This window comes from Oceanirhabdus seepicola (assembly GCF_023684385.1).
In the GTDB taxonomy this organism is placed as follows: Bacteria; Bacillota; Clostridia; order Clostridiales; family Clostridiaceae; genus Oceanirhabdus; species Oceanirhabdus seepicola.
Genome location: NZ_JAGSOJ010000002.1, coordinates 980,411 through 1,038,081, shown reverse-complemented (window position 1 = coordinate 1,038,081; position 57,671 = coordinate 980,411). Strand labels below are relative to the sequence as shown.

56 protein-coding genes, 9 tRNA genes and 1 pseudogene (2 of these 66 running past the window's edge) are annotated in these 57,671 nt (G+C 32.3%); 5 read left to right on the top strand and 61 right to left on the bottom strand.

What is annotated here, in order from left to right:
• From KDK92_RS12210 to KDK92_RS12175, 8 genes are all read right to left on the bottom strand, one after another.
• Positions 1–44: the start of an ABC transporter permease gene (locus tag KDK92_RS12210; protein ID WP_250859520.1), read on the bottom strand. It extends 1,096 nt beyond the left edge of the window; the window shows 44 of its 1,140 coding nt (coding positions 1–44); its start codon is at positions 42–44; its stop codon lies beyond the left edge, outside the window.
• The gene (locus KDK92_RS12205; protein ID WP_250859519.1) at positions 44–1,183 is read right to left on the bottom strand and encodes an ABC transporter permease; all 1,140 of its coding nucleotides are present in this window, start codon (positions 1,181–1,183) and stop codon (positions 44–46) included. The genes KDK92_RS12210 and KDK92_RS12205 overlap by 1 nt, the downstream gene beginning before the upstream one ends.
• Before the next feature lie 15 nt (positions 1,184–1,198).
• Positions 1,199–2,137 (bottom strand): ABC transporter ATP-binding protein, encoded by a 939-nt coding sequence (locus tag KDK92_RS12200; RefSeq protein ID WP_250859518.1) that lies wholly within the window; start codon positions 2,135–2,137, stop codon positions 1,199–1,201.
• 345 nt (positions 2,138–2,482) lie between these two features.
• The gene (locus tag KDK92_RS12195; protein ID WP_250859517.1) at positions 2,483–3,103 is read right to left on the bottom strand and encodes a response regulator; all 621 of its coding nucleotides are present in this window, start codon (positions 3,101–3,103) and stop codon (positions 2,483–2,485) included.
• On the bottom strand, positions 3,096–4,208 hold the full coding sequence (locus KDK92_RS12190; protein ID WP_250859516.1) for a sensor histidine kinase: 1,113 nt from the start codon (positions 4,206–4,208) through the stop codon (positions 3,096–3,098). The genes KDK92_RS12195 and KDK92_RS12190 overlap by 8 nt, the downstream gene beginning before the upstream one ends.
• A 111-nt stretch (positions 4,209–4,319) precedes the next feature.
• Positions 4,320–7,970, bottom strand: a complete 3,651-nt coding sequence (locus KDK92_RS12185; protein ID WP_250859515.1) for an immunoglobulin-like domain-containing protein — start codon at positions 7,968–7,970, stop codon at positions 4,320–4,322.
• 72 nt (positions 7,971–8,042) lie between these two features.
• On the bottom strand, positions 8,043–13,430 hold the full coding sequence (locus tag KDK92_RS12180) for a S8 family serine peptidase (RefSeq protein ID WP_250859514.1): 5,388 nt from the start codon (positions 13,428–13,430) through the stop codon (positions 8,043–8,045).
• 957 nt (positions 13,431–14,387) lie between these two features.
• On the bottom strand, positions 14,388–15,764 hold the full coding sequence (locus tag KDK92_RS12175) for a PhoH family protein (protein ID WP_250859513.1): 1,377 nt from the start codon (positions 15,762–15,764) through the stop codon (positions 14,388–14,390).
• Positions 15,765–15,914: 150 nt separating this feature from the next.
• Between KDK92_RS12175 and perR the strand changes: the two genes are divergently transcribed.
• Positions 15,915–16,331: a transcriptional regulator PerR gene (gene perR / locus KDK92_RS12170; RefSeq protein ID WP_250859512.1), complete on the top strand. Its 417-nt coding sequence runs from the start codon at positions 15,915–15,917 to the stop codon at positions 16,329–16,331.
• Between the two features lie 123 nt (positions 16,332–16,454).
• Here perR and KDK92_RS12165 read toward each other — a convergent pair whose 3' ends face one another.
• Positions 16,455–17,645, bottom strand: a complete 1,191-nt coding sequence (locus KDK92_RS12165) for an ABC transporter substrate-binding protein (RefSeq protein WP_250859511.1) — start codon at positions 17,643–17,645, stop codon at positions 16,455–16,457.
• A 188-nt stretch (positions 17,646–17,833) separates the two neighbouring features.
• Here KDK92_RS12165 and KDK92_RS12160 point away from each other — a divergent pair, with 188 nt between their 5' ends.
• Positions 17,834–18,682 (top strand): hypothetical protein, encoded by an 849-nt coding sequence (locus tag KDK92_RS12160; RefSeq protein ID WP_250859510.1) that lies wholly within the window; start codon positions 17,834–17,836, stop codon positions 18,680–18,682.
• Between the two features lie 121 nt (positions 18,683–18,803).
• Here the strand turns inward: KDK92_RS12160 and KDK92_RS12155 are convergent, their stop codons facing one another.
• The 21 genes from KDK92_RS12155 to pyrB form a co-directional block, all read right to left on the bottom strand.
• Positions 18,804–19,673 (bottom strand): hypothetical protein, encoded by an 870-nt coding sequence (locus KDK92_RS12155; protein WP_250859509.1) that lies wholly within the window; start codon positions 19,671–19,673, stop codon positions 18,804–18,806.
• 44 nt (positions 19,674–19,717) lie between these two features.
• Complete coding sequence (locus KDK92_RS12150; protein ID WP_250859508.1) at positions 19,718–19,867, bottom strand: hypothetical protein; 150 nt, start codon at positions 19,865–19,867, stop codon at positions 19,718–19,720.
• A gap of 43 nt (positions 19,868–19,910) precedes the next feature.
• Positions 19,911–20,261: a hypothetical protein gene (locus KDK92_RS24970; RefSeq protein WP_250859507.1), complete on the bottom strand. Its 351-nt coding sequence runs from the start codon at positions 20,259–20,261 to the stop codon at positions 19,911–19,913.
• Positions 20,262–20,308: 47 nt separating this feature from the next.
• Positions 20,309–20,614, bottom strand: coding sequence for a hypothetical protein (locus KDK92_RS12140; RefSeq protein WP_250859506.1), 306 nt, complete (start codon positions 20,612–20,614; stop codon positions 20,309–20,311).
• Between the two features lie 51 nt (positions 20,615–20,665).
• Entirely contained in the window at positions 20,666–20,983 is a 318-nt protein-coding gene (locus KDK92_RS12135; protein ID WP_250859505.1) for a hypothetical protein, read from the bottom strand.
• A gap of 92 nt (positions 20,984–21,075) precedes the next feature.
• Positions 21,076–21,378 (bottom strand): hypothetical protein, encoded by a 303-nt coding sequence (locus KDK92_RS12130; RefSeq protein ID WP_250859504.1) that lies wholly within the window; start codon positions 21,376–21,378, stop codon positions 21,076–21,078.
• A gap of 146 nt (positions 21,379–21,524) precedes the next feature.
• Entirely contained in the window at positions 21,525–22,136 is a 612-nt protein-coding gene (locus tag KDK92_RS12125) for a hypothetical protein (protein WP_250859503.1), read from the bottom strand.
• A gap of 194 nt (positions 22,137–22,330) precedes the next feature.
• Complete coding sequence (gene yihA / locus KDK92_RS12120; RefSeq protein ID WP_250859502.1) at positions 22,331–22,912, bottom strand: ribosome biogenesis GTP-binding protein YihA/YsxC; 582 nt, start codon at positions 22,910–22,912, stop codon at positions 22,331–22,333.
• On the bottom strand, positions 22,899–25,232 hold the full coding sequence (gene lon, locus KDK92_RS12115) for an endopeptidase La (protein ID WP_250859501.1): 2,334 nt from the start codon (positions 25,230–25,232) through the stop codon (positions 22,899–22,901). The genes yihA and lon overlap by 14 nt, the downstream gene beginning before the upstream one ends.
• A gap of 137 nt (positions 25,233–25,369) precedes the next feature.
• Positions 25,370–27,085 carry an ATP-dependent protease LonB gene (lonB, locus tag KDK92_RS12110; protein ID WP_250859500.1) on the bottom strand — a complete coding sequence of 572 codons (1,716 nt, stop codon included), beginning with the start codon at positions 27,083–27,085 and terminating at the stop codon, positions 25,370–25,372.
• 130 nt (positions 27,086–27,215) lie between these two features.
• The gene (gene clpX, locus KDK92_RS12105; RefSeq protein ID WP_250859499.1) at positions 27,216–28,508 is read right to left on the bottom strand and encodes an ATP-dependent Clp protease ATP-binding subunit ClpX; all 1,293 of its coding nucleotides are present in this window, start codon (positions 28,506–28,508) and stop codon (positions 27,216–27,218) included.
• Between the two features lie 16 nt (positions 28,509–28,524).
• A complete protein-coding gene (clpP, locus tag KDK92_RS12100) occupies positions 28,525–29,109 on the bottom strand; it encodes an ATP-dependent Clp endopeptidase proteolytic subunit ClpP (protein WP_250859498.1) in 585 nt (194 codons plus the stop codon).
• 151 nt (positions 29,110–29,260) lie between these two features.
• A complete protein-coding gene (gene tig / locus KDK92_RS12095; RefSeq protein ID WP_250859497.1) occupies positions 29,261–30,553 on the bottom strand; it encodes a trigger factor in 1,293 nt (430 codons plus the stop codon).
• 195 nt (positions 30,554–30,748) lie between these two features.
• On the bottom strand, positions 30,749–31,648 hold the full coding sequence (locus KDK92_RS12090; RefSeq protein WP_250859496.1) for a hypothetical protein: 900 nt from the start codon (positions 31,646–31,648) through the stop codon (positions 30,749–30,751).
• A 319-nt stretch (positions 31,649–31,967) separates the two neighbouring features.
• Entirely contained in the window at positions 31,968–32,540 is a 573-nt protein-coding gene (gene pyrE / locus KDK92_RS12085; protein WP_250859495.1) for an orotate phosphoribosyltransferase, read from the bottom strand.
• Positions 32,541–32,558: 18 nt separating this feature from the next.
• Positions 32,559–33,467 (bottom strand): dihydroorotate dehydrogenase, encoded by a 909-nt coding sequence (locus KDK92_RS12080; RefSeq protein ID WP_250859494.1) that lies wholly within the window; start codon positions 33,465–33,467, stop codon positions 32,559–32,561.
• Positions 33,460–34,206 carry a dihydroorotate dehydrogenase electron transfer subunit gene (locus KDK92_RS12075; protein ID WP_250859493.1) on the bottom strand — a complete coding sequence of 249 codons (747 nt, stop codon included), beginning with the start codon at positions 34,204–34,206 and terminating at the stop codon, positions 33,460–33,462. Before KDK92_RS12075 ends, KDK92_RS12080 begins: the two co-directional genes overlap by 8 nt.
• Entirely contained in the window at positions 34,199–35,062 is an 864-nt protein-coding gene (gene pyrF, locus KDK92_RS12070) for an orotidine-5'-phosphate decarboxylase (protein WP_250859492.1), read from the bottom strand. The genes KDK92_RS12075 and pyrF overlap by 8 nt, the downstream gene beginning before the upstream one ends.
• Complete coding sequence (locus KDK92_RS12065) at positions 35,049–36,248, bottom strand: dihydroorotase (RefSeq protein WP_250859491.1); 1,200 nt, start codon at positions 36,246–36,248, stop codon at positions 35,049–35,051. The genes pyrF and KDK92_RS12065 overlap by 14 nt, the downstream gene beginning before the upstream one ends.
• On the bottom strand, positions 36,248–36,673 hold the full coding sequence (locus KDK92_RS12060; RefSeq protein WP_250859490.1) for an aspartate carbamoyltransferase regulatory subunit: 426 nt from the start codon (positions 36,671–36,673) through the stop codon (positions 36,248–36,250). The genes KDK92_RS12065 and KDK92_RS12060 overlap by 1 nt, the downstream gene beginning before the upstream one ends.
• Complete coding sequence (pyrB, locus tag KDK92_RS12055) at positions 36,673–37,596, bottom strand: aspartate carbamoyltransferase (protein ID WP_250859489.1); 924 nt, start codon at positions 37,594–37,596, stop codon at positions 36,673–36,675. The genes KDK92_RS12060 and pyrB overlap by 1 nt, the downstream gene beginning before the upstream one ends.
• 280 nt (positions 37,597–37,876) lie before the next feature.
• Here pyrB and KDK92_RS12050 point away from each other — a divergent pair, with 280 nt between their 5' ends.
• Positions 37,877–38,296: a hypothetical protein gene (locus KDK92_RS12050; protein WP_250859488.1), complete on the top strand. Its 420-nt coding sequence runs from the start codon at positions 37,877–37,879 to the stop codon at positions 38,294–38,296.
• 119 nt (positions 38,297–38,415) lie between these two features.
• Here KDK92_RS12050 and KDK92_RS12045 read toward each other — a convergent pair whose 3' ends face one another.
• The 8 genes from KDK92_RS12045 to KDK92_RS12010 form a co-directional block, all read right to left on the bottom strand.
• A complete protein-coding gene (locus tag KDK92_RS12045; protein WP_250859487.1) occupies positions 38,416–39,798 on the bottom strand; it encodes a coiled-coil domain-containing protein in 1,383 nt (460 codons plus the stop codon).
• Between the two features lie 517 nt (positions 39,799–40,315).
• Positions 40,316–40,465 (bottom strand): hypothetical protein, encoded by a 150-nt coding sequence (locus KDK92_RS12040; protein WP_250859486.1) that lies wholly within the window; start codon positions 40,463–40,465, stop codon positions 40,316–40,318.
• Positions 40,466–40,481: 16 nt separating this feature from the next.
• Positions 40,482–40,622, bottom strand: a complete 141-nt coding sequence (locus KDK92_RS12035; RefSeq protein ID WP_250859484.1) for a hypothetical protein — start codon at positions 40,620–40,622, stop codon at positions 40,482–40,484.
• 16 nt (positions 40,623–40,638) lie between these two features.
• Positions 40,639–40,779, bottom strand: a complete 141-nt coding sequence (locus tag KDK92_RS12030; RefSeq protein WP_250859484.1) for a hypothetical protein — start codon at positions 40,777–40,779, stop codon at positions 40,639–40,641.
• Between the two features lie 91 nt (positions 40,780–40,870).
• Positions 40,871–41,020: a hypothetical protein gene (locus KDK92_RS12025; protein ID WP_250859485.1), complete on the bottom strand. Its 150-nt coding sequence runs from the start codon at positions 41,018–41,020 to the stop codon at positions 40,871–40,873.
• A gap of 17 nt (positions 41,021–41,037) precedes the next feature.
• Entirely contained in the window at positions 41,038–41,178 is a 141-nt protein-coding gene (locus KDK92_RS12020) for a hypothetical protein (RefSeq protein WP_250859484.1), read from the bottom strand.
• 16 nt (positions 41,179–41,194) lie between these two features.
• On the bottom strand, positions 41,195–41,335 hold the full coding sequence (locus KDK92_RS12015; RefSeq protein WP_250859484.1) for a hypothetical protein: 141 nt from the start codon (positions 41,333–41,335) through the stop codon (positions 41,195–41,197).
• Positions 41,336–41,351: 16 nt separating this feature from the next.
• Complete coding sequence (locus tag KDK92_RS12010) at positions 41,352–41,495, bottom strand: hypothetical protein (protein WP_250859483.1); 144 nt, start codon at positions 41,493–41,495, stop codon at positions 41,352–41,354.
• Between the two features lie 740 nt (positions 41,496–42,235).
• On the opposite strand from KDK92_RS12010, the pseudogene KDK92_RS12005 reads away from it, so the two are divergent.
• Positions 42,236–42,775: pseudogene (locus tag KDK92_RS12005) on the top strand (class I SAM-dependent methyltransferase); the annotation flags it as partial.
• A 575-nt stretch (positions 42,776–43,350) separates the two neighbouring features.
• On the top strand, positions 43,351–44,277 hold the full coding sequence (locus KDK92_RS12000; RefSeq protein ID WP_250859481.1) for a cytochrome D1 domain-containing protein: 927 nt from the start codon (positions 43,351–43,353) through the stop codon (positions 44,275–44,277).
• Positions 44,278–44,336: 59 nt separating this feature from the next.
• Here the strand turns inward: KDK92_RS12000 and KDK92_RS11995 are convergent, their stop codons facing one another.
• From KDK92_RS11995 to KDK92_RS11885, 23 genes are all read right to left on the bottom strand, one after another.
• Positions 44,337–45,560, bottom strand: a complete 1,224-nt coding sequence (locus KDK92_RS11995) for a clostripain-related cysteine peptidase (RefSeq protein ID WP_250859480.1) — start codon at positions 45,558–45,560, stop codon at positions 44,337–44,339.
• Between the two features lie 58 nt (positions 45,561–45,618).
• Complete coding sequence (locus KDK92_RS11990; RefSeq protein ID WP_250859479.1) at positions 45,619–45,825, bottom strand: hypothetical protein; 207 nt, start codon at positions 45,823–45,825, stop codon at positions 45,619–45,621.
• Between the two features lie 38 nt (positions 45,826–45,863).
• Positions 45,864–47,525 carry a BatD family protein gene (locus KDK92_RS11985; RefSeq protein ID WP_250859478.1) on the bottom strand — a complete coding sequence of 554 codons (1,662 nt, stop codon included), beginning with the start codon at positions 47,523–47,525 and terminating at the stop codon, positions 45,864–45,866.
• Positions 47,515–48,357 (bottom strand): tetratricopeptide repeat protein, encoded by an 843-nt coding sequence (locus KDK92_RS11980; protein ID WP_250859477.1) that lies wholly within the window; start codon positions 48,355–48,357, stop codon positions 47,515–47,517. Before KDK92_RS11980 ends, KDK92_RS11985 begins: the two co-directional genes overlap by 11 nt.
• Complete coding sequence (locus KDK92_RS11975) at positions 48,354–49,343, bottom strand: vWA domain-containing protein (RefSeq protein WP_250859476.1); 990 nt, start codon at positions 49,341–49,343, stop codon at positions 48,354–48,356. Before KDK92_RS11975 ends, KDK92_RS11980 begins: the two co-directional genes overlap by 4 nt.
• A gap of 12 nt (positions 49,344–49,355) precedes the next feature.
• On the bottom strand, positions 49,356–50,321 hold the full coding sequence (locus KDK92_RS11970; RefSeq protein ID WP_250859475.1) for a vWA domain-containing protein: 966 nt from the start codon (positions 50,319–50,321) through the stop codon (positions 49,356–49,358).
• Entirely contained in the window at positions 50,318–51,118 is an 801-nt protein-coding gene (locus tag KDK92_RS11965) for a hypothetical protein (protein WP_250859474.1), read from the bottom strand. The genes KDK92_RS11970 and KDK92_RS11965 overlap by 4 nt, the downstream gene beginning before the upstream one ends.
• Complete coding sequence (locus KDK92_RS11960; protein WP_250859473.1) at positions 51,115–51,936, bottom strand: DUF58 domain-containing protein; 822 nt, start codon at positions 51,934–51,936, stop codon at positions 51,115–51,117. Before KDK92_RS11960 ends, KDK92_RS11965 begins: the two co-directional genes overlap by 4 nt.
• Before the next feature lie 14 nt (positions 51,937–51,950).
• On the bottom strand, positions 51,951–52,877 hold the full coding sequence (locus tag KDK92_RS11955; RefSeq protein WP_250859472.1) for an AAA family ATPase: 927 nt from the start codon (positions 52,875–52,877) through the stop codon (positions 51,951–51,953).
• 418 nt (positions 52,878–53,295) lie between these two features.
• The gene (locus tag KDK92_RS11950; protein ID WP_250859471.1) at positions 53,296–53,841 is read right to left on the bottom strand and encodes a 2'-5' RNA ligase family protein; all 546 of its coding nucleotides are present in this window, start codon (positions 53,839–53,841) and stop codon (positions 53,296–53,298) included.
• Positions 53,842–53,947: 106 nt separating this feature from the next.
• Positions 53,948–54,024 (bottom strand) — tRNA-Arg (locus tag KDK92_RS11945).
• Positions 54,025–54,430: 406 nt separating this feature from the next.
• Positions 54,431–54,504: transfer RNA gene (locus KDK92_RS11940), tRNA-Gly, on the bottom strand.
• Positions 54,505–54,515: 11 nt separating this feature from the next.
• Positions 54,516–54,591: transfer RNA gene (locus tag KDK92_RS11935), tRNA-Gly, on the bottom strand.
• A 7-nt stretch (positions 54,592–54,598) separates the two neighbouring features.
• Positions 54,599–54,683 (bottom strand) — tRNA-Leu (locus tag KDK92_RS11930).
• Positions 54,684–54,716: 33 nt separating this feature from the next.
• Positions 54,717–54,791 (bottom strand) — tRNA-Gln (locus tag KDK92_RS11925).
• Positions 54,792–54,794: 3 nt separating this feature from the next.
• Positions 54,795–54,870 (bottom strand) — tRNA-His (locus tag KDK92_RS11920).
• 6 nt (positions 54,871–54,876) lie between these two features.
• Positions 54,877–54,952: transfer RNA gene (locus KDK92_RS11915), tRNA-His, on the bottom strand.
• A 4-nt stretch (positions 54,953–54,956) separates the two neighbouring features.
• A tRNA-Gly gene (locus KDK92_RS11910) sits at positions 54,957–55,030 on the bottom strand.
• Between the two features lie 5 nt (positions 55,031–55,035).
• A tRNA-Pro gene (locus KDK92_RS11905) sits at positions 55,036–55,112 on the bottom strand.
• Between the two features lie 279 nt (positions 55,113–55,391).
• Positions 55,392–55,862 (bottom strand): metallophosphoesterase family protein, encoded by a 471-nt coding sequence (locus KDK92_RS11900; protein WP_250859470.1) that lies wholly within the window; start codon positions 55,860–55,862, stop codon positions 55,392–55,394.
• The gene (gene rdgB, locus KDK92_RS11895) at positions 55,859–56,458 is read right to left on the bottom strand and encodes an RdgB/HAM1 family non-canonical purine NTP pyrophosphatase (protein ID WP_250859469.1); all 600 of its coding nucleotides are present in this window, start codon (positions 56,456–56,458) and stop codon (positions 55,859–55,861) included. Before rdgB ends, KDK92_RS11900 begins: the two co-directional genes overlap by 4 nt.
• Before the next feature lie 11 nt (positions 56,459–56,469).
• Entirely contained in the window at positions 56,470–57,177 is a 708-nt protein-coding gene (rph, locus tag KDK92_RS11890) for a ribonuclease PH (RefSeq protein WP_250859468.1), read from the bottom strand.
• 130 nt (positions 57,178–57,307) lie between these two features.
• Positions 57,308–57,671, bottom strand: partial view of an AIR synthase family protein gene (locus tag KDK92_RS11885; protein WP_250859467.1) — the 3' end only. Its footprint extends 617 nt past the window's final position; 364 of the gene's 981 nt are visible here — the last part of the coding sequence; its start codon lies off the right edge, out of view — the gene reads right to left on this strand; the stop codon is at positions 57,308–57,310.

The following is a 57,671-nucleotide window of genomic DNA, read 5'->3' as shown; positions in this document are numbered from 1 at the left end:
AAAGCTAGTTTTAAAGAGTTAAGTGCCATTTTAATTATATTCATCATTTACACTCCCTTCGTCTAAATTTCAGTGCTACTATTATTAGTAAAATTAGAGTTACTGCTCCATTAATCAATAGTAACTTATTCACCATAGTATAACTTCCTTCATATATTACATCTAATAAGGATTGATTTATCCACTTTACTGGGCTTATATTTCCAAGGTTTGTTAAGAACTTACTTCCTAAATTATTTATTGGAAAATACCCGCCTCCAAGGAACACTAATATAGGAATAAGTATATTCAATATACTTTCGCTTGGAGAGTCTGGATTTGTGAATATTCCTGTTGCTAGTCCTATTGCAATCATGAGAATTCCCTGAGAAGCAATAATTAATATAACACTTATTAAATCATCACCATAGTTCACTTTATAAACTAAAGAACTTACACCCATTATCAGAGCAATTTGGATCACACCAGTTACTACCTGAGCTAGTAATTTCCCAAAGAACATTTCTGTTCCTGTTGTATTTGTAATATTTATTCTTTTTTCTGTTCCTAATTTTTTCTCAAGTAAAACATACTCCGATGCCATTGTGGTCATATACATTATTATCATAGTTAACATTGTTATTCCATAATAATCAATAGCTCTTGGTGCTTTACTATCATCCTTAATTCCTTTTACAGTTACATAATCCGAATAATTTTTTCCTTCTTTAATATCATTAATACTATTTATATCATATTTGTACATTATCATAGCAACACTTGCGCTATCTGCAAATGAACTAATTAATCCTTCTACAAAATCTCCCTCAAAATCAAATTTAGGTGATTTTACAACTTGAATTTTATTCTCCTCACTATTAATTATTATAAGAGCTGGATATTTACCCTTATACAATAATTCAATTCCTTTTTCTTTAGTTTTTACTTCATCAAACTCAATTAGTTTTTTATCAATATTCTCACTGAAGGAATTAAAAGCTTCTTCTGCAATCCCTTCTTTTTCTATGAAATAAAGTGCTTTTGTATTAATTACAGTATCTTTTCCTCCCGATACACTTGCTCCTCCAAGCGCTGTCCCAAGAATCAAGATTAATAATAAGGGGAATAATATCATCATAAATAAAACACTTTTATCCCTAACAATCTCTTTCAAATCTTTTATTGCAATACTAAGAATTCTCATGCTTTCCCCTCCTCATTAATCATCTCTAAGTTTTCTACCAGTTAAACTTAAGAAAACTGTTTCAAGATTAGGAACATTCATCTGTATACTTCTAATTTCTATTTCTTTTACTCTTAAATAATCTAATATTTCATTCATATTATCCTTATCTTTTTCTGAAGTAATGGATATTACATTATCATTGAACTTAACATTTTCTACGCCTTTAATGTTTTCAATATCTTTTATATCTTCTTCATTAATAAATCCAACTGCTATATTCATTTCTTTATATTCTGTAACAAGAGCTGTTAATTCTTCTTTATTTCCCTGTGCTATGACTTTTCCTTGATCAAGTATAAATACTCTTTCACAGATTTCTTCAACCTCTTCCATGTAGTGACTTGTATAAACTACAGTAACCCCATTCTCATTAAGCTTCTTAACTGATTGAAGTATATGATTTCTTGACTGTGGATCAATTCCAACAGTTGGCTCATCCATAAATATAAGCTTTGGAGAGTGAGCTATAGCACATGCTATATTAAGTCTTCTCTTCATTCCCCCTGAAAATGTTGATGGCTTTAATTTAGCTTTATCATCAAGTTCAACAAATTTTAAAGCTTCCATAACACACTCATGAGCCTTCTTACCTCTTATCCCATACAGACTTGCAAAGAATTTAACATTCTCGTACGCAGTAAGATCTCCATATATAGCAATATCCTGCGGAACAACCCCAATATCACCCTTTATCTTCCTAATCTCTTTATTAATATCTTTACCAAAAATCTTAGCCTCTCCTTTATCACTGCTTATAAGTCCACATAATATATTTATAAACGTAGATTTCCCGGCTCCATTAGGCCCCAATAATCCAATTATCTCTCCCTCTTTAACAGAAAAATCAACACAGTCTAATGCTGTAACATCCTTAAATTTTTTTATTAATCCTTTAACCTCTATCATAGCCATTTATAACCCCTCCTTATATATAAAGAACAAATGTTGTTGATATTCTTCATTCATCTGAATATCTTATATTTTATTTCAATGTAGTATATCTATAATTTTATTATATGGAAAATGCTTCTTGAAATTAAGTACAGAAAGTAATAAAAAGGACATGACTAAAGTCATATCCTTTGATATTGAGCCTTTTCAATCTCATTATTTAGAACACTTCTTGACCTTTAGAAAGTGAGGTGCTCAAAATGTTCAAGATCAAGGAATGAGCCGAACGAGCAGCGGAGTGTACGAATTGGTACATGAGCAGCACAGTGAGGTGAAATGACGCCGAGATTGGGCATTTTGAGTGCCTCACTTCAAGTACCAGATTGCTATTTGTGTTCGATGTTTTAAATTGGTCTTGTTCAATATTGATGTTATATAATTCTTAACTGTACCTTCTGAAATAAATATTTTCTGTGATATTTCCTTGTTACTCAGTCCTTCTGATATCAGTTCAATTATCTGCTTCTCTCTCTCAGTAAAATTCTCTAACTTCTTTGAGGAATTATTTTGGAATATATTCTCCCTGAGTTTATCCATAATATCGCCCTGCATATATGTATTACCATTGTTTATTATTTTTATTGCATCTATTATCTCCTTAGGGTCACTACTCTTTAACATATAACCAGAAGCACCATTCTTAATAGCTTGTACTATGTATTCATCCTCGTCAAATGTTGTTAATACAAGTACTCGACTATTTGTCTTATCTTTAATCTCCTTACAAGCTTCAACACCATTCATAACTGGCATCCTTATATCAAGCAACACCACATCAACTTCATTTCTAATTGCCTTATTTACTCCATCTTCTCCATTAACCGCAGTGTCCACAACTTCGATTTCTCCCCCTGCACTTAATATAATCTTCAAGGCATCCCTTATTAAGGTATCATCATCACATATTAAAACCTTTATTTTATTCATTTTTCATCTCCTTCGGTATTATCTGAATAAGGGAGAATCCACAATCTCCGTGGGTTATAAGCTTTCCACCTATAATCCCTACTCTCTCTTCTATTCCTCTAATTCCCATACCCTTTTTAATATTTTTACAACCTTTTCCGTTATCTTTTACCTCAATTTTTATGAACTTATTCATTTCTTCAAATGTAATATTCACCTTTGATGCATCTGAATATTTCAATAAATTAGTGAACGCTTCCTTTATATTTGTATTTATTATGTTCCAGTAATGTATGGGTATATCCTCGTGACAATTATATTTCAATATAATCTCAAGCTCATTATCTTCAAGCTTCATACACATCTTCTTAAGAGCATTTAATCCATTCTCGTTATTATCAGGTTTTATCTTTTTAAGAACCTTTCGCGTCTCATCCATACCATTTTTTAATTCATTTATTACCCTATTTAGTATATCCTTCTGACTTTCTTCAGTAATCATTATCTTAAGCGCCTGTAGCTGCATCAGTGAACCTGCAAGTGTATGGCCTATAGTATCATGGATATTCTGTGATATCCTGTTCCTCTCATCCATCTGTGTTATGATCTTTATAGTCTTCTCACGTTCCACGAATTTTGATTGATTTTTACCAAGAGCATATCTCTCCTCTTCAAGCTCAATTATTTTACTCTTCCCAGTTATTATCCTCTTATTTTTGCTCTCAATAAATACAATAGCTCCATAGCTAAGTATCCAGAAGAACAACATCACAAATATCTTAATTTTGAACAGAGTACAACTTACCAGTGTTATTAAAAAAGTTATTATAAATCTATTTCCATTGCTTATATTTTTTGATAATTGCATCACATTTATAGATGCAATAACAAGTATCATGTTAAATTGCAGCGTGGATGCAACTATGAAAATATAAATATTTATCCCTATTAACAATAAACTCTTAATTACTCTATGCTCAAAATGATAATATATTAATTTTATTATTATGTATGCCAATAACGCATAAACTTTATATTCAATTCCAACTAAGCTATCGTCAATGGTACTCCCTAAAATATATAAAAAAAGCGTTCCCTCAAAAAGTATCGTATCCCTTGTCTCCATAACCCCATCTCCTGATATTTCATTTATAGACTTATTATACTATAAAAAGAAGCCTCTACAAAAGCAGAGGCTTGAATTTCACTATCATTTTTGTATAAATAACAAATATCTTTATTCATTTATACTAAAATCTTTTTCTATTATATCTCCATTTGTAAATGCTTTTATGATTGCTGTAAATTCACCTTTTTTTTGAATTCTTCTTTCAAAGACTACTTTATTTCCAACAGGAACTTTTTCTTGTATATCTTCTTTCACACCAGTTTCTTTATTGATTATTATTAGAGATGCTGAATGTTTAAGACTTTCTCCTTCTATTGTTATCTTAACGTTATATCCATCAACTTCTATTGTTACAGGATCTTCTTGAGGCACTTCTTTTTCATTTACTATAACTGTTCTTGTTACCTCTTCTGCTGGATTTCTAGATTGGTCAAATACATTGTAATGAATTCTGAATTCTCCTGGTGATGATGTGTCTACTGCATTAACTTCATTTCCTTGTTGATCTTTTATTGTCACTATAATATTGTCTGTGACATCTCCGTCTCTATCATCTTCAGCTGTTGCTCCCGCATCTACATATGGATCTCCTACTTCGAGTTCTACCACTTCACTTCCATTCATTGTGATTATTGGTCTTCTTATATCTACTACCCCTTGATTTTCACCTTGAATTGTAAACTCTCCTTGAATTGTATATTCATTATCAAATGGTTTTATATCTACTATATATTTTCCTACCTTGTCGATTCTCTCTGTGAACACTACTCTATCATTTTCAGGTGTACGTGTATCTGCTAACACTACTTCACCTGTTTCTTTATTAATGATTGTAATTTCTACAGAGTTACTTAAGTTTTCTCCCACTACTGTTATCGCAACATTATAACGAAACACTTCAATACCTACTCCTACATGTTCAGGTACTTCTTTTTCATTTACGATAACTGTTCTTGTAACCTCATTAGCTACGTTTCCAGCTTGGTCAGTTACATTGTAATGAATTGTGAATTCTCCTGCTGATGTTGTGTCTACTATATCAACTTCATTACCTTGTTGATTTGTTATTGTCACTACAATATTCTCTGTGATATCTCTGTCTTTGTTGTCCACTGCTGTTGCTCCAGGTTCATTGTATATGTCACCAAATTCTAGCTCAATTTCTTTTTTACCATTTAAGCTAATTTTAGGTTTCTCTGTATCTGGATCAGGAGCTTCCCCTTGAATTCTAAAGTCTTTTTGAATTATATCTCCCTTATCAAATGGTTTGATATCTGCTGTAAATTCTCCTACCTTTTCAATTGTCTTTGTAAACACAACACTATTGTTTTCAGATGTACGTGTATCAGCAAACTCTAATTCACCTGTTTCTTTATTAATAATTTTAAGTTCTACAAAGTGACTTAAGTTCTCTCCTTCTACTGTTATTATGACTTTATAACCATCCACTTGAATATCTACTGATACCTGTTGAGGTACCTCTTTTTCTTTTACTATTACAGTTCTTGTTACCTCGTTAGCTTGGTTGCTAGCTACATCACTTACATTGTAACTGATTGTATATTCCCCTGCTTTTGTTGTATCTACTTTGTCTACTTGATTTCCTTGTTGATTTGTAATTGTCCTTACTATGTTGTCTGTTATATTTCCGTCTATATTATCAACTGCTGTTGCTCCAGCCTCTTCATATACATCTCCTACTTCTAGATTTATTGTCTTACTTCCCTTCAATGTGATTACTGGTTTTTCTGTATCTGCTACAACTACTTCTTCAACAGGTCCAATAAAATTACTCATTACTGCAGTTCCAGTTTTTTCTCCACTGGTAGCTACTGGTGTAACTTCAAAGGAGATATATTTACCTACATCTCTATTAGTTAGTATATAAGTTTTGCCACTCTCATTGGATATTTTGCTCTTGTTTGTTCCATTCATATCATCTGCTCTATACCATTTAAATATTGAATTTCCTTCATTATCACTATTTTTGTCATAGAATTGATAATTACCAGTTATCCGTTGGCCTACTTTAACTTCCCCAGATATAGTAACACTATTAGCTTCAGGCTTAGAATTGGAAACAGTACCTGAGTTTCCACCGCCTCCTGAATTATTGGAAGATGACCCTCCTGAATTACTAGAAGAAGATGATCCTCCTGAGTTTGTTGAAGTTGAACTACTATTCTTTTGAATAGGCTTAATATTCGGTAAATTAAACCCCTTATTTCTAGCGTTATCTTCTTTCTTTATATCAACTTCTTTATCTGCTTGTATTTCTTTAATCTTTACAGTCTTATATCCATTTAAAATAACATTTTTATACGCAACTAATTTATGAATAACTGTATTTTCAATAAACTCTATATTAGCATCTTCTGTTATTTCTATATGCTTAAATTCTCCTGCTATGTTTATCTTATCTATATTGTTGTTTGGCGAAATATTTAATTTATTTACTTTTGAACCTTTTTCACCATTTATTTTTGATTTACAGTTAACAAGTATTTCATTTGTGATATTTGCTTTTTTCAAGATATTTAAGATGCACTCTCTGTTAACTTCAATATTCTTCACTGTACCTTCAACAGTTATTACTGAATCTCTGAAAAATGGTCTAACATCTAGCTTCTTACACTCTGCTCCTTGCAAGAAATTAAGCCTTGCTCCAGATTCCATTATTATAGAATCTTTAAATTTACCCTTAAACTCTACTAAACTTTGACTTCCTTTATCTTTATGAATATTAATTGTTACTTTACCTAGAGAACCACTTATAAGATCTAATGTTGCTGAACTTTGTACTATTGTCTTACTGATTTTTGTACTTCCCTTAGCAGTAATTCTGCCAGCCTCATTACTGTTTAAATATAAAGTATCTGCTTTTATACTATTTAAAATAATACTCTCCTGTCCATTAGATAACACATTTATTTTTTTAAATTCAGAATTTGAAAGTTCAGTTTTTCTATTTTCACCTTCATTAATAATTATTTTTCCACTTGAAATTATTTTATTCACTTTTACATTGTCAGCATTTATATATATATCTCCATTGATATTAATATTGTTTAAATTAAAGTTATTTACTATAATATTAATATCTTCATGAATTTCTTTATCAAGTTGAGCTTCACCATCATTGATTACTAATATATTTCGGGTAAAATTATTATTGAGAGGATTATTATTTATATCTAATATTTTTTCTGAAATAAAAATACTAGTATCAATAATTTTTCCTTCTAAACTATTCTCTAAGGTAATTATTACTGTCTTTCCATCTTCTTTAAATTCAACAATATCATTTTCACTTAAATCTTTTTCACCAATTTTATAATTGCTTTTATTAAGTACTGATTCTTCCATCATTTTTTTATTAAATTGGATTTTTACTTGATTAGCATTTATAAAACTAACATTTTCAGCTGCTAATTCTATCTCAACACCATCTTCTTGTGAATAATCAGACACCTTACCACTTTCATCTATATAAGTAACTTGTGGAATAAATTCCTTTGATATTTCCTTACCAGTAGAATTATTGTACCATTTTCCATTGTTACTTTTTACATATATATCCGATACAGCATTTACATACTGTTTATATATGTTTTTTAAATTTACTTCTTGATTGATATAGTGTAAGTCATATGCTTTATTATCAATAACAACTGTACCTTTGGGTATATCAGCATAACTTGTCACACTACTTCCAATTAAGAGTGATAATGCTATACAAGCCACCTTTCTGTAATTCATAAATATTCCTCCCCCAATAATATTTTAGTATCTTAAACAGAAAGAGAAGGATGAACCTTCTCTTTCTAATTATTACTCAATTACAAATGGTTTTTCCATCGGCTCTGCTAGAGATTCCATATTTTCAATTGTATCCCACACAAGTGCTCTTACAGTGTAAGTTCCACTTTCAGGTTTGTTAAATCCTGAACCAAGTATAATTGATTTTCCTGGTAATAATTCTGAAATGTTAGCTGTAGAAATATTAACCACTCTATTTTGATCGTCAGATACTACGATTATTAATGTTGGGCTTTGAGTCACTCTATTAACATTCTTAATTTCAGCTTCTACAACCGTTCCACCAAATTGTTGCTTAATGTTTAAACCTAATATTTCTATTGGAATACTTAAATTATCAGCTGTAGTAATTGTTCCCGGTGCAATTTCTTCTGCATGGTTACCAGAAACATCAGTTATTTCAACTTTTATAGCCCCATTAATTAATGCTACACCTTCTGGAACTACCCAAGAACCTTCATAGAATCCTGGTTCTACTTCAACCATTTGAATACCATTATTATTTGAATTCACACTTATATTATTAGATGCAATAATATTGAAATATGCTGTTGCCCCTAATGCATCACTGTGGAATGAAACTTTAACTTCATCACCAGCTTTTACAATTACATCTGAACCTGGAGTGATATCAGTAATAGTTGGAGCATTTTTATTTACTGTAACTTTTACTTCTTTAGATTCTTTATTACCAGCTTTGTCAACTGCTTGAATCTTTATAACATTTTCTCCATCGTTTACTATAATCTTAGTTTTGAAAGTTCCATCTTTATTAAATTCAACGCTTTCTCCATTTACTAAGATCTCAGCTATATTAATATCTACTACGTTACCTTTTACAGTAACAACTTCTTTATTAACTACAGTTCCATCAACTGGAGTTTCAATATTTAGTTTAGGATTAACTGTGTCCTTAATTACTACGATAGTTTGACTTGGATCAGTTTCTCCTGATTCTATTTCAGCTGTTACATAAATTTTATTTTCTCCTTCAGTTAATTCTACTTCTGAAGTGAATTCTTTATTAGTAGTTTGTACTGTTTCCACTAAAGCACCATTTACATATACCTTTACTTCGCTATCTGTATTAACTGTACCTGATACAGTTACTTTATCATTATTTGTATAAGTCATATTAATTGGCACTGTGATTGAAGGACAATCTAAAGAATACTCAACTACAGCACGCATCATTACGTTTCCATCATCTTCTTCCATTAGTTTGAATCCACCAGCAACATACATGTAACTTCTTCCATTTGAAGAACTTGTATCTGTACAAACACCTGGTGATTCTGTACCTGGTTTTGTTTGAATTGTAGTTAGATAGAAATCTTTATTGGTTGTAAAACCATACTTTGATAAATCTACATAGTTCCATTCGCCTCTAATTCCTTCTATAATATCTGTCTGGAATATCATTTTTCCTGGAGTTCCATCTTCCTTAGAATCATATGCTGCCATTGTGAATTCATTTCCACCTGGTGTTGGCCATTCTTCACCATATAACTTAATGTTTACACCTTTTAATAATGTAGATCCATTAGGTGTCATTCTAACAGCAAAACCATTTCCTGCATCATTCAATACTGATGCATTTTCATCTGTTCCATCATCATAAGCAATCTCATCACTGAATCCTATAAATGGCTTCATTTCAACAGTTACTTCTGTAGCTTCATTACCATTTACATGAACTTGAACTTCTTTTTCATAATATTCTCCATGAGTTACTTTTACTGTCCAATCTCCTTGAATAACATCACTTAATGTGAAGTTTCCATTTTCATCTGTCATAACTGGAACTACTTTAGCATCATTAATAACTCTTACATATGCTCCCACAACTGGTTCGCCTGTACGTTCATTAAGGATTGTTCCACTTATAGTTCCTGTTGGTATTTTATCAAGAACAAAGTTTTTAATTACTTCTCCCTTATCTTCCAATTGAACTTGTTCTTCTGCTGGATAATATCCATAAGCATCAACACGAACTGTCCAAGATTCCCCCTCTTTATTTGAAGGATGCATTATTCTATAAGATCCGTTCAATGGATTTACATGCATGCTTCTGCCTGATTCAACAACTGTTACAACTGCATCAACAGGTAATCCTCTTACAACATTAGTCTTATTATCTGTATAAACCTTATAGTTACCTTTTTCAGTACTATAATTGATCTTCTTATCAACCTTATATTCACGCTTGTTTTCTTCTAAAACTTTATTTGATACATCAGATGAAGTCTCAAGTGTAATAGCTGAACTTGTTGTACTTGAAATAGTTACATCATCAACATACCATCCTTTTTTAGTATATAAGCTATCACTTTCTAAAAGGAATCTTATATTAACTGTATTTCCTGTATACTTGCTTAGAGGAATAGCTACTGTATCCCATGAATCCTTTATACCATCTTGCTCAAGCACTTTCTCCCATGTTTGACCATTGTCAGTAGATATTTCAACATATGCTGTATCATATCCTGCTTCAGTAATCATCCATTGTTTGAATGCTAAGTCTGCTGATTCAACTTCTGTTAAATCAATTTCAGGACTCTCTAACCAGCACTCACTAAAATTTTCATAATCGCCAGATAAGTTAGTTGCCCAAACTTTTTCACCAGAAAAAGCACTTTCAGGTCCTGCTGTAGGTACACCCCACTCCCAAGAATTCTCCTCTCCACCTGAAGTCCATCCTTCTGTATTTTCTTCGAAATCATATGAGTATAATATTACTATGCTTGGAGCAGCAATTATAACTTCATCTGATGCTTCACTTACATTTCCAGCATAGTCAAAAGCTTTAACTGAATACTTATATGCTTCTCCATCTTCTATAGTTGAGTCAACATATGATGTAGTTTGTGACTCTCCCATTAGTTCAAGAGACATTCCTGAAGCTGTTGTTGAACGATATATTTCATATTTTTCTATATCAACATCATCAGATTTATCCCAACTTAAATTTATACCTACTGTTGTAGCTTCTGCTTGTAAGTTTGTAGGTGTTTGAGGTGCTATATTATCTTCACCAAGTAAGTTCACATCATCTAAATACCATCCTTCTGCTGCACCATATAAACTAGATTGGAAGACAAAGGCTACAAATACTGGTTCAGGTGATTTTGCATAGTCTGCTAAGTTCACATATAAATCTTTCCATTCTGTTGCACCTTCAGTGAATTCATAAACTGTTTCCCAATTTTCCCCAAGATCATTTGTTATAGCAACTCTAGCTTTGTCATAAGTGTCAGCTATTTTAAACCAGTGTTTTAAAGTTAATGCTGCATATTCTTTATCTCTTAAGTCTAGAGGAGGAGTAACAAACATACTATCCTTATTATTTGAATAATCAGCATGTAAATTTGTAGCAACTAATTTATTTCCATCTTCAATTTCTGGTCCAGTTGTAGGCTCGCCCCACTGCCACTCTCCATTCATTATTAACCAATCACTTGGTTCTTCAGAGAAATCAGTTGAATATTCATCTGGTTTTTCTCCAAATTTTACATTTACATCATATACATCTGTTTCTACTGAGTTATTTCCATAATCACTTACTTTTATTTTGTATTGGAATCCAGGTTCTTGTACTAAACCTCCAGGGATTTTCCCTCCATAAACTCCTTTTTTATGATCACCAGAAGTTATATTTAAAGGAATGATCATCCAATATGGATTTCCATCTACTTTTAGTAGTAATTCAACATTTGTTATTGCTATATCATCTTCAACTTCTATCTCTACTTCAGCGTTAAATCCTGTATATTGATCCTTAAGTTGTACATGATTTAAAATAGTAGGCTCTTGAACATCGCTACCATCTCTTAACACATTACCTTTAATAACTCCAAGACCAGAAGCTATAGATGATACTGCATTAAAAGCATTAATTATTCCATGTCCATAACCATAGTTAGGTGCTTCTGCATAATCATCGTCTGTTATTGGTGTTGCTGTTTCCGCCATGATTTCTTCTAATTCATCTGGTGTTAATGATGCATTTGCAGAAAGCAGTAATGCAGCTAGTCCAGATACGTGTGGTGACGCCATTGATGTTCCATTCCATCCATCTTCGTATCCACCTGGAACTGAAGAACGAACATTTACTCCTGGTGCAGCAACATCAGGTTTAAGATCTCCATCATAAGGACCAGGTCCACGACGTGAGAAACTTCCTCTTTCATTATTTACATTAGTCGCACCTACTGCAAAACACTCTGGGTAGTTTGATGGTGCTTCAACTGATGCTGGAGGAGCTGGAACACCATTTGGTTCATTTCCTGCTGAAAATACTGGTAGTATCCCTGCATGCCTCCAAGCTTCAACCATAGGTCTGTACCATTCATTTAATCCAGGGTCTCCACCCCATGAGTTGTTAATAATATCAGGAGCTAGTGATGGATCACCATTAGGTGCTAACATCCATTCACCTGCAGCTATTAGCCATGCATCTTCTCCACCATCTTTAGTAAAGGCTTTAGCTGTAATAAATTGTGCATTTGGAGCAACCCCAATTTTATTTTCTCCATCTGGGTCTTGTCCTAATATTGTTCCAGTAACGTGACTTCCATGTGGTATTTCTGCTATATCATATGGCATTTCTTGTCCATTTACAGCATCAAACCAGTTTCCTTCTGTAGTAGGATTAGCAGGGTCATCAGGGTTAAAACCTCTCCACTTTGATTGTAAAGCTTCATGTTCCCACTCAAAACCTGTGTCAATAACACCAACTACAACACCATCACCATAAATTCCATAAGTATCCCAAACTGCTGGTACTTCAATGTTTTTTAGACCCCACTCAATAGAGTCGTCACTATTTATGTTGTTGGTCTTAATGTTGTTAGTCTTTGATATTGTTGGCCAATCCATTTCAATCTTATTATTTAAGTTTATAGATTTAATTTCAGTTCTATATGATAATTCTTCAACAACTTCTTTAGTTGTTTTTACATATACCATATTAACAATATAGAAACTCTTGAATTCTTTAACTTTTCCTATATTTTGTTGCTTTTCTAAATAATCTAAAAGATCTTTTTGAGTCATTTTTGCTGTTGATTTTAACGCATCAACTACAGCGAATCTTTTAGCAATTTTTGTTTGATAAGGTGTAGCTTTTGATGATAACTTCTTAGTAGCTTTTTCAGAAGCTATTTTAGTGTTAACTTGTTTATTCATCTCAATTAAAACTTCAACAAACTCATCATCTTCAAAAGCCTTATTGACTTCTGATTTAATTTTATTTTTAGAGATTTGTTTTAATTGACTATTCCTTGACGAAGTCCCATTTACATCTGTATTTGCAGCAAATGCAATTGCTGGACTAAAAGCAAAAAGTGAAACAAGTATAGTTAGTAAAACTGCTAAGTAATTTCTAAACCTTTTCTGCATTCAACTCTGCCCCCTTGTTTTTATAATAAAAACCCCCCCCCTTTTTTCTTAAATTGCTTCCATCTTTTGAAACCCTCTTATATAACTCTCCCCCCCCTCTAAAATAGAAGCAAATTTATTTAAAGGATAGATTTCCATTTGCGTTATAATTGATTTAATTTTTAAGATTACCTTGTAGATTTTTTAACACCTATTAATAGCATATTTAATTTTCTTCTTTTTATTTCCATTTATTTCCACTTAGTCAATTATAACATTACTCTGTTTTTTTTCAAATTATTTTTTTTACAAATTTAAACATTTATTATGTGAATTAAAATTAATTAATAATAGCAAAAAGGATATTTGAAAGAAATTGTTGATTTTGAAAAAATAATCAGAAAATAAATAACAGATAGTTTCTAATGCATTGTTTTTTTCTTTATCTACATTTTTAAAAAGCCCGAATTTTTGAATAATATCGCACTTTTACGAACATATAATTGCACAAGAATTACTATTTATAATAAATTCTTATATAATTCAGTACTAATCATTACCACCCTAAAGAAGCCTCCAAAAAATCAGAGGCTTAAATCTACCTATAAAATTTTCCCAAAACAATAAATACGATGTTTTACCAAAAATAAAACCAGTGAATTTTTTATTATCTCCCGCTGGACGCTCAGCATAATCTCATTGTGTGAAGTGCTGAAAATGTTCAAGTTCAAGAAACCCGACGAACGAGCAGCGGAGTGTACGAATTTGGTACATGAGCAACGCAGAGAGGAGAGGTGACGCCGAAATTGAGCATTTCTCAGCACCTCACCCCGCTGGACGTTCAGCATATTCCTATTGTGTGAATGCTCAAAATGTTCGAGATCAAGGAACAAGGTGAACGAGCAGCGCAGTGTACGTATTTTGTACATGAGCAGCACAGAGAACCTTAGTGACGCCGAGATCGGGCAATTTGAGTGTTCACAGAAGTTTTGCTGCTTCGTTGGCTAGCTTAGACCGCTCACATTCTTTATGGAATAAAGTAACCTGACAGCAATACTTACTTCCTTTCATCTTCTCTGCAGCATAGCAGAGTCCATTTGATCGTCCATCTAGGAATGGTTGATCTATTTGTTCTGGGTCTCCTATCAATATAAGCTTACTTCCCTCTCCTATTCTAGTTACTATGGCTTTTATCTGTCTAGGAGATAGGTTCTGAGCTTCATCAATTATAACCCAATTCTTAACGATTGATCTTCCTCTTAAATATGCAACCGCTTCAGATGTTATTATTCTTTTTTCAAAAAACTCGTTGATACTCATAGATAATTTTTCCTCATCATCATATCTCTCCTCTTCATTTTGATGAAGAAGTATCTCAAGATTATCAAAAATTGGTCTCATGTACGGCAACAACTTCTCCTGTTCACTTCCTGGAAGAAATCCTATCTCCTCATCAAGAGTAACAGTGGGTCTACAAATAAGTATTCTTCTAAAATGCTTCTCATCTCGCCTGTTCAGCTTATTTAATCCAACCGCAAGAGAAAATAGTGTTTTTCCCGTTCCTGCAGGTCCTTTTATAATAACAAGAGGGGCAGTCCGGTGAGAAAGAAACAATGCTTCTGTCATAAATTTCTGTCCTACATTTTTCGGTTTTATCCCATAGAAATGTTTTCTATCACTGAGTAACGGAACTATAACTTTTCCATCATATCTGCCAAGAGCAGTTTTCTTAGTGTCTTCTAATGATCTTATAACTAGAAATTGATTGGGATATAACTCTGGTGTGTAATATCCATCTTTCTGTTTATCAAAATAGATAATATCATTCTTCTCAAGCTTACCATTTCTATAAAAGTCATCTATCTTACTTCCAGTTACAAGAACCTCTATTCTTCCAGTATACAGCAGTTCATTTTCTGGAAGACTCTCTTCATAGAAGTCTTCTGCTTCTATTCCCATGGTGTCAGCCTTTATTCTCTCAAATATATCTTTAGTTATTAAACAAACATTTTCTCCATCTTTTTTTAGACCTAAACATAGTTGTATTATCCTATTATCAGCCTTTGCAGTATCCCATGATTTTGGCATGTCTATGTTGGTATGGTTCATCTCCACCCTCAACGTTCCACCACTTTCAATCATGACACCTTTATTTAGATCTCCAAGTGCTCTGAGTTTATCCAGAATCCGTGCTACTTGACGAGCATTATACCCAAGGTCATTATTATTTTTTTTCAAATTATCTAACTCTTCAAGTACAGTTTCTGGTATAATTACGTTGTTTTCACCAAAACTATTGATAGCTCGTGGTGAATATAGAAGAACATTCGTATCCAATATATAAGTCTTTTTCAATTTTTTTCCTCCTTCCATAATATATTATATGATTGAAAGACAGAAAAAGATTAAAATTTAATATTTTTAGAAATAAAAATTATTACTTTTGACAGTTAATAATTTTTATTATATAATAAAATAAATTAATAAATTAAAGTGGTGATTCGATTGGATAATATTACAAAGGTTTTTAAGGAAAAGAAACTTAAACTAACTCCTCAAAGAATTGCTGTATACAAATATCTTCAGTCAACTAAGGCTCATCCATCTGCTGAGACTATTTATAAATCTCTACAGGCTGATTACCCAACTATGAGTTTAGCTACTGTATATAAAGCGCTAAAAACTCTTGTTGAAGTTGATTTGGTTCAGGAACTAAATGTTGGAGAGGGTAATTTTAGATATGATGCTAATGTTGTTTCTCATCCTCATATATGTTGTTTACACTGCCATATTGTTGAAGATATTGAAGGAATTACTTTTGAAGGGATAAATAAAGATGTTCAGAATTACACTGATTTCGACGTTTATTCAAATCAGGTATATTTCTACGGCGTATGCAGTACATGCAAAGAAGAAATTTAAAAGTAATAGAAAGCAGCTGTAAGAATAAAACTTACAGCTGCTTTTTTAATTAATGATAATATTGATTTAGCAGCACAGAGAACCTTGTGACTCCGAGATTGGGCTTTTTCAACTGTATAAATTTTAATACACTTTTTTATTTAATATCTCATCAAGTTCCTTAGTCATCTCTTCTTTTTCAATTTTACCACTCAAAGTTTTCTCTAAAAGATCAACTAAATCTTTCTCCATAGCACTTTTTAGAAATTTATTATATATAAAACTATTCTGTGATGATGTTTCCAAATGCTTTGTTATATAGAAGTTAAGTCCTCCCAAATCTTTGTTTATACTTTTATCAGGTGAGATTTTCCCTTCTGCTTCCATGGTTTCATGAAACTCATTGCTTGTGAAGTACCGCATAAATTCCTTTTGAACCTTCTCATTTTTACTTATGGTCGGGAAACATATAAGAGAATCTACAAAGGCAGGTGGCGATATCCAATAATCTTCTATTTTATAATTATCCCATACACTTATACTCTTATTGGTGAACCCCTTTATGTCGCTTGAATTACTAATCAGGAGTGGTATTTTACCATCAATAAGGTCATTCATGTGTTTTCTATTTCCTACTGTAAACATATCACTGCTTAATAAGCCTCCATCATAAAATTCCTTGAATTTGTCGTACCCATTTATCATTTCCTGCTTATGGAGATCAAAATCATTTAAATATACATAATTGCTCATAAGTAAACTTAAAAGAAAATTATTTACATTGTCATTTCCATTAAATATAGGAATTTGGATATCATTTTCTTTACATTTCTTCAGTAAGGAGAATATGTTGTCATTAGTAGTATCTATATTGTACTGTTTAATAAGATCTTCATTATAAAAAATCTCAAATGTTGATGCATACATTGGAAGTCCATAAAAGAGATTTTCAATTCTTCCATATGAGTTTATTGCACTATATGTTTTGTCAGATAAATTTTCTTTATAATATATATTATTTAGATTTGTAAGTAATCCTTCTTTTTGAAGCTCCCTTATATCACTAGCTGAACAAAAGATAATATCTATATCACCCGTATTTATTTCTTTCACTAACTTATCTCTATTAATATTTTCTTTTATAGTAATATCATAGAACTCATATTTCTTATTAAACATTTTTATAAGCTTTTCCCTTACATCATTGCCATAAATATCACTAGTTTGAATTGCTATTGTAAGATCAATTTTCTCTTCTTCATATTTATCTTTACTACACCCAAATAAAAGCAAGCTAATCAAAGCTATAACTAATCCATATTTTACTCTTTTCACCATACTCCACCTTCTGTTTATTATTTAGCATATTCAAATTAATAACTGGTCATTGGTTTATGGTGTGTATCTTTGACTTGTTATTTATTTTCATACGACTTAATTATATTTATTATTTTGTGATTAATTATTTAATTTATGCAAAATCCAAACTTTAGTGAATATACTATACAAAAAGGGGGTGTAATATGAAAAAAAGCATAATTGTATTATTATATATTTTTACTCTGTTTTTAACCTTATCTATAATTTTTATAATTAAAACCAACTTTAATTCTTCTCATAGTGATGCAATATCTGTATTTAATAATGAAAATAAATACTATACCATAGATTTAAATGGCGATCACATGAAAGATGTGATCCTTATATCTCAAGATACTTCCGGCGCAGATATTGTAATTTCAACTGAAGATAATATTATCTCTATGAGTACATTGCTCAATAAAAAGATTCAATCTCCATTCTATTTATTCTTTGAGGATATAACTGCAGATAATACTTCTGAAGTCATAATTTATGATCTATCAGAGAAAACTGAAAATATTTTATATGTATATAGTTATTCAAAAGGTGAGTTCAAGAACATATTAGAAGAACAATGTGAATCTTTTGGAATAATTGAATTTAATGATACAAAAAAACTCTGCATAACAACAGACGAAGAAGATTATTATGTATTCTCTCCCTCATTTGATAATGCATTAATAAAAAATTCCTTTTCTTCGCTTTCCTCAATACTGAGAAAGGATTCATATTATGAATTAATTAACATGATAACAGGCTCAAACTTAAGTTCTAAAAATGGTGTAGGTGTTTTCAATCAATCCACAATACCTTCCAGCTTTATTAATGATCTAGCTCATGAAAACAGCAATTATCTCGGTGGATATTTCACAGTTCAGATAGATGATATTACGTTTGAGTATTCACCTACAGAATGGCATAGTGTTATGGGTTCAAAAAGCAATGTGTTTTCTGAATACATATTCCGTATTGACGACTCTTCAATCTCACTCATAAAAAATCCAAAATAAATAAACACGATACGTGTACAATAATGAACAAACCTCCCTGTGCTACTCATGTATGTCTTTATTACATGCGTAGCACAGAGAGGTTTAATGACACCAAGATTAAGTTTTTTAACTGTCTGTGTTATTCTGTTATTCCATAGTAGTCATTATATAATACTACTACCTTTTCAATAAATTCTGTATTTCCACTATTCAACATTGCATTTATAATTTTAATCATCTTGAGAGAACTATAATTCTCTTCCCCTATGTTCATTTCATCATCTTCAAATGATGTATATCCCATATCATATGATTCTGGATTACTAAAAACTCCCTCAGGATTGTTTTCCATTACCCCTTCGTTTTTAAGTTGATTAATTATGTTTGTAATTTGTGTCTGATCAACATTTTTCAATAAATCATTTACTTTATTCTCATCTAAATTACTCAATAAATCTGTCAAGGTATCTTGTGCGCCTTCACCATTCAAAACGCTATTTACATTGTTGGCATTGTTTGCAATGTTAGCATTATTTCCATTGTTATTAGGCTTATTGAATAATAACTTGGATACTAGATTCATATCAACATTTCCCAATAATTGCATGATTTGGCTATTTCCTAATGTAGAAAAAAGCTGTATAAGCGGTGCCATCATTCCTCCTGCTGCACCTAATAAACCACCTATATTCCCTAGTGGTCCACCCATCATATTTGGTCTTAATGGCCCTTGACCCATCTGACCCATTTGACCCATTTGTCCCATTTGGCCCATAGGATTTTGTCCCATCATACCACCATTATTGAGAGGATTATTTCCGCCTAAAAATCCACCTAAAGGATTACTGTTCATTTGGTTCATATTTCCTAAAGGATTCCTAGCAGTGAATGGATTATTGTTCATTAAATTATTACCAAAACCATTTCCACCCATCATATTATTGTTTAAGTTATTGTTCATATTACTTGCTAGCTCTCTCTCTCTTCTTCTTCTCTTATGCTTTGACATGAAATCACCTCTCTTATATTAAGGAGGGTCTGCCCCCCTGTTTTTTACCAATAATACATTCCATATCTAGGACCCCATGGGTATCCATATACAGGTCCCCAGAGGTTGCCATACCATGGCCCCCATAGATATCCTCTTCTTGCTAGACGTCTCATCGCTCGCCTATCTCTCCTATATCTTCTATGTCTTGACATGATGTCACCTCTCTTATATTAAGGAGGGCACCAGCCCTCCCTATTAATATCTTCCGTAGCCGCCGTAGCCGTAGCCACCATATCCGCCGATTCCTCTACCAAATCCGCCACATCCACAAGATAAGAAATATAATGTAATTATGAATACTATTCCAGCAAAACATTTGTCATCCTTTACAGGTCTTTTTTCACATCCACATGCATCCACTCCAGTTCTACCTCCTCCATGATGATCTAATCCACCAAATTCTCTACCGAAGAATAAAAGAATCAATATTAAAATTATCAATGATGGGAAAGAACAACAGCTTCTTCCATAACTTATTCCTACTGGACTACTACAAGTTTGTTTACAACAGCAACTTTGTCTACAACAACAATTTGAACTTGACATACTAAAACCTCACTTTATACGCATTGGTTTAGATGCCTATCGCTCTTTTAGTAAATTCCTCCTTGAAGTCCTCTCTTTCCTGGTCCACAGCATGTTAAGAAATATAATGTGATGATGAAGATTATACCGCCAAAGATTCCGTCATTTCCGCCAAAGAAGCTAGCGCTACCGTTTTCTTCTCCACATGGACCTCTTCTTCTTTCTAGGCCTTTACCGAAGAACAATAAGATAAGGATTAATATTATTAACGCTGAAAAATCACAACATCCTGTTCCAAATCCTCCGTGAGCTAATGGTGCACCAACAGTTGGCATCATCCCATAGCACTTTGTATGGCATCTACATCTTGACATCTAATTCCCTCCTTTTTTCTTTAGAATTTTCTTTGTTTTACTAAGCTGTTATTAGTAACCCATTCCATATCCCATTCCGCATGGTGATGGTGTCGCGCATTTTCCTGGTCCACAACAAGATAGATAGAATAATGTGATGATGAAGATGATTCCACCGAATAATCCGTTGAATCCAAATCCGTCTCCATGTCCTCTTTCTTCTCCACATGGTCCTCTTCTTCTGTCAAATCCTTTACCGAAGAATAATAAGATAAGAATTAATATGATTAATGTTGAGAAATTACAACAATTTGTACCATATCCTCCACCTGCATAACCACAGTGAGGCATTGGCATTGGTCTTTGAGCACAACAACAGTTTCTTGACATTTTATTCACTCCCTATTTTATAAACATATATTATTTTTAATGCTTTATTACTTTTATGCTTTATTGTCTTTTAAGTCATATTTTTTATGCTATTAGTATCCCATTTGCATTGCGCATTTTCCTGGTCCACAACAAGATAGATAGAATAATGTGATGATAAAGATGATTCCACCAAATATTCCAGTTCCGCCTAAGAATCCACCATGTCCTTCATGATCGTCACAAGGTCCTCTTCTTTTACCAGCTAGACTTTGACCGAAGAATAATAAGATAAGAATTAATATAATTAGAGCTGAGAAATTACAGCATCCTGTTCCTAATCCTCCACCTTGATAACCACAGTGAGGCATTGGCATAGCCATTGGTCTTTGATTACAACAACATTTACTTGACATTTTATTCCCTCCTAAATTTGTAATTGAATTTGTGTTCTTAAAGTTTTCCATTGAGTACAGCATTATACTAAAAGTTTTGTAATGATTATTATTGAAGTTATTACATTTTTTTAACACCTATTGTTCTCAGAAATTACTTATGCTAGTTAAGTTGAAGGTTCTGCTGGAACTAATCCACTACCGCCTTCTCCACCGCCTAAAAAGGGACGTCTTCTAAATAAGAAGAAACCGATAAATATTAATATGATGATCCACCAAATTCCGAATCCTCCATATCCTCCACATCCTACACCGTAAGGTGGGTAATAAGAAGCAGGTTGAACATTACTTGGTTGTTCTCCACCACATTCACATAGGTAAGCCTTGTATTTTCTATATGCCTTCCTACACTTTTTCCTTAGCTTTCTGTTACAGCATGCATCACATCCACTTGGGTCCTCACAGCAATCACAACATGAATCTGATCCATTCATGCCTCCATATGGATTTCCATAAGGTGATACTCCGTATGGTGAACCATATCCTAACCCGGGTCCCATTCCATATCCTCCATATCCAAAACCTGCTATTGCAATTATGAATATTATGAATATGAAAAATATTCCTATGCCTAAAAAACCAAATCCTCCGCCACTGCCGCCACCGCCGCCCATGTTATTCATAATATTATTGATTGTGTCGTTATCGATTCCGCCAGCACCGCCAGCGCCGCCTTGGCTATTATTCATAACGTTGCTTAAGAGGCTATTAATATCCACATTATCTCCTCCTTTCAGTAGCTAAATTTAATGTTTTTTCTTTTGTTATAGTACATATTATTCTTATAATTCAAATTTGACACAAAAAAAGAACCATAAATATTTTTCATTTATGGTTCTTTTTTATTTATATTTTCGATGTTACAAAATTCTTTATAAAAATATATTTTATTAAATTATATTAGGTTTAAGGTTTATAGCTCTTTTTCAAGCTCATTCAATAATGCATCAATACCAACCTTCTTAAGAGATGAGAAGAATATTAACTTTTCATCATCAGGCATTCCTAATGTCTCTCTAATTCGCTTTTCAGATTTCTTAATCTCATTTCTCTTAAGTTTATCTTCCTTTGTTGCTATTACAAGTACATTACCACCATAGTGTTTAACCCATTCATACATCATAATATCATCTTCTGTAGGCTTATGGCGACCATCAACAAGAAGTACTATCTTTTTAAGCGGCTCTCTATTTAGAAGGTACATCTCCATCATCTTACCCCATTTAGCCTGCTCAGTTTTAGAAACTTTAGCATATCCATAACCAGGTAAATCAACAAAGTAGAACTCATCGTTTATTAAGAAAAAGTTTACAAGCCTAGTTTTTCCTGGCGTTCCACTCACCTTAACAAGTTTCTTTCTATTTGTTATAGTATTTATAAGTGATGATTTTCCAACATTAGATCTACCAACAAAAGCAAATTCCACTCTGTTATCAACTGGATATTGCTCTGGTTTTACTGCTGAAATAATAAATTCTGAATTAGTTATCCTCATTTGTTTTCTCCTTAATTAGCGCATTACTTAAAACATCATCGATATTCTTAGAAATAATAAAGTTAACTTTACGCTTTACGCTATCTGGTATATCATCAATATCTTTTTGATTTTCAAATGGTATAATAATCTCCTTAACACCAGCTCTATATGCTGCTAGAGATTTTTCTTTAAGCCCACCTATTGGAAGTACTCTTCCTGCTAAGGTAATTTCTCCAGTCATAGCAACATCATGTCTAACCTTCTTACCAGATAAAGCTGATACCAATGCTGTTGTCATTGTAATACCTGCTGATGGTCCATCTTTAGGTACTGCACCCTCTGGAACATGAATGTGAATGTCCTGTTCTTTATAGAAATTCGGGCTTATGTTATACTTCTTAGCATTTGATCTTACAAGACTGTATGCAGCTTTCGCTGATTCTTGCATCACTTCTCCCAGTTTTCCTGTTAATTGTAATTTACCTGAACCTTCCATAACACTTACCTCAACTGGTAGTGTATCTCCACCATATGCCGTCCAGGCTAATCCAGTTACTATACCAACTTTGTCTTCTTTATCAATCATTTCATAAGTATAAATCTCTCTTCCAAGATATTTCTTAACATGATTTATTGTTATACTTACACTTTCCTTATCTTTTTCAACCATCTCAGTGATAGCTTTTCTAACTACTGAAGCTATCTTTCTCTGAAGATTTCTTACACCTGATTCCTTTGTATAATGTTCTATTATATATTTGATTGCCATATCTGATAATTTAATTTTGCCATCTTCAACACTATGCTCTTCCATTACTTTCTTTAATAAATGTCTCTTAGCAATGTTGAACTTTTCAATGTTAGTATATCCACCAACATTTATAATTTCCATTCTATCAAGAAGAGGTCTTGGTATCGTCTCCAACGTGTTTGCTGTAACCACAAATAACACTTTTGAAAGATCATAATCAAGCTCAATATAATGATCTCTAAATGTATCGTTTTGCTGAGAATCAAGCACTTCAAGAAGTGCATCAGATGGATCCCCTTTAAAGTTATTACTCATCTTATCTATCTCATCTAATAAAAATAATGGATTTTTAGATTTCGCTTGTTTCATTCCATAGATTATTCTTCCTGGTATAGCACCAACATAAGTTTTTCTATGTCCTCTAATCTCAGCCTCATCTTTTACTCCACCTAATGACATTCTAACAAACTTTTTATTCAATGCATGAGCAATAGATTTTGCTATTGATGTTTTACCAACACCTGGTGGTCCAACAAGACACAATATAGGAGCATTTAGTGTTTTTGATATTTTTCTTACAGCGAGATATTCTATTATTCTCTCCTTAACATCCTCAAGCCCATAGTGCTCTTCGTCAAGTATCTTTCTCGCTCTCTTAATATCTAGATTATCTTTTGTGATAGTTTTCCAAGGTAGCTCTATTATCCAATCTAAATAAGATCTAATAACAGTGCTCTCAGAAGAATAATATGAAGTACTTTTCAATCTTTTAAGTTCATAAAGCGCTTTCTCCTTAACATCTTTAGGAAGCTTCGCTTTTTCTATCTTCTTCTCATATTCCTTTATTTCCTTAGAACTCTCATCATCTTCCCCAAGTTCTTCCTGGATAATCTTCATCTGTTCTCTTAAGTAATAATCTTTTTGAGATTTATCTATACGTTTCTTAACCTTTGTTCCAATCTTCCTTTGTAATCTCAATACTTCATTTTCATTCTTTAAAATTTCAAGTATTTTCTCAAGTCTCTTATTAAGCTCTTTGATTTCCAATAATTCCTGTTTCACAGTAGTTTTCAATACCATCAATGCACTAACTACATCTGCAAACTCAGCACTCTCTTCAAGTTCTTCTAAATTGATTATAGAATCTGGTGCTACATTTCCAGATAGATCAATATATTCATCAAATTCCTCTTCAATTGATCTAATCAAGGCTTCCTTTTCATTTTCATCTCCTTGAATATCTTTAAATTCCTTTACCTCAGCAATATAGTATGGGTCTTCGCTTATATATTCAATAATCTCAGCTCTGTATTTACCTTCAACCAGTACTCTAATGCTATTCCCTGGAAGCTTCAAAATCTGCTTTATATAACAAACTGTTCCGATTTTATAAATCCCCTCAATATCAGGCTCTTCAACAATTGCTTTTTTCTGTGATGCCAGAAATATCAACTGATTATCAGACATAGCCTCTTCTAAAGCTTTTATAGATTTCTCTCTACCAACATCAAAGTGTATAACCATATTTGGAAAAATAGTTATACCCCTTGTAGGAATCATGGGTAAGGATCTTTTTGTATTTTCCATTGTCGTCCCCCCTTGAACATTATTTATATATATTCAATAATTTATATATATTCAATTTTTAATATTAAATAGGCAATTTTATATTAATAATAGACTTTAACTAGTATATTATACCTATAAAACTGCCTTTATACAACTTAATTTTCCACACTTTCGTTACATTCTTTACTCTGTGCGCTTATTATTCCATATTCGGATGTCATTATACCATTTTCTTCTATAGAAGGTACCTCCAATGACTTTATAACTGCAACTTCAATAACTTCATTTATATTACTTACTGGAATAATTTTAATTCCTTCAAAGTTCTCGAAATTTTTTTGCCAATTGTCCTTTGGAATTATCACAGTCTCAACCCCTGCTTTTATTGCAGCTTTAATCTTTGCAGTAACACCTCCAATTGGTTTTACCCTTCCATGTATCGATACCTCTCCTGTCATAGCCACCTTATTTGATACAGGTATGTTTTTTATTGCACTATATATAGCAGTGGTCATACTAACTCCTGCTGATGGACCATCTACGGGACCCCCACCTGGAAAATTCACGTGAATATCAAAATCATGACAAGGAATATTATAAACATTCTTTATAATTGTCATAACATTTTCTATTGAACAACGGGCATTACTTTTTCTTATAAGCTTCCTATTCTGAGATTTAATCTCTTCACGTTCTACCACACCTGTGATATTTATTATTCCGTCACTGTTTCGTGATTTCATAGCTATAGCTTCAATCTCCATTAAAGTTCCCATATTGGCTCCAAATACAGCTAATCCATTCACATATCCAATCTGAGGTTTATTCTTAATCTTAACTTCTGGTCTAGGAGTAAAGTGTCCATTCTCGATTACCCATTCCAAATCTTCAATGAGAACCTTATTTCTTTCATGATTTATAGCTATCCCACATGCTAGCTGTACTAAATTTACTGCTTCTCTACCATTTGTTGTGTATTTCCCCACTGTTGAAGGTATTTCTTCATCCATTTCCATTCCCATCTTCTTAACGGCATTTTTTGCAATTAACTCTGTCTCCTCTGCTGTTAACCCTCTAAAGAAAACTTCAACACTTCTTGATCTTATGGCAGGATTAATCTCCTCTGGCCTTCTTGTGGTTGCCCCTATAAGTCTAAAGTCTGCAGGTAATCCATACTCAAAGACCTCTCTAATATATTGAGGATAATTCATAGAACTATTGGAATTATAATAAGCACTATCCAAGAATACCTTTCTATCTTCCATTACTTTTAGTAATTTATTCATCTCTATAGGATGAAGTTCTCCAATTTCGTCCATAAATAACACGCCCCCATGTGCTTTTGTTACTGCACCTGGCTTTGGTTGAGGTACTCCCGCGCTTCCAAGCGGTCCTGCTCCTTGATAAATAGGGTCGTGAACAGAACCAATCAAAGGGTCTGCTATTCCTCTATCATCAAATCTTATTGTTGTTGAATCAATCTCAATAAACTTTGCATCTTGTCTAAATGGAGAGTGTTTTTTTGTTTTTGCATATTCCAAAACCAATCTAGCTGCTGCTGTCTTTCCAACACCTGGTGGTCCATAAATAATAACATGCTGTGGATTAGGTCCACATATTGCAGCCTTTAAAGCTTCTATTCCTGAAGATTGACCTATAATTTCATCAAATTTCTTTGGTCTACTCTTTTCAGTAAGAGGTATGCTCAACTTAATATCTCTCAATTTTTTCAAATTTTCCATTTCTTTGCTTGTATCTCTACTCTGTGTTGACTTATTTATCTTTTGTGTCTTTAATGCGTTAAAAAAATATAGTCCAATAACTATTGTAAAAAACATCTGTATAATCATAAATATATTTGTTGTTGTCATTATTTTCCCCCTATAGCATAATTATTATTTTTTTCCTAGCTTTTATTTATTCCTACCTTTTATTATTAACAGATCGCTATTGTTATATTCTAGGAAAATAAAAAAAAGCGTTGCATTCGCAACGCTTTTTTTAAGCCGTTTCTGGCCCTTTTAACTCTTTTTTCTTTTTCACTTTCTTTAAAGGCTTACGAGTTCCTTCTTCAACAAAGAATAATTCAGGTTTCTTAGTTTCTACGCTTTCTTTATTCATAACAACCTTATATACTTCTTCTTTTGAAGGAATCTCAAACATTATATCTCTCATAGAATCCTCTATGATAGACCTTAAGCCCCTTGCACCAGTATTCCTAGCGATTGCACTCTTAGCAATTTCACTCAACGCTTCCTCATTAAACTCAAGTGTAACATCATCCATCTCAAAAAGTTTCTGGTATTGTTTAACTAGAGAATTCTTTGGCTCACTTAAAATTCTTACTAAAGCCTCTTCATCAAGACTTTCAAGAGTCACTAGCATTGGTAATCTACCAACAAATTCTGGAATCAATCCAAACTTTAGAAGATCTTCTGGCATTAAATTCTCTAGAAGTTTCCCAACATCTTTCTCTTCTTTCGATTGAATTTTAGCACCAAAGCCCATTATAGTATCTCTTGTTCTCTTTTGAACAATCTTATCAACACCATCAAATGCTCCACCACAGATAAACAGGATGTTTCCAGTGTTTATTTGGATAAACTCTTGATGAGGATGTTTTCTACCACCTTGAGGTGGTACAGATGCAACAGTTCCCTCTAAGATCTTAAGAAGTGCCTGCTGAACACCTTCTCCTGATACATCTCTTGTGATTGAAGGATTTTCTGATTTTCTTGCAATCTTATCAATTTCATCTATATAGATAATCCCTCTCTCAGCTCTTTCAATATCATAGTCAGCATTCTGTATCAGTTTTAAAAGAATGTTCTCTACATCTTCACCAACATATCCTGCTTCTGTCAATGTAGTAGCATCTGCTATAGCAAATGGAACATTCAACATTTTCGCTAATGTTTGTGCTAAATAAGTTTTACCACATCCTGTTGGACCTACTAGAAGAACATTACTCTTCTGCAGATCAATATCATCAACATTCACTTTAGAATTTATTCTCTTGTAGTGATTGTAAACAGCCACGGATAATGCTTTTTTAGCAGTTTCTTGCCCAACGATATATTGATCTAAATATTTCTTAATCTCTATTGGTTTTGGCAAACTCTCCATTTTAACATCAACATTCTCGTCAAAATCATCAGCAATGATTTCAGAGCATAACTCTATACATTCATCACATATATATGCTCCTGGACCAGCAATCAATCTTCTTACCACATCTTGATTCTTGCCACAAAAGGAACATTTTAACTGTTTCTTTTCATCATATTTTGGCATTTCTACACCTCACAGGTTATTTCTTTTTAGTAATTACTTCATCTACTAATCCGTATTCTTTTGCTTCATCACCAGACATGAAATAATCTCTTTCAACATCTATTTCTACCTTTGATAAAGGTTGCCCTGTTCTTTCACTAAGTATTTGATTTAACTTCTCTTTTGTTCTTAATATTCTTTTTGCATGAATATCTATGTCTGTAGCTTGCCCTTGGAATCCTCCTAATGGCTGATGTATCATTATTTCACTATTAGGTAAGGCAAATCTTTTTCCTTTTTCGCCTGCTGTTAATAAGAAGGCTCCCATTGATGCTGCTAAACCTACACAGATTGTAGATACATCTGGCTTAATATATTGCATTGTATCATAAATAGCCATTCCAGCTGAAATAGAACCACCTGGACTATTTATGTAAAGATAAATATCTTTATCAGGATCATCTGCTTCTAAGAAAAGTAATTGTGCTACTACTAAATTTGCTGTTACATCATTAACTTCTCCACCTAAGAAAACTATTCTATCTTTAAGTAATCTTGAATATATATCGTAAGATCTTTCTCCTCTGTTAGATTGCTCAACAACCATTGGTACATAAGCCATATAATTCCCTCCTTTAAATAGGTTATACTTTAATTCTTTCCTAACAATTAAAAGACTAATCAGAAATATTAATTTTTATATTTTCTGAATATTCTAAAGATTTTTGTTTGAAAATTGCCAGATTATCTCTGGCAATTTTGCTTGTTATATATTATGCAACATCTTTACTATTATCAACTATTAATTTAACAACTTTTTCAGATTTTATTTCTTCGTTTAACATTGCACCTTGAGTTTTGATGATTAATTCAGCAGTTTCTTCTGCTTTTTCACCACCATATTGTTTAGCAATCTCTAAAGCTTTTTCTTTTGATTCTTCTTCGCTAACTTCTATGTTTTCAACTTTAGCAATTTCACTTAATACTAAGTTTGACATAACTTTCTTCTCAGCATTTTCTTTCATCATTTCTCTTACTTTTTCTGCTGTGTTGTTAGTGTACATATAGTAAGTTTGTAAGTCTAAACCTTGATATTGTAATCTCATCTCAAGATCTTTAACCATTTGGTCAATTTCTCTTTCGATCATTACTTGTGGAATATCAATTTCTGCGTTCTCAATTACTTTTTCAAGTAAAGCTTCTTCGAATTCTCTTTCAGCTTTTGCAACGTTAGATTCTTCTAGTTTTGCTCTTAGGTCATTCTTATATTCTTCAACTGTATCAAATTCTGAAACATCTTTGATGAATTCATCATCAATTTCAGGTAACTCTTTACCTTTGATACCTTTGATCTTAACTTCAAATTTAACTGGCTTATTGTTTAAATCATCTCTTCCGTAATTTTCAGGGAAAGTAACATTAACTTCTTTCTCTTCTCCAACTTTAGTTCCGATTAATTGATCTTCGAAAGTATCAATGAAAGATTTAGATCCGATTGTTAATTCGTGATCTTCAGCAGTTCCACCTTCAAATTCAACTCCATCAATAAATCCTTTGAAATCGATTGTTACGATATCTCCGTCTGCAACTTCACTATCATTCTTCTCAATAACTCTAGCATTTTGCTCTGCTTTAGCTTTTAAGTTTCCTTCAATTTCTTCTTCTGTTACTTCATAAGATTTCTTTTCAGCTTCAATTCCTTTGTATTCACCTAATTTAACTTCTGGAGTTACTATAACCTCAGCAGTATAGATGAAATCTTTACCTTCTCCAATTTCAACAACATCAATTTTCGGATAATCAACTGGAGTGATTCCTGCTTCTTCAACAGCTGCTGGATAACTTTCATCACAACAGAAATTTATAGCATCATCAAAGAAAACACTTTCTCCATAGAACTGCTTGATAATGTTCATTGGTGCCTTTCCTTTTCTGAATCCAGGTATATTGAACTGCTTAACATTCTTCTTATATGCTTTCTTAATTCCTTCATTAAATTTCGCTGAATCAACCGAAATCTCTAATTTAACAACGTTATTTTCTAACTTTTCAACTTTAACGTTCATTATTTCATTCCTCCTAAAATTTCTATCTCCTACATGTATCAGCTTTGTTGTCTAGCCTCAACATAATTCTAACCTAAAACATTATATCATAATGAATACTGCATTACAATATTATTACATATACTGCCCCTTTAAACAATACCTTAAGATGAATATTTTTAAAAATTTAACTTACCATTAACTTAATTTTTATTATTACTTAATTTTTCCATTGTTATCCACTTTGTATTCATTTCCATGTATTTGTATTTTAATTAAATTATTATCTCTTTCACCAATTATTATTTCTTTTCCACTTAACTTATTATTACTTATAAAAGTATGCTTTCCTTCATTAATTTTATATGTCCATATATATAAATTTTTCTTTGCATTTATCCAAGGAAGACCACTTACATACACTATTGTATTTTCATCAATAAATTTTGGTGACTTACTCCATACATAATCTTCATATCTATCTATTACATACTCTTTATCGAACTTCTTTTTCTTAGAAGATATATAATTTGGTTTTGTTATATCTACTGATACAAAATCATCCTTAATTAAATATGTATTCTGTGAATTCTTTATGTTAACCACAGCAATATTCCCTAAAATATCTGTTTCAATTCCTTCATCTTTATCAATGGAAATAAATTCTTTTTTTTCATTTACCATTTTATAATTAAGAGTTATCATCATTTCTCTTCCTAATCCAATATATTCTGATTTTAACTCATTATATTCTTCTTTATTGTCACTCTTTTTAATTGATTCCTTTTCTTTAACATCAGTTTTCTTTTTATCATCTTCTAGCTTTTCTTCTGATTTAACTTCTTGCTCATCATTCTTTTGAATAATCTCTTCCTTTATATTACTCTCATTTATATTACTCTCATTTTTCTGTGCTGACTTATCAGCGCCTTTCTCTTTAAATATGGCAAAATTCTTAATACCTGATCTAATATTAGCCATATTTTTATCATTTAATGATAAAAATAAAGCACTACCTATAACAATCAAAATCACAAAGAAGATGATTATTCTTTTTCTTCTTTTCTTTTTCATGCTACCACCATAGTTTTCACTAAATATACTTGGCTTAGCCACCCAATTCCTCCTTTTAATTCTTTTGTAAGTTCCTATAGTATTCTCGCTTCATATTATTATATCTATTAAACATAACTCCATTATTTATTATAACTCATAATTAGTTTGATTTATAACCCTTTTTTCCTTTTTTTTCACTAAACACCACTATAATATTACACTATCAGAACATTTCTTCGCTTTATTCATAATTATAGCCATACATTATTTTTTTAATCACTTTTGGTTTATTTTACATATTTTAGCATAACTAAAAGAGATATACCTTTATTAAAAAGTATACCTCTCCATTTGTTTATTTTTTTCATGAGTCTAATTATTATTTTATTTTTCTACTTCCTGGTTTATTAATCTCTATTTTACCTTCTTTACATATTGGACAATTTTCAGCTTCATAACTTTCAATATATATCTCTTCTGCAGAGAAAATTGGCATTGATAACTTACTGCTCTTTCTGTCAATTACACATGCTATTCCAACTACTTCTCCACCTAATTCTTTAATTACTTCAGCTGTCTCTAATGATGATTTACCTGTTGTAACAACATCTTCTACTATTAATACCTTCTCACCTTTTTCAATTGCAAATCCTCTTCTTAATGCCATTTTACCATCAACTCTCTCAGTAAACACGTTTGGTTTTCCTAATTGTCTAGAAAGTTCATATGCAGGTAATATTCCGCCCATAGCAGGCCCTACTATTTTGTCTACATGTAAGTCACTCGCCTTAACCTTTTCAGCAACAACAGCCATAACCTCTGCACCCATCTCTGTATTCACAAATAATTTTGCACATTGGCAGTACTCTCCACTATGTCTTCCTGATGATAATAAAAAATGTCCTTTTAATAGCGCTCCGCACTCTCTCATTATTTCAAATACTCTACTCATATTTAACCCTCCATTTATTTATATAATTCCTCTTATCTCATCTAAATTTTTAATATTTTGTTCAATCATGAATTTTTCTATTCCTTCTAATATATCTATTGGAGCACATGGGTTATAAAAACTGGCACTTCCCACTGATATAGCCTCTGCACCAGCCATTATGAACTCTATTGCATCTTCCCATGTACATATTCCGCCCATGCCAATTGTAGGTATGTTTACATTTTTGCATACCTCATGGACCATCCTCAATGCTATTGGTTTTATTGCAACTCCGGATAGTCCTGCATATACATTTTTAAAAATTGGCTTCCTATTATATATATCAATTCCCATTGCTTTAAATGTATTTACTAATGATATTGCATCAGCACCAGCTTTTTCACAAGTTAACGCCATATCCACAATATCCTCTGCATTAGGAGATAATTTCACAATCATCGGTTTCTTACATACTGATTTAACTTCTTTCACGACTTTGAACGCATCTGCACTTTTTATTCCGAAGGCCATTCCACCTTCTTTAACATTAGGGCATGATATATTAAGTTCTATCATATCTACTTCACTTTCACTTAATCTCACTGCCCCTTCAATATATTGTTCTAATGTATTCCCGCCTAAGTTGGCGATTATATTTGTATTTATTCCACCACAGTATTCTTCATATTTTTCCATGAATGTATCTATTCCTGGATTCTGAAGTCCTATACTATTTATTAATCCACCTTCAACCTCATATACTCTTCTTCCTTCATTACCTAGCTTTTCATTTATAGTTAATCCTTTAGATGTTATTGCACCTAATCTATCCACATCATAAAACTGTGAATAATCTTTTCCGAACCCAAATGTTCCAGAGGATGTGATTATAGGGTTTTTCATCTCAATACCAGCAATTCTACAAGATAGATCTACTTTATTCATGCCAAATCAACTCCTCTCCAGAAAATACAGGTCCTTCTTGACAAACTCTTTTTCTTCCCCATGTCGTTTCACAAACACAGGCTAAACATGCTCCCACACCACATGCCATGTAATTTTCCATAAGTACCAATGACTTTACATTGTTTTTTCTACACTCTGAAATAACCTTTTTCATCATAATCCCTGGTCCACATGTAATAACTAAATCATAGTTTTCAACAGGTAAGTGATCAGTTATATAACCTTTTTCTCCCATTTCTCCTGTTTCTGTGGATATCTTTTTTGAATTTACATTTTTTTCCACAATTTCCACAGAATAATCCACAGCCTTAAATCCACAAAATAAATCTATTTTCTTCTCTTTTAACTCTTTAATAAGTTGATTAGCAGGGGCTATCCCTATTCCACCTGTTACAACAGCAATTTTCCCTTCTATCTTTTCAATCTCATCCACATCAAATCCATTCCCTAATGGACCGAACATTTCAATAGTATCTCCTGCTGAAAGCTTAGAGAACTCTTTTGTTCCCTTTCCCTTCGCCATGTATAGAAATGATATTCCATCTTCATCTATGCTGTGTATACTTATAGGTCTTGGTAACATTGTATTACCCTTCTGTGGTTTTATCATATAAAACTGTCCACTTTTCCCCTTAAAATCCCCTTCAAGTTTCATTGAATATATGTTATCAACAACATTTCTATTCTCTTTTATTAGAGCGCTTTTGTAATTATTCATGAATCACACCAATTACCTTTCTCATGTCCTCAACTTCTTTTACAGCACACTCTATTGGATTTAGTTCACCATTTTCGTACTTCTTATATGCCATCAAAATTCCTCTAGAAGAATTAACAACTCCACCATTTCCTCTATTAAGTAATTTGTTTACCACTGTAGCTGCTCCACCTTGTGCTCCATATCCTGGAATAAGGAAGAACATATTCTTATATCTATTTCTTATCTCTTCACTCTCATCTTCATGAGTACACCCTACTACTCCTCCGATAGAGCTATATCCACAATTACCTATATATTTATTAGCTAGATTATATATCTGATCTCCAGTATGTTCAAATACAGTTTTTCCATTTTCCAATTTTTCAAATTGGATGTCTCTAGCGCCTTTATTAGATGTTCTTATAAGAGGGAATATACCTTTATCTCCTCTTTTTATATATTCTTCATAAGGTTCTATACTATCCATTCCCATGTAAGGATTTACAGTGATAAAATCACTTTCGAAGTCTCCCTCAAAGTGAGCTTTTGCATATTGCCCTGCTGTTTTTGCAATATCCCCTCTTTTAATATCACTTATAGCTAACATTCCATTTTTTCTTATATATTTCAATGTTTCAGCGTATACTTTTAACCCCTCTAACCCTAATGCCTCATAATAAGAAATTTGCACCTTGAATATTGCACACTTATCTTTAAGAGCATCTATTAATGAAAGATTATAATTAAGTATACATTCTGCAGGAGAATTGAATCTCTTCTTGAACCCTTCTGGAATATAGTCATAATGTGTATCTAACCCTACACATACATTTCCCTTGTTCAAAACCTCTTCATGTAATCTATCTATTATCATTACTTTCCCTCCTGTATATGAACTCACCATTTTTAATTGTAGCTTCCACTACTCCATAGAATTCTCTTCCTATAAGAGGAGTATTCTTCCCCCTAGATAGCAAGTTTTCCTCTTTTACTAATTGAGTTTCCTTTAAATTTACTATTACCATATCACCATCATATCCTTCTTTGATCTTCCCCTTTTTAAGGTTAAGTATCTTTGCTGGATTATATGACATTAGTTCACTTAGCTTATTAATTGTTATCTTTCTACTTTTCACAAGTTCTGAGTAACATATTGGGAATGATAATTCTATCCCTGATATACCTGGCGCTCCATTTTTCTTATCTTCTAAAGTATGAGGCGCATGATCCGTAGCTATAGCATCAACAGTACCATCATTTATTCCCTTTATAATTTCTAGTATGTCTTCATTTTCTCGGATTGGAGGATTAACTCTGTAATCACTTATCCCATCAGGATTCATTATGTGATGCGGAGTAACCTCACAGGTTACTTTAACACCATTTTTCTTCCCTCGTCTAATAATATCTATAGCTTCTCTTGTACTCACATGGCACATATGAATCCTACCATCTATCTCTTCAGCTATTTGAACATCTCTTTCGGTCATGTTATTCTCTGCATCTCTCATATTATCTGCAGATGAATCCTCAGCGTGAGACATGAATGTCCATCCCTTTTTAGTACATATATCAAGGATATCTCTCATAACGCTGTGGCTCATAACGCCTTTTCCATCATCTGATATGCACTTTACCTTCCCATCTTCTAATCCTTCAAGGTGAGAATAATCATCCCCCAATAGACCGGTGGTTCCAGAAACACATTGATTTATATCTATTATTCCAACTTCTTTATTTCTCTCGTTTATTGCATTAAGAACTGTCATATTATCGCATACTGGGTTTGTATTGGCCATCAATGTTACATGAGTATACCCACCTTTTGCAGCAGCTTCGCTTCCACTCTTAATATCTTCTTTATGTGTGTATCCCGGTTCTCTAAAGTGTGCATGAAGATCTATGAAGGAGGGCATTAAAACTCCTTCCCCCATAGTTCCTTGTGCTTTTCTTTCTATTATATTAGCTATTTTTCCATCAACTATTTTTACATCACCAAATAATGTTCTATCACAATCCACAATCCAATAATTTTTAAGTTCCATACTCTTATTTTTCATTATAATGAACTGTATTCTCCATCACAGTATGCACATCTATATGTGCCTTTCTTACCGCTTGCAAGATAAAACTTATTTGTGATATTAGTTTCTATACTTGTGATGCATCTTGGATTATTACATTTTATGATGTTCTCAATTTTATTTGGTAATTCAAGTGCTATTTTATCTGTTATAGCTCCATCCTCTATGATATTTATAGTTATATTAGGATCAAGGAATCCCAAAAACTCATAATCAAGGTCTATATGCTCATCTATCTTAATAATATCTTTTCTACCAACTGCATTACTAGCTACGTTCATTATAAGAGCAACTGGTGTTTTGGATTTATTTAATTTCAGATGTGAAAATATTTTTTCTCCTAATCCAGGTTTAATGTGATCTATTACTATTCCTTTATTAATACTATTTATTGTTAACATTATTTATCCCTCCCTAATAACTTAAGAATCAATGCCATTCTCGCATACATACCGTACTTAACCTGGTCAAAGTATTTTGCTCTCTTGTTATTATCAACGGAAACATGTATCTCGTTTACTCTTGGAAGTGGATGCATAATTATCATATCCTCTTTTGCATTCTGGAGTTTCTCTTCAGTGAGTATATATCTATCCTTAAGTCTCACATAATCATCCTCATTGAAGAATCTTTCTCTTTGAACTCTTGTCATATAGAGAATATCTAGTTCTTCTATAACCTCATCAATTTTCTTAACTTCTTTATATTTAATATTATTTTTTTCTAATACTTCTTCTTTAATATAATTTGGAATTTTTAATTCATCAGGAGCTATTAAATAGAATTCTATCCCTTCATATCTAGACATAGCTTTTATAAGAGAGTGAACTGTTCTTCCGAACTTAAGATCACCACATATACCGATTTTAAGATTTGTTAATCTGTTTTTTAATGATTTGATTGTTAATAGATCTGTTAATGTTTGCGTTGGATGCTGATGTCCCCCATCTCCTGCATTAATAACTGGAATGGATGAATTCATCGCCGCAACCTTTGGCGCTCCCTCTTTCGGATGCCTCATAGCTGCAATATCTGCATAACATGCAATTGTTTTAATTGTATCAGCAACACTCTCTCCCTTTGCAGCAGAGCTTGAAGCTGCCTGTGAAAATCCAACAATACTTCCTCCTAATCTCAGCATAGCTGCCTCGAAGGATAGTCTTGTCCTTGTACTTGGCTCATAAAATAACGTTGCTAATATCTTACCTCTACAAGATTGTGAATACTTTTCAGGATCCTCTATAATTTTCTGTCCTAAATCCAGAATCTCATAAATCTCCTCTACTGTTAAATCCATTGGTTCAATAACACTTTTTCCTATCATTTTTACTCCTCCTTCTAAGTCTCTCTGTACTTTAATTAAAGGTGGGAAGTTTCGCACAAAATAAAAAGCGCTTTCCTTAAGGAAAGCGCACTAAAGTCGAACTAAAACATCCGTTATGTGCTATTCTTCCTTACTGATGTCTCGCATCAGATTAAAGGTCTTTAATAAAATTTACTACAAAAATGAAATAAAGTCAAGCACATTCAAATAACTTTTTACAATCTTCAATTTATATGAGATAATTATCTCTGACAATATGTATATTGCAAGGAGGAGAATTATGTTAGAAAACACTAGAAAATTCCACGCTTATGTGGTTGAGAATAATATACCTATGAATATATCAGAATCATTAAAAGGATATAAGGTCTTTAAGGTGCCTGAAATTCAAGAATTTAACTGTGGTGCAAGAGCAAATATTCTTGTTATGATTACAGATGATGATCTTCAAGTAGAGATATATCTTCTTAACTTACTGACTGTGGGCGAAGGTAAAGATAAGACTGCTATATATGATTACATAAATAGATTAAACACTCAATATCCACTTTCAACATTCTTTGAGAACGAAGGAAAAATAAATATAAGATGCACAATACCATTCAATAATAATTTCGACTCAAAGATTATCATAGATATGATAAATTATCTTAGACAGACTGTTGATGAAGAGTATGGTAGATTGAGACATTTGTGTTAAATTAATCAGAACCACCCGTAAAACGGGTGGTTTGTATAAGCCCTATAATAAACCATTATATATGTTGTGTACTAAAATACTTTATATAAATTCTGTCTTCCTCAAAATATTTCCCATCACTATTTATTAGCATCATCATCTTTTTCCAATAATTCATATTCCTTTAATTCAGAAGCTCTTAATATATACATATCATTTTCAGCTCTATCATACTCTTCTTTTACAAACCCTATTCCCTTTACATAATAATCTCTAACTACTCCACCTTTAAATATAGTGGTTATCTCTAGAGCATTAACATATCCTATTTTCGTATACATCCCTTGATCTATTCCTGTGATAATTGATACTGAGTTGTTATTTTTCCATGAACTTCCTATCTTAAGAGGCCCTTTTAATACTGTATAATTTAAATTAGACTTTTCATTAAAATAGTTTTTATTTTCATCATAACCTTCACCTGAAGAATATATTCTCTTAACATAATCCTCTCCAATTTCATAAACACTTGCACTTTTTACTGCAGTATCACTGTGTTCAACAAGTAATTTATTTTCAAATTTTTCTTTTATAACCTCAGTATACCCTCCATTTTCAAAGCCGCCAGTATATTTTCTATTAATTTTTTCAATTGGAAAATATTCCAGTATACTTACATCTTTTTTGCCCTCAATTTCTCTATATATTGTCTCCTCTAACCCTTGAACATGCTGAAACTGTATATCTTTACCTTCATACAAGAATTTAACCCCATCTATCCATTCTCCATCATAATCAGGTTGCAAAAATGCAGATACCAGTTTTGTTATAGTTGCTGCCCCTCCAGATGATCCTTGAAAACGATTATTTGCCCAAGATGGGCTTGGATAATACGCTCCTTTTCTTTCATACTTTTCTTTCAGGTTAATATATGCAATTTTTTTATTTCCTTCATTTTTAATTGATTCAACATTTATAGGTAACCCATCAAAAACATACAGGGACAAATTATAAGCTAGTTCTTGTAGTTTTTCCTCTAACTCTAAATTTTTACTCATAATACAATATGATGAAACATACTTTATCATTGAATTTGCATCGACATCATATAATGGCATAAAATCAATATCCTCAGTATTCATCCCCTCTTTTAAGGCTGCTATAACCCCTGCTTGGTTTCTTAGTTTATTTTTAATATTAATCTCCTGCTCTGAATAATGTTTAAAATACTGTTTATAATACTCATAAGTTGCTTCATCAATATTCTTCTCTTTTATACTATCATCACTTAATAATTTTTCATTTTCTATCTTTAACTTTTCCATTTCTTTCTTCAGTTCATTCAATTTAATTTTTGTTTCTTCTAAATCTTCTTCTTTATCCTGAAGCTGACTCTGGGTTTGAGATAGCGTATTCTTTAATTCATTTATCTCATTATTCCCTTCAGATTTACAGCTTGATAGACTTAAGCTTACAACTAGAAAAACGCTGCATATAACAATAAATTTTCTAATCTTATTCATATAAAACCTAACCTTTCTAATAATTTTTATACTACAAATAAACAACAATCTCATTTAATTATATACAGTCGCCATTTACATATAGTTACATTTAAGTTACATTGTGAAAATATAGAGTTCTTAAATTATAATAAAACCGCAGTTCATTTGAACTGCGGTTTATTTTATATTAACTGTGCACTAACAAGTTTTCTATTGATCTTTTTGTTTACTAATTCTTGTGTTTCTTGAGATCTAATTTTGATTCCACACAATCCTAAAGAATCATTTTTTTCTATTAATATATCTTTTTTAAACATAAATTTACACCTCTTTACTTACTATTATAAATATAGCCTATTACATTCAATCTCATGTTTATCAACTTAATAATTTATTATCTGATTTTAATTCCGCTCTCTTACATAGCTATCCATATTCATTCGAACCTTTAACCTTAAAATCACTATTTCCTTTACAAATACACATTAACACTTTAAACACTCTCCTTTTAAATTATTCTTTCACTTTATTCAAATTAGATAAACATAGTATTGTAATTTAGTACAATGTTTTGAATTCTTCTCTTTTCTTCTTTCTCAATTCTTTTTATTTCTTCTTTGTACTCTAATTTATACTCTAATAATGATGCTAAAGTATTTCTTTCTAAAAACATTTTTCTCTTCATATTCTCATCTCCCTTATTACATTCCTATAAATAATAGGTTATTCTCAATTTCTCTCTTTGCTTCTTTATCAATTCTTTTTATTTCTTCTCTGTACTCTAATTTATACTCTAATAATCCTAGTAATTGATTTTTTCCTAAAAACATATTTCTCTTCATACTCTCATCTCCCTTATTACATTCCTATAAATAATAGGTTATTCTCAATTTCTCTCTTAGCCTCTTTATCAATTCTTTTTATTTCTTCTCTGTACTCTAATTTATACTCTAATAATCCTAGTAATTGATTTTTTCCTAAAAACATATTTCTCTTCATACTCTCATCTCCCTTATTACATTCCTATAAATAATAGGTTATTTTCAATTTCTCTCTTAGCCTCTTTATCAGTTCTTTTTATTTATTCAAATTAGATAAACATAGTATTGTAATTTAGTACAATGTTTTGAATTCTTCTCTTTTCTTCTTTCTCAATTCTTCTTATTTCTTCTTTGTACTCTAATTTATACTCTAGTAATGATGCTAAATCATTTTTTTCTAAAAACTTATTTCTCTTCATATTCCTCATCTCCCTTATTACATTCCTATAAATAATAGGTTATTCTCAATTTCTCTCTTAGCCTCTTTATCAATTCTTTTTATTTCTTCTCTGTACTCTAATTTATACTCTAATAATCCTAGTAATTGATTTTTTCCTAAAAACATATTTCTCTTCATACTCTCATCTCCCTTATTACATTCCTATAAATAATAGGTTATTCTCAATTTCTCTCTTAGCCTCTTTATCAATTCTTTTTATTTCTTCTCTGTACTCTAATTTATACTCTAATAATCCTAGTAATTGATTTTTTCCTAAAAACATATTTCTCTTCATACTCTCATCTCCCTTATTACATTCCTATAAATAATAGGTTATTTTCAATTTCTCTCTTAGCCTCTTTATCAAGTCTATTTTGTTCTTCCTTGTACTCTAGTCTGTATTCCAATAAACTTGACAATCTTTGTTCTTTTCCTATTCTACTTTTTTTTAACATATCACTCACCCCTTTCAATTAACTATTTCTAAAATTTTGCATAATAAAAAGCCGTGGTTACCCCTACGGCTTCAATATCTAAGCATCTAAAAAATGCATAAAGACACTAATATATAATAAAACCGCAGAACTTAGTCTGCGGCTCATTGGCTTAAAATAATTTTTTACAAATTAAATTTATCTAATTATAAGCTCCTGATAGCAGACCATATTCAATTTATTATGTTCTAAATTCTTAACTATTGTAGTATTCATTTTTCATGGCCTCCTTTTCAGAATTTTTTATATTTTTTATATTTTTTATATTTTTTATCTTTTCTTACTACGCTACTTATATTACACTAGTTTTTTATATCTGTAAAGTCTTTTTTTAATTATTTTATCATTTTTTTTATATTAATCTATTTTTAGGTAATTATGAGTCAGTATTTTTGACCTTTCTAAAGTCATCTAGTATATTACCAAACTCATGTACTGCCTAAGAAGCACACCAAAGCAGCAGAAACAATTAATAGATTACTAATGATGTTACGATATGAATAATATGTTATCTAATTTTAATATCAACTTGGTATAAAACATTAATTATTTTTATTAATTTTTGAATGGGGGATATTTAAATGGTAGATTCAAAAATATGGGAATGGGAAAAAGCAAATCAGTCGCCTTGGTTAAAACCAACTGATGATTGTTATTATATTGCTAACAAATGATCCGAGTTAGGCTTTAAAAAGGTTTTAGATTTGGGTGCTGGATTAGGACGACATTCTATATTTTTTGCACAACAAGGTTTTGACGTATCAGCTATAGATATATCTGATTATGCAGTGAATTATTTGAAAGAATTGTCTGCAAAAGAGAATTTAGATATTGATATTAATCTTGGAGATATTATGTTTTCTTTACCGTATGCCGATAATTCTATTGACTGTATATTTGCTTATCATGCTATTTCCCACACTGATACAACGGGTATAAAAAAGCTTGTAGGTGAAATAGAACGAGTACTAAAGCCAGGTGGAGAAGTATATACATCAATGTGTTCTAAAGAAAGTTGGAAGTTTGTCAAAGCTGGGTATCCTAAAATAGATGAAAACACAGTATTAATTAAAGAAGATGGACCTGAAAAAGATGTACCACATTTTTTTGCTAATCGTGAAGATATTTTAAACCTTTTTAATAATTTTGATATAGAAAGAATACGTCATATTGATTATTGTTATTTAAAATCTAAAAAATCAGATTGTAAATATTATTATATTAATGGACATAAGAAATAGAGCTTATCTAAAATATATCCGTAAATTCAAAAAGATTCAAATTCCCTCAGCTTAATTAACTTAGGAATTTGAATCTATCTTCTGGAATAATCATGAAATAAAACTCTCATAGGCAAAAGTTGTACCAAAAAGTACACAAGCACTACTTGTATACTTTTATATGATTTAGCTTAAGAACTTAATTATGATTTTGTTATAAATGATTTTAAAAATACAGGGGCAACTTTGATACATAGTTTGTCCCTGTTATGTATTTATTTAGATTTAATTTGACAAGAGTATTTTCTGATACTAATTCTTCTAAAGCAATTCCTATTGGAGCTTCAAATTCGGCGGTTATCCTAATTTACATAAAAATTCTAATTGTCATTACTATATTCGTCTAAATGTATTCCCTATATACGATGAAACAGAGTACTTTTCACTAATCTACTTTATTTAATATCTCACAGCAAAAATCTGTCTTTTTTCTTATCTTATAGTTCAATAACTATATCCCCTACTTACTATATATTGTATTCTTTCACATAGATACTTTCTACACATATAATATTAGAGTAAAAGGAGGGAGTCCTATGTCATACACAGAATATGCATACGTTGGTGAAAGAAATAGCAACATTTCTGTTATAGATTTATCAAATAATACAATAATCGATAATATTAATATTTCAGGAGCTGTAACAGATATTTTAGCAACTAAAGATGGACGTATCGCCTATGCACATGGTTTCAATAATGTTGGAGTTATAGATACATTAAGTAATACTGTAACAACCACTATTACAACAGGCCTAAGTACTGGAAATCTTGCAATTAAGCCAGATGAAACACGTTTATATGCCACAAATTATTCAGTTGATAATGTATCAGTTATTGATACATCAAGTAATATTGTTATTACTACTGTACCAGTAGGATTTCATCCCGTAGGAATTGATATTACTCCAGATGGAACTCGTGCATATGTTGCTATTAACGGACGGCATCGTCTAGATATAATAAATACATCAACCAATACAGTTGTGGGGAATGTACCAAGCGGCCAATATCCCTTTGGCATAGCAATAACTCCAAATGGAAGATATGCTTATGTAACCAATTTCTGGTCAGGAAATGTTACAGTAGTAGATTTACAAACTAATACTATTTTTGCCAATATTGCAGTTGGCATTCAGCCTTATGGAATTGCAATTAGTTACGATGGAACTCGAGCTTATGTTACTAATTATGGTTCTAATAATGTATCTGTTATAAATACAACAAATAATACGGTAATTGCTACAATTAATATTGGGGCACCATCAAATCCAACAGGATTAACTATAAGTCCAGATGGAAGGCGGCTTTATGTAACTAATTTTATCACTAATAATGTTTCAGTAATTGACACTGCTAGTAATACAGTTATAAATACTATTCCAGTTGGAGTAGACCCATATTCTATAGCAATTATTAGACGATATATAACTACTTATTTTCGTGGTTTAAATTTATGGTAATTGTTACTTATTAAAACCTCTCCTATTAAGCAGGAGAGGTTGATTTATTTATAAATATATTATGATAATCTATTCATATACTTCAGCAGTTTATATGATACTAATAGTATTTCATCCTTACTTAAGTATGAGTTCATAGACCATATCCAAGGTATGAGTATTTTAGAAGACATAAACATTGGTTTAAAAAGTATATCAATATTAGGCTTTAAAGGATCATTAATGGCTTTATTTGTTATTACATTAGACCAAAGGTTGTTTTTAGCAAAACCCAATTTATTATAAATCGGTATAACCTCTACACTGTCAAATGATTTTGATAAATCAGTAGTTGTTATATTAATTATATTATTTTTTATAAAATAATCACTTTTATAATAAATAATTATTTGCTTCAAGGCATTCTGTAATTCTAATACATAGTTATAAAAGGGGTCTTTACAGTTAATTGAATAAATTAATTCACTAGGAGGCTTATTATTAAATCTTTCATTAATTAAATAAAAATAAGCTAAGTTATTTACTGTACGTTTAATTTGTTCTAAGCTTTCGTAGTTAATATCTATTGCTACTAAATTTAAGTTTATATTATTTAATATATCTTTTATCAAATAACCAATATCATTTACAGGAATACTTTTTTCTAAGGATGAAAGGATTTTATCATAAGGAATTCCTCTTAGAGGACCGTTCTCTATGTAAGTTATCACATTTTTAACTGAATTTTCTTTATCCTTTCCCAACTCATAAATCACTTCAATCTTATTCATATGGCACATATCTAAGAGTAAAATATCAATTTTTACTCCTGTATCTTTTTGACTCATATTTACAGCTTTACACATATCTACTAAATTCATTAAATATGGTGTGTTCTGACTTAAATCTGGTATAGCACCAACAAAAGAAAAACCGTGTCCTGAAAGAGCTAATAAATAATGTTTTGCTGGATAGTTTTCTATTCCCCATTTTATAAAATCATATAAATTATGAGGACCTGCCATATTAATATTTCCTAAATCTTCAATTAGTATTGATTTTGAGTTTAGAACATAATATCGCTTTACACCAGAGGATATTTCAGTATGTTTGGGTAATGGTTTTAAGGGAGTTAATATCTTAACCAACTCCATACTCGCTAGACCAATTTGCATTACTACATTTAAATTATGCTTAGGACCAAATTTTTCTACATCTAATTTTGATTGAATCATTTCAGGTACTAGCTCATTGTTGCCATCAGCATAGATTAGTATAGTCCATTCTTTAATGGATTTTATCATAAGGTTCTCCTTGGTAATCATGTTATAAAACATAATATGAATCTTTTTTAATATATGTTCAAATATTAAACATAATTTTCGGAGTAACAGTTGGAGGACGCCCTTTACTTGAGTATGCTTGCATTAACTTAAAATAATCTAATCCCTCCAATATCTTGCTAATCAATCTCACAAAATCATCTACTTCAATCAAATCTCCTAAATCCATTGTTAAAGATAGTTCAAAATAAACTTCGTTATTGATATAACTTTTAGTTTTTTTCATAAAAAACGGCAGGGGTCACACCCCGCCATATTTAAAATTTACATACCAGCACATACTCTATAAATTTTCTTTATTTTATCTTTTAAGACATTACCATCAACTTCCTCCTTGCTTTCTATAAACTCTATTACTTCAATCACCAAACCTGCAAGTTCTTCATCCGCTATGCTTTGGATTACTACATCTTTAGAGCTTGCTTTTAGGCTTATTTCGAATTTATGCTTTATCATTTCATTAAAAACATTATATATTTCTTTCTCATCTTCAGCCTTCTTTAACCTTCTATAAATCTCCTCAAGCTTTCTATCTTTTTTCTTCTGTCTTAGAAAATGAATTACCCCTGCTGCAGCTGCTACAGTAAGAATAAATGCTGCTAATGCAGCCCATAGGTGTTTCTTTTTTATGTTTATGGTAAAGTATTCGTCATTTGATGTATCATATGATGTTTCATAGTTCACCTGACTTATTACAACTTTTTCTACTGCTTCTGAACTGCTTTGACTGCTGTTTTGAACCTCAGTCATTTTGCCTTTAACTTCTATAGTTGTTCCTTTAATTTCTGCTTTCTTATATGTTTTTGACTCTGTATCAAAGTAAGATATTTGCATAGGTTCTATACTAAGTTTTCCTATTTTCTCCGGTACTAGTATTACCTCGAACTCTTTTTTTGCCATGTACTTGTTATCAACTATATCCTCTTCAAAGCTCTTTTCAGTTTCATAAACAGCAAATCCATCTAGTTTGCCTTTAATTATTTTCTTCAGATTATCCAGATTACAGCTTCCTGATATCATTACTTTAAGAGTCACAGAATCTCCATAGTTTATTTCATTTTCACTGTATTCTGAACTTATATTCAAGTCACCTACTATACCTGAAAACTCAGGCGGCTGATTCTTATCGGGGAGTGGTTTTACCTTTATCTCCTTCCCCTGGGTTTGAAGATAAACCGGCTTTCCAGAGCTGACGAAATCTCCTGTAGATACATCAACCTGAAATTTGTAATGAGGTATTGTAACTGTTCCTGTTTTTACTGGAGATATAAACATCTTTTCAACTTCATATTTTGCATACTTTCTTCCATTAAGATACGTAAAATCCACACAGAGTTTGTCCTCTGGAATATGATTTGTTATAGCCTCATCAATATTAACCCTTTCAAGGAAGCGGTAATTTTCAATATTGTAACGTGTATACAGCTCATAACTTACCGCCATCTTTTCTCCAAAATAAATCTCATCATGAGATATGCTTGTTTTTATAAAAATATCCTCTGCATTACCTTCTTCCTCTGTGTTTCTCTCTTGAACCTTTATGGTAAGCTCATTTGTCTCGTAGATTACGCCGCTGCAGTTTACGGTTCCTTTCAGTTTGAATTCACCTGTTTTCTTAGGCATTATTGTGAATATTATATCCCTTTGAAACTTAGATTTCCCATTTATGATTTCGGTTGATTTTGACTGTCCTGTTGATAGAACCTCAAAGTTATCTAATCCGGATATATCAACATTTTCTATGCTTTCTTCATCTATTATCGAGAGAACAAGCTGTGTGCTTACCCCTCTTCTAAGATTCAGGTTATCTATATCAAGTCTAACCTTATTACCCTCTGCAAAAACCACCGTTTGCTTAAAGATAATTACACAGATAAAAAACAAGGCAGTTAAAGAAACCATTAATTTATTCTTTTTACCAGTCATGTTCATCCTCCTTGCTGTTATCTCTAACTTTGAAATTATTTTTCAGGCTGTCCTCTTCCTTCTTCTCCAGCATCTTAAGAACCTGCATCAACTGCTGCTTATCCTGCTGTTTGTCTTCATTGTCTTTACCTTTCTCACCATTTTGATTATTCAGCTGCTCCTTCTTATTCTGCTGGTTCTGATTTTCATGCTGCTCTTTTTCTTCCTTCTGCTCACCATTATTCTGCTGGTTTTCCTGCTGCTCTTTATTCTCTTCGCTCTTCTGATTTTGATTCTGCTGTTCTTTATTTTCCTGTTTTTGATTTTCCTGATTATTATTTTCCTCTTCCTTCTGGTTCTGCTGTTGCTGCTGGTTATTATTTTCTTGTTGCTGCTGGTTTTTATTTTTTTGTTGATTCTGGTCTTTTTCTTGTTTCTGATCTTTCTGCTGGTTCTGCTTATCTTTATTCTGTTTATCTTGTTTCTCTTTTTCCTGTTTCTCTTTTTCCTGTTTTTCTTTTTCTTCTTTTATTTTCTTTTCAGTAACCTCATAGTTGTATTTTAAATCAACGTTCTTTGGAAACTTTAATATTCCAACTTTGTATGACTCAAGTGCCTTCTCATATTGTTCTCTATTGAAATATGCATTACCTATCCTTATAAATTTGTTAATTGAATCAGTCGATTGCTTGTATAGCCTAACAGCATTACCATAATCTCCTTTATTGTAAGCATACTGTGCCTTATCATATACTGATTTTCCTAATCCGCTTCTAAGTTCATCTATTCTAACAACTAATACAACAAGCATTATTAATGACAACACACCTGATATTAATACCATCCTCTTCATTTTACGTTCCTCCTCTCTGGAAGAATATAAGCAAAAATAAATAACAGCAACCCGAGTCCTAAGAAGTATTGATATATCTGCCTGTAGTCATTTATCTTTCTTGATTTAAATGTGCTGCGTTCCAGCTTGGTTATTTCTTTTAAAAGAGAATCTATTTCATCCCCTTTAACTGTTGATCCATAATAAGTTCCATTCCCCTCTGATGCTATGTTTCTAAGACTTGCTGAATCAAGTTTTGATACTATAGCTTCTCCATTTCTATCTTTCTTATAGCCAGTTTTCTTCCCGCTCTGCGGATCATAAACCGGTATAAGCCCTCCTTTTTCAGTTCCTATCCCTACGGTGAAAACCTTCAGTTTTTCATCTTTTAAACTGTTAACTACTTCTACACTCTTGGAGTTATGATCTTCTCCATCACTTAAGATTATTATTACTTTGTTTCCTGCTGAAGTTTCATTAAATGATTTTTGTGCAAGCTTCACTGCGTTTCCAATATTACTTCCCCCACCGCTTATCATATCAGTATCCACAACATTTAAAAACATCTTCGCCATGCTATAATCATCTGTAAGCGGCATCTGAACATATGCAGATGAAGAAAAAGGGATAAATCCTATTCTATCTCCATGAAGGTTGTCCAATATCTTTTCTGTTATATTCACAGCTCTGCTTATTCTGCTGGGCTTAATATCTTCAACCAGCATGCTCTTTGAAGTATCAATGAGCACGTATATATCAAGTCCTCTGCCTTCAACTTCGCTGACTCCTTTAAAAGTCTGAGGTCCCATAAGTGAGAGAACCATGATTCCTATTCCCAAAACTATAAGTATGTTTCTAAGCAGTTTGAACCTGCTCTCATCTTGAAGCTTTATCATCTTCATTATTTTTTCTTTTTTCCTGCTTCCCAGTATCAATATGCATAATACCAGCACCGGGATAACAAGATAAAATATATTTAAAGGATATTTAAAATCTAAGTTATTCATTGTTCTCCCTCCTTAAGGTATCTGTATATAGTAGTATCTGTCCAGAAAAATTCCTGCGGTAAGCAGTATAAGACCAAGTTTTATAAACATAAATCCCAATTCTTTATATCTTATAAAATTATCACCGTCAAACTCCGTTTTCTCCAGTTTGTTTATATCTGAAAATATCTGTGATAGTGCTTCTTCGTATCTTGCTCTGTAATATTTTCCTCCTGTTTCATGGGAGATATCTTCAAGAAGTTCCTCGTTTAATCCGCCCTGATACTTTTTGTATATGGTTTTACCGGAAACAAGAGTAGGCATTATGGTTGAGTCAGTTCCCACACCGATCGAGTAAATTTTCACATCCATATCCTTTGCAAGTTCTGCTGCAGTAGCTGGTTTTATGGCTCCTTCGTTGTTATCGCCATCTGTTACAAGAATGATTATTTTTGATTTGGATTCACTTTTCTTCAACCTGTTAAGACCTACGGAAAGTGCCATCCCTATGGCTGTTCCCTCTTCTTTAACATATCTTGAATCTATATCAACAAGTGATTCTTTTATGATGTTATGGTCAAGAGTCAGAGGTATCTTTGTATACGCACTTCCAGCAAATATTATCAGTGATATCCTATCATTTGGTCTCTTATTTATAAAGTCTTCTATAGTTTTTTTTGCAGCCTCCAGCCTGTTTGGTTTTAAGTCAACTGACTCCATGGAACCTGAGATATCAAGTACCACTGCAATATCAATACCTTCATCTTTAATATCAACCTCTTTATCTATAAGCTGCGGCCTTGCCAGTGCGGTAATTAAAAGTATCACTCCTGCGCATATGAAATATTTCCCTATTCTGTGTTTTATGGTTTTCTTCATTCCTGAGTTCATTAGAAGCTTCACACTTGAAAATTTAATTGCTGATTTATTTTTCTTCCATAGAAAAACATAGACCGCCAAAGGTATAAGTAAAAAGAAATACCAATTTGCAAATCTCATATTCCTTCCCCCTCTTTTATCTCCTCCATATTTTGAACCAGTTCCTCCAGTTCATTAAAAAGTTTTTGTTTCTCTTCTACTGTAGAAATAATGGGGGAGAATGTATAGTGGTCGCATTTTTTAAACCATTTTTTTATTTGTTGCATATGTTCCTGCAGCCCTTCAACTTCTTTTATCTCTCTAACTATCTCGCATGATGTTTTTCCCTTTATGCTGCAGGAGTAGACCTCTTCCATATACCTTTTAAAAATGCCCTTCATAAAAGCCAGCGACTCCTCATTCTGGAGATTTGCTTTTTTCAATGAATTCCAGAATCTTTCACAAGGTGTGAACTCTGTTTCATTTTTTCCTCTAATCAGCCTAATAATATAAAAAGTTAATGCAAATAAAAATACAGCCAGTGTTGTGTATAGAAAAAATCCATATATCATGTTGATTCCTACCTTTTCATAGCTGGAATCTCCATCAATCAATCCTCTATCTTCCTTTCCCTCCAGTGTTGAATAAACCACCACTTCTATCTCTTTATCCCCCAGTTTTACGCTTTTTTTCCCTGTCTCAAATGTACGCAGTCCTATAAGGTATGCATCCTCTTCTTTTTTAAGATGTACTATTTCAAAGTCTTTAAACTTTTCCCTTATATCTTCCTCTGTGTACACACTGCTGGAGATTTTTATATTGATTATATCCCCCACATATATCTTTCTTTCCTCCAGTGCATATGCTTGACAAACTGAAAATAAACATATATATATAAGCATCAGAAGCAGCACTGATTTTACCTTTAATTTTCTCATTTAAAATCCCTTCTTTTAAAAAATTGTTTCAGCGGCTTATAATAATCCTCATCTGTATATATTTCTATCATATTTTTCTTGTACATCTTTAAGCTATTATTTTGTGAGTATTGGTTTTTAATATTATCTAAAACTATTGTTTTTCCTGTTTCAAGGTCTTCAAATGTGAAGATTGCTCCTGATGGAATTCTCTCTTCCCCTTTATCAACCACTCTTACCATAACAAGCTCATGCTTGGATGATAATATTTTAAGCTCTCTATCATACCCCTCATCTAAGAAGTCTGAAATTATAAATACTATACTTCTCTTCTTCTGGGTGCGGATAAAATGCTTAAGCACACAGCTGATGTCTGTATTCTGTGATTTTGGGTTCAAAGTGAGTATGTGTTCTATGATTGATAGCACATGCTTTTTCCCGTTTTTTGACGGAATGAATTTCTCAATCTTGTCTGTAAACAGCATTGCCCCTATCTTATCTTTGTTTTTATTTGCTGATAGTGCTAGTGTAGCTGAAATTTCAGCAATAATTTCTTTCTTGTTGCTGAAACAGTTTGATTTTGACATGTCTATTAAAAGGAACATATTAAGCTGCCTCTCTTCACAGAACTGCTTAACGAAGGCTTTATTGTGCCTTGCTGTAACATTCCAGTCTATATTTCTTATATCATCTCCTGCATAATACTCCCTTATATCCTGAAACTCCATTCCTTTACCTTTGAATCCTGAATGGTACTCACCAGAAAAAATTTCCTCAACCATCCTGCTTGATCTTATTTCTATATGTTTGATCTTTTTAATCATTTCTCTAGTTAACATTTTTATCACCTTTTCTACGGAACACGTATAAGTTCTAGAAGATTTGCTATGATTTTTTCAGGAGTCATATCATCTGCTTCTGCTTCATATGAGAGAACAATCCTATGCCTTAATACATCATATACAACAGCCTTAATATCGTCCGGAGTAACATAATCCCTCTCTTCTAAAAATGCTCTTCCCTGTGCTGCTTTAACAAGGTTTATGGTTGCACGGGGAGATGCTCCGCACTCTATATATTGTCTGTTTTCCCTGGTTTTTAACACAATATCTAAAACATAGTTCTTTATCTTCTCATCCACATGAATCCTACTTACTACTTTTCTGATTTCCGTTATTTTTTCTCTTGATAATACCTGTTGGAAGGAAACTTCCCTCTCCTCTCCTAAACCAAACTGTTCAAGTATCCTTCTCTCTTCCTGCCTGTTTGGATATTCAACTTTAAGCTTCATCATAAATCTATCCTGCTGCGCCTCTGGAAGCTGATAAGTTCCCTGCTGCTCAAGCGGATTCTGAGTTGCAAGAACTAAAAATGGTTTTTCTAATTTATATGTGGTATCTCCTATAGTAATCTGCTGTTCCTGCATTGCTTCAAGAAGTGCTGACTGAACCTTAGCAGGTGCACGGTTAATCTCATCTGCCAGAATCAAATTAGCAAAAACTGGACCTTTCTTTATAATAAATTCTCCTGTTTTTTGGTTAAATATCTCTGTTCCTAAAATATCTGCCGGGAGCAGATCAGGTGTGAACTGTATTCTTTTAAAACCCACTCCACTTACACCTGCTATTGTGCTGGCTGTCAATGATTTTGCAAGTCCTGGAACACCTTCTAAAAGAATATGCCCACCTGTAAAAAGACCTATGAGAATTCTATCAACCATATAGTCCTGACCAATTATTACTTTATTGATTTCTTGTCTAAGTGATGTTAACAATTCCATACTCATCCTCCCCTATAAATAAAAAATAATCTTAAAAAAATAATAACATTTTTTTCATTTACTTTCAATTTTATCCTGCATATTTTTACAATCTTTTCAAAATTAAAGGGGCTGTCTCAAAATAGAAAGTAATTTCTATTTTGAGACAGCCCCTTCATTGAGAATTGCAAAAATAAAAATAAAGGACAGTAATACAATAGCCATAAAAGAGCTTGGTATATCAAATCTTATTACTTATCCAAAATTGATAAAGAAGATTAATCCCTACATACTTACTTAAAGTAATTAACCTACTCACAACAAAATCACTACCCCATAATAACCTCTAATCTTCCCAATCAATTTCATCATAAGGTTACTTTGGACTAACTTTAACAGTGGTCGTACCTCCCACACTTAAAACTAATCCAAAGTAAATTTAATCATTACTTAAATTTACTTCAACATCAATAATAGAATCTTCGTTTTCATCAATAATTTCCACGGAAACTTTGTTTACTATTGTTGTAAAACTTTCTTTAATAACACTAACATTTTTAAAAGCCTTATCTAAATCATCTCTTGAAGTAGAATTTCCGATTGTCATGTGAGGCAAGAATGTTTTATCATTTAACCACTCAGGTTTATATGGTTCTAAAATTCCAGTATATAACTTTGAACTAAGTTTTTTTATATCTTCAATACCTTCTTTCAAAACTAAGAATAGGTACATTCCTAAAGGATTATCTATTTTTATTATATCACCCATAGTTAGTCCAAAAGGTCTTGTCCTTGTAAGCACTTTTTCCAAATGTTCTTTAAGTTCAATTGAGGTAAGATTACTTTCAAATGTAAATACCAAAGTAATATGTGGTCTAACATGATTAGCAAGTGGGTCATATTTCTCTCTTATTTCATCTATAACACTAATATTATCAAATTGTGGAAATATCATTATGGTCCTTCTCTTCATATTACAGTTCACTTTAATCCCCCAATTTTAGCACTTTTCCTAATAGAATAGCTTCCACTTGGGAAATAAAAATAAGCCGAAATTCTCATTTCTGAGAACCGGCTTATATCAATGTTTATGGTACACCTAACAGGATTCGAACCTGCGACCCCCGGATTCGAAGTCCGTAACTCTATCCAGCTGAGCTATAGGTGCAAATAAGTCTGTTGAAACTCCATATCTCTTCGTTACTAATCCTCGCTCCGCTACTCGAGTACTTTCGTACACTCCGTTGCTCACTCGGATCGTGCCTCGACCTATGAATTTTCAACTATCCTTATATGTTGTTAAGCAACATATAATGTTTATTCTAATTTAAACTGGTTGAATTTACACGACTTGATCTAACCACCTTAAATCAAAATAAACATACTAAAGTACAATATTCTTTTATCAGTTCACTAACTCTGTTATTGAATTGTTAACGACCTACTTTTGTAAACATAATCATATAGTGCATTATATTTACAATTTAAAAGTACAAATGATGCACCCCGGAATATCCTTGGTACATTTTTGCTATCTATATTCTTTTAAACAACAAAAGTTTTTTATAAAAAAATGGAGCGGGTGATGGGAATCGAACCCACGCTACCAGCTTGGAAGGCTGGAGTTCTACCATTGAACTACACCCGCGTAATGTTTTATGGAGCGGTAAACGAGGCTCGAACTCGCGACCTCCACCTTGGCAAGGTGGCGCTCTACCAACTGAGCTATTACCGCATATGTATGGTGCAGATGAAGGGAGTCGAACCCTTACACCCGAAGGCGCTAGATCCTAAGTCTAGTGCGTCTGCCAATTCCGCCACACCTGCACGTTATAAGTTATTTTACTTTAATAAGTAAAATGGCTGGGATAGCAGGATTCGAACCTGCGCATGACGGAATCAAAATCCGTTGCCTTACCGCTTGGCGATATCCCAATATGGGGTGAATGATGGGACTCGAACCCACGACAACCAGAACCACAATCTGGCGCTCTACCAACTGAACTACATTCACCATGTATGGGGTGGACGATGGGACTCGAACCCACGACAACCAGAACCACAATCTGGCGCTCTACCAACTGAACTACGTCCACCATATGGAGCGGGTGATGGGAATCGAACCCACGCTACCAGCTTGGAAGGCTGGAGTTCTACCATTGAACTACACCCGCAAGAGTGGTCGGGGTGACAGGGCTCGAACCTGCGGCCTCATGCTCCCAAAGCACGCGCGCTCCCAATCTGCGCCACACCCCGATGAAATATCTTTCTCCCGACGACAAGGATTATTGTACACCATTCAAAAAAATAAGTCAACACTTTTTAAGAATTTTATCTAGAGAAAAAGGAATTTTTTAATATTTTAAGCCTTGAGAGTTTTGATATATTGGTCTAAACCCGCTTATTCACACCATATATAAATAAGCATAAAATTAAGAATGCTAGCGGCTACTATACCAAAAAATTTCTAGCATTCTTAATTGTCAATCATCCCTCAGAACTTGAAATATTATAATATATTATATCATATTTTTTTTAAATTTCAACTATGGAAGATTGAATAACTTCACCTTTAATTTCAATTAATCCAATAGTTGCTGGACCCATCCTTGGATTTCCTACGCTCCCCGGATTCATTATTAATGTATTTTGATTATACTCCTTCATAGGAGCATGAGTGTGACCAAAGAGTATTATATCGGCATCTGCTTCTTCCCCTCTGTATATGAGCCTCATAAGACTGTATTTCACATTGTATTTATGTCCATGGGTCATTAAAATCTTTTTACCCCCAACATGCTGAAGTAATTCATTTGGTGCCTTAGATCCAAAATCACAGTTTCCTCTCACCACATGAAACGGAAGTTCTATATATCTTCTTAAATATTCTACATCCCTATCATTATCTCCAAGGTGAATTACCACATCACAATGTTGAATTTTTTCCACAGCACGGCTCATCATCGACTTATTACCATGAGTGTCACTCAACACAGCTATTTTCATTTTTTCTTCTCCATAAGAACATTTGAAAGTTTCTCAAGAGCTCTACTTCTGTGACTTAAACTATTTTTCTCTTCAGCTCCCATCTCCGCAAATGTCATACCTTTGTCAGGAACAAAGAATAATGGATCATACCCAAATCCACTACCACCCCTGTAGTCTTCTATAATTCTTCCTCTTATTTCACCTTGAACATTTATAATCTCACCTTTATCATCAATAAAACACATAGCACACACAAACTGTGCACCTCTATCTTTTTGAGGAACACCCTTCATTTCTCTTAATAGTTTCTCATTATTCTTGTCTGAATCACCATGTTCTCCTGCATATCTTGCCGAGAAAACTCCTGGTGCCCCATCAAGAGTGTCTACCATTAACCCCGAATCATCAGATAAAACAAAGTCATCTTTGAATATTTCCTTGATAGCCTTCGCTTTTATCACCGCATTATCTATGAATGTATCTCCATCTTCTACTATATCAATATCTATTCCTGCTTCCTTCATCGAAACCACTTCAAATAAAAATTTGCTTAGAATAGCCTTTATCTCCACTATTTTGTGCGCATTATTACTTGCCACAATCAATCTTTTCATAATTTCCCCACCTATATGTATTCCTTCTGAATTTTTATAATATCATTAATACTATCTTCACCAACACTTAACAACTGACTAAGTTCATCTTTTGTAAATGGTCTTTCTTCACCAGTTCCTTGAATTTCTATAAATTCACCTTTAGAAGTCATTACAAGGTTCATATCAACTGTAGCGCTGCTATCCTCTTCATAACATAAATCACTTAATGCTTCACCATCAACTATACCAACACTAATCGCTGCTACCTGCCCATTTATTGGTGATTTTTTAAGATTTCCATCTTTTATTAATTTATTTACTGCATGACATAATGCTATGTACGCCCCATTAATCGATGTTGTTCTAGTACCTCCATCTGCTTGTAAAACATCACAATCAATCCATATAGTTCTCTCACCTAAAGCGGATAAGTCCACTACGGACCTAAGGGATCTCCCTATCAATCTCTGGATTTCCATTGTTCTTCCATCTATTTTTCCTTTTGATGAAGCTCTAAACTTTCTTGTAATAGTTGAACTCGGTAACATTCTATATTCACAAGTTATCCACCCTTCTCCACTTCCTTTTAAAAACGGTGGAACCTTATCTTCAATCATAGCTGTACACAATACTTTTGTCTCTCCAAAGGCTATTAATACTGACCCTTGAGCATGTTTTGTATAATCTGTTTGGATACTTACCTCTCTTATTTCACTATTTTTTCTATCTTTTCTCATATCTTTTCCTCCTATATAGAATGATTTAATTTTTGTTACATATTCATCTCAAATAGCTAATGTATCAAAAATGTTTATGATGAAGATGTTTACAAAATTTCATTCTGTTTATAATATTTTACCTATATCTTTATACTTCAATTTTGAAAAGTTCATCGCTCTCTGGAGCTTCAACAATAATCTCTTTTTCATTATCAACAAGTATACCATTTTCTCCAGTTACTTTACCAATTATCGTTCCCTTAATTCCATTCTCTTTCAAGCGTTCTATTAGCCCTTCTCCATCTTTACATGTTATAAGCATGCTACCTGAAGAGATAAACTTCAGAGGATCAACCTTAAAAATTTCACAGAACTCTGCTGTAACATCAGTTATAGGAAGGCTCTCCCTGTTCACTCTGAAACCTTTTCCAGCTGCCTCTATAACTTCCCATAGGGCTCCAAGTAATCCACCTTCAGTTATATCATGCATCGAGCTCACTCCAAATTCCATT

What these genes read in the sequence shown, in the direction of transcription:
- KDK92_RS12205 (WP_250859519.1), bottom strand. Translation starts at nt 1,183, where the DNA reads ATGAGAATTCTTAGTATTGCAATAAAAGATTTGAAAGAGATTGTTAGG.
- KDK92_RS12200 (WP_250859518.1), bottom strand. Translation starts at nt 2,137, where the DNA reads ATGGCTATGATAGAGGTTAAAGGATTAATAAAAAAATTTAAGGATGTT.
- KDK92_RS12195 (WP_250859517.1), bottom strand. Translation starts at nt 3,103, where the DNA reads ATGAATAAAATAAAGGTTTTAATATGTGATGATGATACCTTAATAAGG.
- KDK92_RS12190 (WP_250859516.1), bottom strand. Translation starts at nt 4,208, where the DNA reads ATGGAGACAAGGGATACGATACTTTTTGAGGGAACGCTTTTTTTATAT.
- KDK92_RS12185 (WP_250859515.1), bottom strand. Translation starts at nt 7,970, where the DNA reads ATGAATTACAGAAAGGTGGCTTGTATAGCATTATCACTCTTAATTGGA.
- KDK92_RS12180 (WP_250859514.1), bottom strand. Translation starts at nt 13,430, where the DNA reads ATGCAGAAAAGGTTTAGAAATTACTTAGCAGTTTTACTAACTATACTT.
- KDK92_RS12160 (WP_250859510.1), top strand. Translation starts at nt 17,834, where the DNA reads ATGAAAAAAAGCATAATTGTATTATTATATATTTTTACTCTGTTTTTA.
- KDK92_RS12155 (WP_250859509.1), bottom strand. Translation starts at nt 19,673, where the DNA reads ATGTCAAAGCATAAGAGAAGAAGAAGAGAGAGAGAGCTAGCAAGTAAT.
- KDK92_RS12150 (WP_250859508.1), bottom strand. Translation starts at nt 19,867, where the DNA reads ATGTCAAGACATAGAAGATATAGGAGAGATAGGCGAGCGATGAGACGT.
- KDK92_RS24970 (WP_250859507.1), bottom strand. Translation starts at nt 20,261, where the DNA reads ATGTCAAGTTCAAATTGTTGTTGTAGACAAAGTTGCTGTTGTAAACAA.
- KDK92_RS12140 (WP_250859506.1), bottom strand. Translation starts at nt 20,614, where the DNA reads ATGTCAAGATGTAGATGCCATACAAAGTGCTATGGGATGATGCCAACT.
- KDK92_RS12135 (WP_250859505.1), bottom strand. Translation starts at nt 20,983, where the DNA reads ATGTCAAGAAACTGTTGTTGTGCTCAAAGACCAATGCCAATGCCTCAC.
- KDK92_RS12130 (WP_250859504.1), bottom strand. Translation starts at nt 21,378, where the DNA reads ATGTCAAGTAAATGTTGTTGTAATCAAAGACCAATGGCTATGCCAATG.
- yihA (WP_250859502.1), bottom strand. Translation starts at nt 22,912, where the DNA reads ATGAGGATAACTAATTCAGAATTTATTATTTCAGCAGTAAAACCAGAG.
- lon (WP_250859501.1), bottom strand. Translation starts at nt 25,232, where the DNA reads ATGGAAAATACAAAAAGATCCTTACCCATGATTCCTACAAGGGGTATA.
- lonB (WP_250859500.1), bottom strand. Translation starts at nt 27,085, where the DNA reads ATGACAACAACAAATATATTTATGATTATACAGATGTTTTTTACAATA.
- clpX (WP_250859499.1), bottom strand. Translation starts at nt 28,508, where the DNA reads ATGCCAAAATATGATGAAAAGAAACAGTTAAAATGTTCCTTTTGTGGC.
- clpP (WP_250859498.1), bottom strand. Translation starts at nt 29,109, where the DNA reads ATGGCTTATGTACCAATGGTTGTTGAGCAATCTAACAGAGGAGAAAGA.
- tig (WP_250859497.1), bottom strand. Translation starts at nt 30,553, where the DNA reads ATGAACGTTAAAGTTGAAAAGTTAGAAAATAACGTTGTTAAATTAGAG.
- pyrE (WP_250859495.1), bottom strand. Translation starts at nt 32,540, where the DNA reads ATGAGTAGAGTATTTGAAATAATGAGAGAGTGCGGAGCGCTATTAAAA.
- KDK92_RS12080 (WP_250859494.1), bottom strand. Translation starts at nt 33,467, where the DNA reads ATGAATAAAGTAGATCTATCTTGTAGAATTGCTGGTATTGAGATGAAA.
- KDK92_RS12075 (WP_250859493.1), bottom strand. Translation starts at nt 34,206, where the DNA reads ATGAATAATTACAAAAGCGCTCTAATAAAAGAGAATAGAAATGTTGTT.
- pyrF (WP_250859492.1), bottom strand. Translation starts at nt 35,062, where the DNA reads ATGATAATAGATAGATTACATGAAGAGGTTTTGAACAAGGGAAATGTA.
- KDK92_RS12065 (WP_250859491.1), bottom strand. Translation starts at nt 36,248, where the DNA reads ATGAAAAATAAGAGTATGGAACTTAAAAATTATTGGATTGTGGATTGT.
- KDK92_RS12060 (WP_250859490.1), bottom strand. Translation starts at nt 36,673, where the DNA reads ATGTTAACAATAAATAGTATTAATAAAGGAATAGTAATAGATCACATT.
- pyrB (WP_250859489.1), bottom strand. Translation starts at nt 37,596, where the DNA reads ATGATAGGAAAAAGTGTTATTGAACCAATGGATTTAACAGTAGAGGAG.
- KDK92_RS12050 (WP_250859488.1), top strand. Translation starts at nt 37,877, where the DNA reads ATGTTAGAAAACACTAGAAAATTCCACGCTTATGTGGTTGAGAATAAT.
- KDK92_RS12045 (WP_250859487.1), bottom strand. Translation starts at nt 39,798, where the DNA reads ATGAATAAGATTAGAAAATTTATTGTTATATGCAGCGTTTTTCTAGTT.
- KDK92_RS12040 (WP_250859486.1), bottom strand. Translation starts at nt 40,465, where the DNA reads ATGAAGAGAAAAATGTTTTTAGAAAGAAATACTTTAGCATCATTATTA.
- KDK92_RS12035 (WP_250859484.1), bottom strand. Translation starts at nt 40,622, where the DNA reads ATGAAGAGAAATATGTTTTTAGGAAAAAATCAATTACTAGGATTATTA.
- KDK92_RS12030 (WP_250859484.1), bottom strand. Translation starts at nt 40,779, where the DNA reads ATGAAGAGAAATATGTTTTTAGGAAAAAATCAATTACTAGGATTATTA.
- KDK92_RS12025 (WP_250859485.1), bottom strand. Translation starts at nt 41,020, where the DNA reads ATGAAGAGAAATAAGTTTTTAGAAAAAAATGATTTAGCATCATTACTA.
- KDK92_RS12020 (WP_250859484.1), bottom strand. Translation starts at nt 41,178, where the DNA reads ATGAAGAGAAATATGTTTTTAGGAAAAAATCAATTACTAGGATTATTA.
- KDK92_RS12015 (WP_250859484.1), bottom strand. Translation starts at nt 41,335, where the DNA reads ATGAAGAGAAATATGTTTTTAGGAAAAAATCAATTACTAGGATTATTA.
- KDK92_RS12010 (WP_250859483.1), bottom strand. Translation starts at nt 41,495, where the DNA reads ATGTTAAAAAAAAGTAGAATAGGAAAAGAACAAAGATTGTCAAGTTTA.
- KDK92_RS12000 (WP_250859481.1), top strand. Translation starts at nt 43,351, where the DNA reads ATGTCATACACAGAATATGCATACGTTGGTGAAAGAAATAGCAACATT.
- KDK92_RS11995 (WP_250859480.1), bottom strand. Translation starts at nt 45,560, where the DNA reads ATGATAAAATCCATTAAAGAATGGACTATACTAATCTATGCTGATGGC.
- KDK92_RS11990 (WP_250859479.1), bottom strand. Translation starts at nt 45,825, where the DNA reads ATGAAAAAAACTAAAAGTTATATCAATAACGAAGTTTATTTTGAACTA.
- KDK92_RS11985 (WP_250859478.1), bottom strand. Translation starts at nt 47,525, where the DNA reads ATGACTGGTAAAAAGAATAAATTAATGGTTTCTTTAACTGCCTTGTTT.
- KDK92_RS11980 (WP_250859477.1), bottom strand. Translation starts at nt 48,357, where the DNA reads ATGAAGAGGATGGTATTAATATCAGGTGTGTTGTCATTAATAATGCTT.
- KDK92_RS11975 (WP_250859476.1), bottom strand. Translation starts at nt 49,343, where the DNA reads ATGAATAACTTAGATTTTAAATATCCTTTAAATATATTTTATCTTGTT.
- KDK92_RS11970 (WP_250859475.1), bottom strand. Translation starts at nt 50,321, where the DNA reads ATGAGATTTGCAAATTGGTATTTCTTTTTACTTATACCTTTGGCGGTC.
- KDK92_RS11965 (WP_250859474.1), bottom strand. Translation starts at nt 51,118, where the DNA reads ATGAGAAAATTAAAGGTAAAATCAGTGCTGCTTCTGATGCTTATATAT.
- KDK92_RS11960 (WP_250859473.1), bottom strand. Translation starts at nt 51,936, where the DNA reads ATGTTAACTAGAGAAATGATTAAAAAGATCAAACATATAGAAATAAGA.
- KDK92_RS11955 (WP_250859472.1), bottom strand. Translation starts at nt 52,877, where the DNA reads ATGGAATTGTTAACATCACTTAGACAAGAAATCAATAAAGTAATAATT.
- KDK92_RS11900 (WP_250859470.1), bottom strand. Translation starts at nt 55,862, where the DNA reads ATGAAAATAGCTGTGTTGAGTGACACTCATGGTAATAAGTCGATGATG.
- rdgB (WP_250859469.1), bottom strand. Translation starts at nt 56,458, where the DNA reads ATGAAAAGATTGATTGTGGCAAGTAATAATGCGCACAAAATAGTGGAG.
- rph (WP_250859468.1), bottom strand. Translation starts at nt 57,177, where the DNA reads ATGAGAAAAGATAGAAAAAATAGTGAAATAAGAGAGGTAAGTATCCAA.